Source organism: Brevibacterium sanguinis, assembly GCF_039528855.1.
In the GTDB taxonomy this organism is placed as follows: Bacteria; Actinomycetota; Actinomycetes; order Actinomycetales; family Brevibacteriaceae; genus Brevibacterium; species Brevibacterium sanguinis.
The window spans coordinates 241-57,135 of the sequence record NZ_BAAAMB010000015.1 but is presented as its reverse complement, the minus strand read 5'-3'; the positions used below and the strand labels follow the sequence as shown (position 1 = coordinate 57,135).

Below are 56,895 nucleotides of genomic sequence, written 5' to 3'. Positions count from 1 at the left end.
AGCCATTCGTACGATTCGCCGCCGGTGTCGATGTCGCCGACCGGGTTCGTCGTCGAGAGATCGATCGCGGGGACGTGGACGCCCGCCTCGGTGAGGCCGTCCATGCCGCCGTGGACCATGCGGGTTTCGGGGTGAAGGGGTGATTCGGGGTGGAGAGAGGTCATGGCGGAATTCAATCGGGTTTCTCTCAACGACTGCAAGGAATCATCAAGAATCTTCTGCATTCGACCCTGTTCCGGCAGGATCCTTGACGAAGTCGCCGGTGACGTGACGCGCACCGCAGATTCTGCCGCCGGTGCTCCGCGCCGTCGAGCACCGACGCGGTGCGGCTGAGAGGAGTCTCCATAAGGTCGTCGAGTCTTGACCGGGCCGGCTCTTGTCCCTAAGCTCATTGAACATAATCATTATGTTTAATATCACATGATGACCCAACTCAAGGAGGAGTTGCCCCATGGTTGATGTCGATGTCATTCAGGTCGGATTCGGTCCCGTCGGACAGGTGCACGCGGCGCTGTTGGGGGCCAAGGGCCACACGGTCGCTGCCTTCGACAAGTGGCCCGGCACCTACCCGCTGCCGCGCGCCGGACATCTCGATCATGAGATCATGCGGATCCTCCAGGGCATCGGCGCGACGGACGCGTTCCGCCTGCAGGCCATTCCGATTCCCGACTACGACTGGGTGAATGCGGCGGGGGAGCTGCTCCTGCGGATCGATTGGAATGCGCCGACGCCCTCGGGATGGAAGTCGGACTACCTCTTCTATCAGCCGGAGCTCGAGGAGGCCGTGCTCGACGCGGTCGGCAGGCATCCCAGTGTCACGGTCGAGCTCGGGTGGGAGGCGACCGAGGTGGCCAATCACCCCGACCATGTCGAGGTGCGCCTGCGCGAAGTCGAGAAGACCGAGGCGGGACTGACCCCCACCGGCAAGGAGAAGACGGTGACAGCGCGGTACCTCATCGGGGCCGACGGCGCGAACTCCCTCGTCCGCCGGCAGGTGGGCATCGAATGGGAGGACCTCGGCTTCGAGGAGGACTGGCTCGTCACCGACATCGAACCCCACGATCGCGACATGGTCATCGACATGCCCGACGCCGGTCAGATCTGCGACCCGGAGCGCCCGGTGTCCCTCTTCCGTTGGCTCGGTCGGCACACCGCGCGGTGGGAGTTCATGCTGCTCGACGGTGAGAGTGCCGAGGAGATGGCGACGGAGGAGAGGATCTGGTCCCTGTTGTCGCGGTGGGGGCTGAGTGCGGACAACGCGACGATCGTGCGGAAGAAGGTCTACGGCTTCCGCTCGCTCATCGCCTCGACGTTCCGCCGGGATCGCACGCTGCTCATCGGCGATTCCGCTCATCTCATGCCGCCGTTCATGGGGCAGGGGCTGTCCTCGGGCCTCCGCGACGCCGTCAATCTCGCGTGGAAGCTCGACCTCGTGCTCTCCGGGAGCGCGGCCGAGGGTCTCCTCGACGCGTACACCGTCGAACGGCGCCCTCATGCCCGGGCCTACATCGAGGCCTCGATGGCGCTCGGTCGGGTGGTCTGCATGAAGGATCCTGAGGAGGTCGCGGCCCGTGATGCCGCGTTCCTCGCCGGAGACGTCCCGCCGCCGGTCCTGCCGTGGCTCTACGAGGGCGTCCTCGACGGCGGTGAGAGCACCGAGGTGGTCGGACGCCTCGGTCTCCAGGCCAGGGTGGAGGCACGGGGCCGGGACGGTCTGGCCGACGACGTCATCGGCACGGGGTGGACGCTGCTGTCCTCCCGGGGTGACTATCTCGACGACCTGACCGCGGAGCAGAGGGCGATCATCGATGCCCTGGGCATGGTCCACGCGCATGTCAGCCGGGCCGAGCTCGATTCGGAGCACAGCGTCGTCGACGTCGACGCCGACTACTCGCGCTGGTTCCGCGACATCGGCGCACCGATCGTCGTCGTGCGCCCCGACTACTACGTCTTCGGTCATGCCGCCGACTCCGCGGAGCTCGGCGCGCTCCTCGACCGCCTCGCCGAGCGGGCCTCACTCACCGTGTCCCCGGCAGCGACCGCCGTCCCGGAGAAAGCCGCCGCACAGGGCTGAGCGGCAGCCGTCACCGGGCACAGTGTCCGCGAGGAGCATCGACGGGCTGGGAGCGGGCGCCCCTGAGTGCGTAGACTCTCCGAGACGGATCAGTTGAGGGGAGCGGGCACCGTGTCGCAGAAGATCGAACTCGATGACATCGACCGGCATCTGCTCTCGGCCCTGAGTGAGAATGCTCGTGCCTCGGGGGCAGCTCTGGCCGCCGAGGTCGGGATCTCGGAGTCGACGGTGTCGCTGCGGCTCAAGCGCCTGCGCTCGAGCGGGGTGATCCGCGGCTACAGCGTCGACATCGACACCTCGGCGCTCGGGATTCCGCTCCAGGCGCTCATCTCGATCCGGCTCGCCCAGCACGACCGGGCGCAGATCGATGCCTTCACCGCTGCTGCGCCGAAGTTCCCCGGCGTCGTGCGGATGTATCACATGGCCGGCGCTGACGACTATCTCCTCCACATCGTCGCCCCCGACACCGAGGCGGTCCAGGCCTTCGTCCTCGACTACCTCACCCGCTACCCGGCGGTCGCCCATACGCGGACGAACCTCATCTATCGGGTCGAGGACGGCACGGACTGGCTGCCGGAGAGCTGAGCACGCGACGTGGGCTGACAGGGGCGACCGTCTCGGCGATAATCGATCCATGGCCGAACAGAAGACGAAGCCGACCGACGCCGATGTCCACGCCTTCATCGCTGCCGCGACCCCGGCGAAGCGCCGTGTCGACGGTCAGCGGCTCGAGGAGATCTTCACCGAGGTGACCGGGGTGAAACCGGTGATGTGGGGGCCGTCGATGGTCGGCTACGGCGAGTATCACTACCGGTCACCGGTCAATCCACGCAATCACGGGGTGTGGCCGAAGACCGCGTTCTCCCCGCGGAAGGCACAGCTGTCGCTCTACGGACTCAAGGACCTACCGGGCGGTGCGGCTCTGCTGCCGAAGCTCGGGACGTACACGGAAGGGGCCGGGTGCGTGTATGTGAAGAAGCTCGAAGACATCGACGAGGCGGTCCTCCGGCAGCTCATCGCGATCGCCTTTGCCCGTGAGGACGACCCTGAACCGCAGCGGTGAGGGTTCTGCCCGGCACCCGGTGGCTCTCAGGTCCTTAGCGGTGGCCGTGATCCGATGCTCAGTCCCGGTTTGCGCTGGTGGACGGAGAAGTAGCTGAGGCCGTCGGGGCCGGCGATGAATCGGCGGGTCGAACGGCGGGGGAGCCAGACGATGAGACCGGGGGCGAGGTCGAGGGTGTCAGCGTCCGTCTCGAGGGTTCCCGAACCGGAGAGGACATGGATGAGGACGTCGAGGTCAGGGCCGTTGTGAGCGCGGATCTCGTCATCGGCCGGCAGAGTGATGATGTTCGCGTCGAGATCCCGCTCAGGTGGGGTCAGCCGCCATGCGGAACCGGACACTCGCGGTGGAACCTCGAGTTCGGAGATGTCGGCGACGATCTGGGGAGTGGGCATGGGAACCACTCTAGAACGAAAGAATCTCGGGGCATCGCGCGTGCGATGCCCCGAGATTTCACTTGGTCGGGATAGCGGGATTTGAACCCACGACCTCCTCGTCCCGAACGAGGCGCGCTACCAACCTGCGCCATATCCCGTGACCAGCAACTACTATAGCCAGGGGATCGCGCATTTGAGAAATCGAGCGCGGGGAATGTCGAAAAGTGAAAGGTACGTCTCATTGGCGCTGAGTGCTGAGAGCATCACGATGACCGCACTCGACGTGCTCTCACGCTACGGATTGGGCGATCTGTCGATGCGTCGCCTCGCCCGTGAGCTCGACGTTCAGCCCTCCGCGCTCTACTGGCATGTGAAGAACAAGCAGGACCTCCTCGTGCTCATCGCGAAGAAGATGGGCGCCGAGGTGAACAGCCGCGCCCCGGTCACCGCGGACCCGCTCGTCACCGTTCTTGCGTTGCGCGATGTGCTGCTGCGGTTCCGCGACGGCGCGGAAATCTTCATGCTCGGCTACTCGCTCGCCCCGGACGACGTCACCCCGGTGGGGCTCACCCCGGCACGGCTCGGGGCGACCACCTCGGCGGCGGTGCTGTCGTTCGCCCTCGGTGCGGTTGCGATCGAACAGAACCGCGCCCTCTTCGACGTCGCGGACGCGGGTGCTGGGGAGCGCTTCGCTGAGGTGGTCGCCGGGATCCTGCGGCAACAGGACTGACCCGGGTGGGGCCGACCCCGGCGTCAGCGGTTTCGGCAGCGGGTCGGGGATATGACATACTGAACACGCGCGTTTGGGGCCTATAGCTCAGTTGGCTAGAGCATCTCGTTTACACCGAGAGGGTCGGGGGTTCGAGTCCCTCTGGGCCCACGGCTGACCTGACCAGTTGGCGAGCCCCGCGGAGGTAGATCTCCCGGTGATCCAGGCTGAGGATGTCATCGCGGATCGAGGCTGTCAGTGGATATCGGGCAGGATCGGCAGACAGTGCACCCGAGAACCATGCGCGTCGTTCATTCTTGCTCGCAGGCAGCGGAGCCGAGAGGCTGGCTGCACCGGAAAGCACATATGCGCCGAATGTGGAGTAGTTCTCAGCTAGCGCTTGTCCACTCAACCCGGCTCTGTGGAAGCATTCGAGAATGAGTTCGATACTGTCGAGCTCTCCTGGGCCTTGCGTCGTCAGCGTTGTGGCCGTTGCCGCAATTGACGGGTACTCCTGAAACGTGTCGAGAGTGATCTCAGCGAACTCGACGAGTCGATCTTCCCACCGGTCCAGGTCGACCGTCACCTTCGAGCATGCGAGCTGAAACAGGCGATCAAGAAGCGCGCGCATGAGCACTTCCTTGTTCGGGAAATGCCGGTAAACGGCCGTCGGATCGACGCCGACCTCTTTTCCGAGCGCTCTGTTCGTCACGGTAGTGGTCTCGGGGCGGGCAGCCATGCGCAGTCCGGCGTCGATGAATGCTTCCTTGTCCAGAGTGGGTTTGGCACCAGACTTGGCCGGGGTTCTGCTCGTCATGGGATTCGACTCCGTTCATAGGTCGGCGGCATCAGAACCGCCCGTGAGATCCGAGATCATCGTACAATCATGCACCTCTGTCATCGGCGTTGACACCGACAATGACGCATCAGTATTGTGGCACTGACGCTGGTTTCCGACGAAGGACGGTCATGACCCCCACTGCTGATGTCGTCTTCCATAATGGCGCCGTCTTCACCGGGTCCGGTGCCCCACTTCGCGATCGGGCGGTGGTCGTCACGGACGGCGTAATCCGCGATATCATCCCCAACGCCCGCATGGCGGCGTACGTCGGTGAATCGACCATAGTGGTCGATCTGGAGGGCGGTCTCCTCTCGCCCGGCTTCCAGGACGCACACATCCACCCGGTGCAGGGCGGAGTCGAAATGCTGCAATGCGACCTCACGGACACTCGCAGTGCCGCTGAGGCCATTGACCGCATTGCCTCGTATGCCGACGCGCATCCGGATGAGCCATGGATCGTTGGTGGCGGATGGTCGATGGGTCATTTTCCGGGTGGAGCCCCATCCGCGCTGCTCATCGACGACGTGATCGCTGATCGTCCGGTTGCCCTCAACAGCCGGGATCATCATTCTCTCTGGGTCAATTCTGCGGCGCTGTCCCTGGCCGGGATCGGCCCGGACTCTCCCGACCCCGCTGACGGTGTCATCGAAAGGCTTCCGAATGGTGCACCGACCGGTACTCTCCACGAAGGCGCACTCCGACTCGTCGAGGCGCATCTTCCGGCCGTGTCCGCAGAAAAGCTCACCGCGGGCCTGCTCGCGGCACAGACTCGGCTCATCGCGCTTGGCATCACCGGCTGGCAAGACGCCCTCATCGGCGATTACGCGGGCTTTCCCGATACCCGGGTCGCTTATGAGCGTGCAATTGCCGATGGCACACTTCGAGTCCGGGTGCGTGGTGCCCAATGGTGGCAACGTGACCGAGGGCTCGAGCAGCTCGACAACCTCATCCGCGGTCGCGCCGATGCCGCTGCGCTTGGTCGCGCTGACCGTTACAGTCTCGGCACCGTGAAGATCATGGTCGATGGCATTGCGGAGAACTTCACGGCGGCGATGCGCGAACCGTACCGCGATGCCTGCGGCAGAGATACGCACAATCGCGGCAAGAGCTTCATCTCATCAGAGAGACTGGCGGAGTACGCTATCGCTCTCGACCGGGCCGGTTTCCAGATCCACTTCCATGCACTCGGGGATCGAGCTGTGCATGACGCACTCAACGCCCTCGCGGCTGCGCGGACGGTCAACGGGCCGACAGACCTGCGCCATCATCTTGCGCATCTTCAGGTCGTCGCCCCTGGTGACGTCTCACGCTTCGCTGGGCTCGGCGCTGTCGCAAACATCCAAGCTCTGTGGGCCTGCCATGGGGATCAGATCGACAAACTCACGCTTCCGTACATGCCTGAGAGCGCGCAGAAGAGGCAGTATCCCTTCGGGGATCTCGTCAGGAGCGAAACGCCGCTCGCCGCCGGCAGTGACTGGCCGGTCTCGTCAGCTGACCCGATCGCCGCGGCCCATGTCGCTGTGAACCGGGCGGTGCCCGGATCCGATCGTCCGCCCTTGGGTGGAGATGAGCAGCGGCTCGAACTCGCTGACTTCTTCGCTGCCTGCACCTCAGGTGCAGCGCGCGTCAATCACTGGGAGTCCCGGACGGGAACGATCAGGCGAGGATACGACGCCGACCTCATCACAATCAGTCCCAACCCCTTTGACGTCGCTGAGGCTTCCATCGACGAGAGCCGCGTAACCTCGACATGGATCCGCGGTGAACGAGTCTACTCGACCGCCTAGGTTGGCTCTCACGACTATCCGAGTGGTTGAGACGCTCAGCATCTGATCGCGGAGGCGACGGGCATCGCGGCGAAGTCGTTCTGCTCGTCGAATTGCCGGCACCGACCGAATCGGTGCCGGCAATACGATTCATCATGAGTTCAACTGTCGGTGGTGATCCGTCGGCTGGACCATAGCCGCGGAACGAACCGGAGGATGATGAGATAGACGACGCCAGCTGCAATCGCTGCGGGCACTGCCGCGGCGATCACGCCCAGGTCGACGGGCGGAACATAGGTGAATGGATCGAGGAGTGCCAGATACGTTCCCATTCCGACTATGAGTCCCACGATTCCTGCGGGATTGATCCCCGCGAAATACCAGTAGGATCCTGAGCCGTTCACTGAGTAGAGCGCGCGGATATCAAGCTCCTGCCGGCGCACGAGGAAGAAGTCGACGATCTGCATTCCGCAGATCGGGCCGAGCAGGATTCCCGCCAAGGTGATGAATGCGCCGTAGTTCGCCATATAGGCGTCGGCAAAGAACACAGCGATGACCAGCACGGGGAGCATGACAACGGCAACTGCGACCGACCACGGGACCCGGCGGTCGATTGTCGGTATCTGCTTGAGCCCGAGAGCCGCGGAGTAGGCTCCAACCATGATCGTTCCGACGTTGGCCAGGGCGAGGAACGAGAGCGCGACGACGCCGAAGACGGGGCCGCCGATCTCAATGAGATAGCCGGTCGGATCACCGCCAGACTCCGGCACCACCAGGGCTGCGATCAGGCCGATGATGAGGACGAGGGACATCATCACGCCCAGGCCGAGCACGCTGGGCACGATGGCTGCTCGTGTGGTGCGGGCGTTCCTCGTCAGGCCCCCGACATAGGGCCACCACGACAGTCCTCCGGCGATTCCCAGTTCGACGGTGAGCATGAAGTTGCTGCCGTTGTCCGGCAGCGGCGCGAGCGCGCCGGCACTGAGAATGCCGTCAATGCCGAAGCGGATGATGAGCATGATGCCGATCCAAACTGCGAGGATGAGCACGGTGACAGCAACGACCGGTCCCGCCCAGCGCAGTGTGGCTGTGCCTTTTCGAAGAAGCAAGAACACGACAAGAGCGCTGCCGACGGCGACGATCATGGCGGTCGGGCCGATCATCGTCTCCGTCAGCCATCCCATCTCAGCGAGCGCCAGAGCTGAGGCGTCAGCGAGTGCGATCGTCAGTACGGCATTCCACCCGATGAGGATGAGCAGGGTGAGTACGACAGTAAGAACGGAACCGCGCGATCCGAACAGAGGTCTGGTCGAACGCACGGCCTCGACCCCATACCGGCCTGCTGCGGGAAGCGCTGCAAGGAGCACCATGAATACCCCGATCAGCGTGCCTGCTGTGACGGCCAGGGCCCCTTGTGTGGCGCCGAGGTAAGCTGCGACGAAACCTCCGCTGATGAAGCACCACGTCGCCACTGCTGCGGAGGAGGTGTTACCGAAGATCGCCAGCGGTCCCCATGTCTTCTCCGCACGCGTGACGGGAAGGCTGCTTTCGAATTCGCCGGTGAGCGGTCGTGCCTGGACACTCACGATCCCGCTCCCCATCCGATCACGATGAGCACGATGGGGAGCGCCACAGTGAGCATGGCGAGCAGAAGCAGGTCCCCGGGTGAGAATCGTCTATCGAGTCCGTGTGACGATTCAAGTGATCTCAGTCTGTCTTCGAGCTCGGTGTCAGTGGCCATCATTGCCCTCCTGAAATAGTGTGTTCTGTTGTTGGACCCTGCAGGTCAGCGCTTCATCGCGCCGAGACGTCGCTGTGAAAAGAGTGAACGGCCGAGGCTGCGAACCGGGTGATGTGGTGGGCTGTGCGAATACCGGCGCATGGACTCAAGCCTCGTCCGCGCCTGCAAAGTCGAGTCCTGGCGGCGGGCGAGTGAAGCCTCGTGTGAGCACCGCCAAGAACCCGCCCCCGAGGCCCAACCACGCCAATCCGATGAGTATCGCCAACGACCCCAGATTCAACAGCAGGTAAACGTCGACGATGATGCCGAGGACTGGGAGCGCGACGAACCCGATCACAGATCTGCGTTTGAATCCCGGATCCGGGTGTCGCCACCAGAGGGCGATGACGCAGGCATTGGCGACCGCGAACGCCAGGAAAGCCCCGAAATTGATGAGCGACGTCGCGTCGCCCACGGTGAGCAGCTGCCCCGCGAGTCCGATGGCGGCAATGAGGACGAGATTGAATACGGGGGTGCGGAACCGATTGTGGAGTCTGCCGAAGACTCGCTTCGGAAAGACCCCGTCTCGCCCCATGACGAAGAGCAGTCGACTGCCACTAGCCTGGACGGCCAAGCACGAGGCGACTCCGCCCACGAGGAGAGTGGAGTTGATGATTCCGGCGAAGATCGGGCCACCGATGAGAGTGAGGACTTCGTATCCTGCCGTTTCCGGGTCGGCGAAGTCGAGACTCGGATGCGCCCATTGCATGACGAAGGAGGTCGCTACGAAGATCACCCCTCCGGTGAGGACGACGAGCACGATCCCGCGGGGGACTGTCGTCGTGGGGTTCTTCACCTCCTCGCTCAACGTGCTCACTGCGTCGAATCCGAGGAAGGAATAGGCGGCTACCGCCGCTCCAGCAGCGATCGCGGAGATGGTTGCGGATTCCGGCCAGGCAGCAGGTCCGACTGGATTGCCGTTTCCGGAGGCGAATGCGATGCCGAACCCGATAAGAGTGAGGACCCCGCCCATGACGATGAGAAGCAGAACGCGATTGAAGCGGTCTGCCAGTTTGAGGCCGATGATGTTGATGAGGGTGCAGGTTGCGATGATGAGCACACCCCAGATCCACGTCGGCAGGACGGGAAACTGAGCGCCGAAGTAGAGGGCCGTGATCAGCCACGCAACCATTGGAAGAAAGAGATAGTCGAGGAGGATCGTCCATCCGGAAAGGAAGCCGATATGACTGCCGAGAGTGCGGCGAGCATAGGTGTAGACCGATCCGGACGCCGGGTAGGCGCGCGCGAGTTTGCCATAGCTCAGCGCCGTGAGCACCATGGCGCCAGTGGCAAAGACGTACGCCATTGCGGTGGCGCCCTGTGACAGTGTGGCGATCACTCCGAATGTGGCGATGACCACTGAAGGGGCCATGTAGGAAATGCCGAAGACGACGATGCCGACCAGATTGAGCTGGGGGATCAAACTCTTGGCTGTCGTGGTGTGGGTCATTGCCGACCCGCCAAGCTCGTGGTCGCAGTCGACCCCTGGGCATCATCGCGGAACTCCGTTGCAGGCGTGTTTCGCGTGTTAGTCGAACTCAGAGACAGATCCGGCCACCAGTCGTCGGCAGTGGTCAGACCGAGTTCTGCCTCGACGGCTGCTCCGATTCGGAAGACCATGGGATCGTCGAACGTGCGCCCGACGATCTGGACGCCGGTGGGGACTCCGTTGGGGGCGCGACCCGAAGGAACGGCGAGGACGGGCACGCGTCCGACGATGTTGAAAGGCAGGGTCATCAGCTGAGAGAAGACGTCGGCCGAGTCAGTGCATGTCGCATCTGCGGCCATCCCTGTATTTGTGACGGTGGGGCAGACGAGCGCATCGAAAGTCTCGAATAGGTTGCCTAGTGGTCGATAGAAGGTCGATTCCTCCACAAGACCGACGGCGTAGCTCCCCGCTCGCGAAGCGGCGTTGATGAAGGCTCGTGTATAGGGCATGAGACTCTCTGCCGAACTGTCGCGCCCGATCGACTCGATGAAGGGGCCCATGATTCCGCCGAAGTGCTTCCACGCGATGTCGAGGACCCTGCCAGGGGTCCATGGCAGATCGACTTCTTCGACGCTGGCTCCAGCGTTCTCCAGCGCCAGTGCGAACTGCTCTGTGCGCGTGACCACAATGGGGTCCGGATCATAACCGCCGAGGTCGAAGCTCAGTGCGATCCTCACCCCGTTCAAAGTGCCGACATCGCCGGAGACACTGACTCGGGGACGCAGGGACGCGGGGTCGCCAGCCCACGGGCCTGCGATGATGTTCTGCAACAGGGCGACGTCGGCCACGCTGCGACCCATCGGGCCGTCGGCGCAATAGGTGTCGGCGTTGAATGGAGCAAGGCCTGGCACACGTGCGAAGGGCGGTTTGAAGCCGACCACACCGCAGTACGAGGCGGGGATCCGGATCGAACCGCCGATGTCCGAGCCGGTTGCCAATACCGTTGACCCCGAGGCCAGGGCCGCCCCAGAACCTCCCGACGAACCGCCGGGAGTCATTTCCGGATTATGGGGATTTCTCGTGATGCCCCAGAGGCGAGTGTGCGTCACTGGGGCGCAACAGAACTCGGGCGTTGTCGTCCGGCCATGGACAACGGCGCCGGCAGTGATGATGCGATCGACGATGGGGTGGGTCACCTCGGCGACATTGCCCTTCTCAAGTAGTGATCCTTCCTCACTGAGATAGCCCGTGATCGGCTGCTCTTCCTTGAGCATGAGCGGAACACCGTCGAGGGGTCGCGGCGTCTTGTCCTGATAGCGCTTCTCAGATTCCCGTGCGGCTCGGTACGCAGCCTCGAGCATCTGTTCGGTGACTGAGTTGACAAGAGGCTCGGTCTCGCGAGTGCGTGCCACGACGGCATCGAGCAGCTCGACAGGCGAGAGCCGTTGCGTTCGGAACAGCCGGATTGCCTCTGTGGCGGTGATATGGGGGAGGTTCATGGTCGTTCTCCTGCTCGGTGGGTGGGTGAGGATGTCTGCGAGCCCATCTCAGGGATGATCACTCAGGACCGCCTGCGCCGCCGCGATGCCCGAATCCCGCGACGTGTGAACAGTCGACACGTGACGATTCCGGCCCAGTAGAGCCGGGAATCAATCGGTGCGTGCAGGCCGTCGCGTCGGGAGAACGGTCCCGGATACGCGCCACGCGCGAATCGATCTTTTGACCAGTCCTTCGTCACCGAGGCGACCGGTTGCAGATCGGGCACTCCGGTGGAGACGCGAATGCTCTCGAGAGCGAGTGCCATCCGTTCGACTTCGGGCAGGTCGAGCAGCTCCTGCGCCTTTCCGCCGGTCATCCATGACACAACGATCTCCCCGGGGAAGTCAGGCGTGCCAGCGGACGCATTCCACAGACTGGGCGGGTTGACCGAGAACGTCGCCAGCACATCCCAGTCGGGTGCCTGAGAATGCGAAGGGGGGAGAACTGGTCGCTCGAACTCGAAGATTCCTTTGAAGACCGAAAGGTAGCTGATCTCGTCAATAGCGACTCGACGATCCCCCGGCAGCGGCGGATCGAAGACGATGTCGTCGGTTTGGAGCACGCCACCTGGGACGGCGAGAACGACGGCGCGGGCCTTGAATTCTCTACTCCCGGCAACGACGGTGACTCGGCTGCTTCGGTAGTTCACCTGAGCTACCGGGTGATCGAGCAGAAGGGAAATGTCGCGAGAAAGCGGCTCAAGTATCTGGTTGTAGCCGCCGATGACCCGGTAGTCGCCGGATTCGTCCGGTGGGATTGGTCCATTGCGATCCTGGAGGTCGAGTGCTTCGAGCACTGTGTAGTACACCGGGTCGGCGGGGGCGATATCGAACTGCTCGCTGTCGACTTCGAGTGCGGCGACAGTGATCGGATAATTGTCCGCTGAGATGCCGACCCTTTTCAGCCACATCAGCGCCGTTTCACCTGAGCGGGGTGCGGGCAGTCCTTGCGGATATGTGGGTGCACCGAGCGGGAAACGAAACGTGTCGAATGTGTTCGACCGGATCCACGGCGTGTCTGGAGAGAGTCTGCCGGCAATGGCCGCCTGGCGATGCGTCGTCAGCCCAGCGGAGTGGATGAGATCCCAGGTCGAGACGTCTGGGCCGTGAACGAGCTCGGCGCCGCGCTCGACCGGTACGGACATCGATGACGCATCGGTGAAGAGTCGACCGCCGATCCTTGAACGGGCTTCGAGGATGAGCACGAGTTTGCCTGCGTCCGCGAGGTCCCGCGCAGCTCCGAGCCCGGCGGGACCAGCGCCGACAACGATGACGTCCCACATTCGGTTCTCAGATATGTCCGGTTCAGCTGCTGCTGATTCGGGGCGGGAGAGAACTGCAGCGGTCCCGGCGGCACCGAGACCGAGCAGGCCACGGCGGGAGACACGCCTGGTGGACGTGGTTGCTGCAGTCATCGGGTGCACCCTTCACATCGTTGTTGTGTGCGTCACACACACTATGGCGAGTCAGCGTTGCTGTCAACACTGGTGACACAATCGATTACTGCTTCGCTGACGGCGCTTTCGAAGCGCGCGGACGCCTGACAAAGAGAGGAGTGCCTCTGGTCTCCGCATACAATCAAGGCGTGAACGCCCCCTCCTCAGACGGCCGACCCAGCCGACGCCCCAGCAGGCAGCAGCTCATGAGCTCCCCAGGGTTGCGCGCACTCAGTCTCATCGTCGGACCCCTGGCCGTCCTCGCGCTCTACTTCACGGTTCCCCTGGCCAGCTCCGAAATGGGTGCGATCGAACGCCTGCTCGCGACCGCGGCGGCGCTGTCGGTCCTCGCCTTCGCCCTGCTGCGCCTGCGCCGCACGGACACCAATCTGCCGCTCCTCGTCCTCTCCTTCGTCCTCGTCGCGGCGACCTTCTCCGCGGTCTTCTTCGTCGTCGCGACGAACAATCCCGCCGAGTTCGACGGCATCGACACCCGCGTCGACGCCCTCTACTTCACGCTGACGACGATGACGACGACCGGCTACGGTGACATCGTCGCCACCGGTCAGCTCTCGCGCATCCTCGTCTCCGCGGTCTTCGTCTTCGACCTCGTTTTCCTCGGACTCTTCGCCAGTGAACTCTCGCGCATCGTCAGCCGACGGCAGGCCGGTCCGGCGGACCACCCGTGAAGGCGCGCTTCGCCGGCGTCACCCCACGCCTGACGCTGCTGGCCATCGTCTACGGCGGCATCGCAGGACTCGTCGCGGCGCTGACCTTCAGCGGCATGACCGCCCTCCAGAACCTCGTCTGGGGAGCCGGCGGTGAACTCTTCAGTGATGCGACGACCCAGATCCTCGTGACCATCCTCGCCGGTGGTGCCCTGCTCATCCTCATCGACCGAGCCGCCCCGACCGAGGATCTCCAGACTCTGCTCAATCAGTCCGGTGACCCCGACGGACTGCCTCGGCGCGCCGTGCTCACCACGGCCTTCGCCGCGATCGTCGCGGTCGCCTTCGGCGGTGCCATCGGACCCGAAGCCGGCATCGTCGCCGTCGTCGCGCAGCTCTCGACGATCGTCGCCCACCTCATCGGCGAAGACGTCGCCATGCGCCGCACGATCGGCCAGGCCGGCAGCGCCGGCGCCCTCGGTGGCTTCTACGGGTCCCCACCGGGCGCGGCCGCGATCGACGGCGACCAGCTCGGTCCGCAGAAGGTCCTCCAGTTCGGCGCGGCCTTCGCCGGGTTCTTCGTCTTTCTCGCCGTCATGAGGGCGATGCCCGAGGGCAGCGGTGCACGCATCTCCCTGCCACCGGTCGACGTCGCCTACTTCAGCCCGTGGCTGCTCGCCGTCGCCGGCATCGCGGCAGCCGCCGGCCTGGCCTTCCGCGCCCTCCACCATCTGCTCGAGGTCGCAGCGCAGCGCATCCGTCGCACGTGGGCGACGATCGCCATCGGCACGATCCTCTTCGCCGTCCTCGCTGTCCTCGTCCCCCTGGTCCGCTTCTCCGGCCATCATGAACTGCACGACCTCCAGGTGCTCACCGACTCCGGAGCCTGGCCGACGCTGCTCCTCGTCGCAGCAGCGAAGATCGTCGCGCTGTCGCTCTGCCTCGTCAGCGGATGGCGGGGAGGGGAGTTCTTCCCGCTGATCTTCATCGGTTCGGCCATCGGCGCCGCCGCTGCCGTCCTCATCCCGGGTCTCGCCGTCGGAGCGGCCATGGCGACGGGAATGGCGGCAACAACCGCCGTCGGATGGCGTCGCCCTCTGGCCGTCCTCCTCATCCTCGTCCTCCTCGTCGACACCCCGGTCGCATTGCCGCTCGTCGTCGGGGCGGGCATCGCCTACCTCGTCGCCCTCCTCATCCCCGGCAGCGGTGATGCCGCAGACGACAGCGAATCACCGCCTCCCGAGGCCGCGCGCTAGCCACTGTCGCCGGCGATGAGAACGCCCGGCGACGACACGAATCCGGCACATCCACCGGCGCCGCCCTTGACGGGTGACCGCGCACCTTCTAGGTTGAGCGAAACTCCATCGGTCACAGGCGTGCCTGTGACCACGAGAAGGCCGGGTGGGCGATGGGAACGGAAATGACAGGGTCCTCGTGGCCGCAGCTGCGCATCGATGACTGGACGGGCACGCGGGAGAACCTGCACCAGTGGCTGCAGATCGTCGGGAAGATCGAACTGGTCTCCACGACGCTCATCAACCACTGGTGGAACGTCACCTATGACGTCAGCGCTCGCGGACTGCGCACACAGATCCTCATGCGCCAACAGGGGCGGACCTTCGACGCGGAATTCGACTTCATCGCCGACGAACTCGTGCTGCGAGCGAGCACCGGCGACATCGAGACCGTGCCGCTGAAGCCCCAGTCGGTCGCCGACTTCTACGCCGCCGTGATGGCGGCCCTGACCAGGCTCGGCGCCCCGTGCACAGTGTGGGCATGGCCGAACGAACTGCCCCAGGCCACCCCGTTCGCCGAAGACACACGGCCACGGGAATACGATGCCGACGCCGTGCGGTTGTGGTGGCGACAGCTCCAGCACATCGATGACGTCTTCGCCTACTGGCGCGCCGGATTCGCAGGCAAAGCAAGCCCCGTCCAACTGTTCTGGGGGTCGATGGACCTCTCCGCGACACGCTATTCGGGACGAGTCGCCCCACCGAGCACGGCCTCACCCCCGAACTGCCCGCCCTGGGTGATGGCCGAAGCCGAGGACCGGGAGAACGTCGCCGTCGGGTTCTGGGCCGGCGGCAGCGCCGAAGGCTCTTTCTACGCCTACGCGTATCCGGCGCCGAAAGGCTACTACGACGGGAAGCTCACCGCCGGCGGATACGACGCGAGCCTGGGGGAGTACCTCCTGCCCTACGCCGATGTCCGCACCGCCGACGATCCCGAAGGCACGCTGCTGACGTTCCTCGACGAGGTCTACGACCGCGCCGCGGACCTCGCGAACTGGGATCGCAGGATCCTCGACGTCGATCAGGATCGGCTCATCAGATACCTGCCGCCGGCCGACCTCAGCTCCCACGAGCACTGAGCGAGGTTTGTCTTCGCCCAGGCGCGATCAGTCCTCGCCGAGGTCGGCGAGGATCCGGCCGATGAGGCGTTCGCGCGCTGACGCGCTCATCGGCGCGGTGAGAATGCTCTCATACCCCCAGGAGCCGTCCGCGGCCATGCGGGCGACCAGGCACCGCAGCGAGACGTCATCGAGCTCATCGACGGGGACGCCCTCATCGGGGAACCAGCGCCGATAGACCTCCTCCCAGGGTGCGATCCACTCCGGTTCGTTCGCTGCTTCCATGATGAGACGCAGCTCCACGGTGCTCGGCGTCTTCAGCGCCGCCCGCACGTAGCCGCGGGTGCGTTCGACGAGGCTCGCCTCCTCGGGTGCCTTTCCGGTCGCGGCGAGGAGGTCCTCCTCGATGCGGGCTGCCAGATGCTCATGGATGCCCGCGAGCAGGGCGTGCTTGCTCGCGAAGTGGTAGAGCAGGCCGCGTTTGGTCACCCCCGCCTCCTCGGCGACGGAGTCAAGCGTGAGGGCGGTGATCCCTCGCTCCTCCACCACGGTCAGTGCCGCCTCGATGAGTTTGCGTCGTGCGCTCGGTCGTGCCATGGGTTCTCCTCTCGATGTCATAAGTATACCTTTCGGTGTAGTACACTCATTGGTGAAGTAACTCGAAAGGAGAAGGAACCTCATGGACACCACACCCCCTCGGGCCACAGCCCGCACCTGGGTCGGTCTGGCCGTGCTCGTGCTGCCGATGCTGCTCATCGCCATCGACAGCATGGTGCTGATCTTCGCCCTCGGCGAGATCACCGCGGAACTCGAACCCTCCGGTGCGCAGCAGCTGTGGATCCTCGACATCTACTCGCTCATGCTCGCCGGCCTGCTCGTCACCATGGCCTCACTCGGTGATCGCTTCGGCAGACGGAAGGTGCTCCTCATCGGCGCGGTCGGCTTCGCGATCGCCTCGGTGATCGGAGCGCTGTCGACCGAGGCCTGGATGCTCATCGCCGCCAGGGCCCTCCTCGGCATGTCCGGTGCCGCGATCATGCCCGGCACTCTCTCACTCATCCGCAACATGTTCCTCGACCGCAACGAGCGCCGCACCGCGATGGCCGTGTGGGCGGCGGCCGGAGCACTCGGCGCCGCTGCCGGACCCATCGTCGGCGGCGCCCTCATCGAGGCGTTCAGCTGGCATGCCGCGTTCCTCATGAACATCCCGGTGATGATCCTCCTGCTCGTCCTCGCGCCCTTCCTCGTCCCGGAGAGCAGGAACCCCAACCCCGGTCGCGTCGACCTCCTCAGCATCGTCCTCTCCCTGGCCGGCATGATCGCCGTCATCTACGGAGTGAAGACCTTCGCCGAGGGCGATGAGCCCGGCATCGCCGTCGTCACCTTCGTCGCCGGTCTCGTGCTCCTCGTCCTCTTCGTCATCCGGCAGCTGCGGATGCCTCTGCCGATGATCAACGTCCGCCTCTTCAAGGGACGAGCCTTCACCGGTGCCGTGGTGACGAACTTCCTGTCGGTGTTCGCCCTGGTCGGAGCCATGTTCGCGCTCACGCAGTTCCTCCAGCTCGTCGCGGGACTCTCGATCATCGAATCCGCCCTGTGGATGCTGCCGCAGGCGCTCGTCTCGGCAGGTGCGGGCTTCGTCGCCGCGGCGCTGGTCAAGCGCATTCCGACGTCGATCATCGTCACCGCGGGCATGCTCGTCACCGCGGGCGGATTCGCGATCCTGCTCACGCTCACCCCGGATACTCACCCGTGGGTCATCGCCGTGGCCCTCTCCCTCGTCGGTCTCGGCGCGGGTGTGGGTCTGACGCTGACCAACGACATCATCATGAGCTCGGTCCGCCCCGAGGAGTCCGGTCAGGCTGCGGCGATCAGCAACACCGGCTACGAGGTCGGCACCTCGTTCGGCATCGCGGTCCTCGGATCCGTGCTGCTCGGCTTCTACCGCACGAACCTCGAGGACTCGGTGCCGGCGGGACTGCCCGGCGAGGTGCTCGAGGCCGCCAAGGAGACCCTTGCGGCGGCGCTGCTCTACGCAGAGCAGATCTCCGGTGACATCGGCGCCGCCCTGGCATCGGCAGCCATGGAGTCCTTCACGACGGCACTGTCGCTGACCGGCGGCATCGCCACGGCGATCCTCGTGGCCGTGGCGATCTTCGCGGGCATCATGCTCCGCGGCGTCTCCGCTGAGGCCGATCTCGCCGAGAGCAACCGCGAGAACGTCGATCAGGACGCCTGATCCACACCCGTCCGGCAGTGCGCCCCGACCGGCGCACTGCCGGATGAGCAGGCCCCACGGCTGCCGGGCTCCGGACAGTTGCGGTGATCGCCGAGGCTGGGAAGTGTGCTTGCCCCATTGCCAGGGTGGCGAAATGTTGCCATGATCGTGGGGACATCCGCACGATTCCGAGCACCACCGCTTCAGGAAGAGGACCCATCATGGCCACCGCAGATCTCGCCCAGCAGTTCCACACCGCTCTCGTCGGCGGCGACGCCGACACCCTCAGCTCGCTCGTCACCCCCGATGTCACGTTCACCGGGCCCGTCGCTCAGGCCTCCGGCGCCGAGGAGGTCGTCCGGGGTCTCGCGGAGATGGGCTCGATGACGACCTCCGACGACGTCAAGGTCCAGCTCTCCGACGACGACAACGCCCTCATCTGGTCCGAACTCGCGACCTCCGGCTCCCCGGCGATCCCGGCCGCAACATGGCTGCGCTTCGAGGGCGGGAAGATCGCGGAGATCCAGACGGTCTTCAACGCCGCCCGCTGACTAGGGCCGGACCGCCGAGGCCTCGATGAGGCCCGTTCGCGCACCTTCCGGCGTCATTCCGGTCCAGGTCTTGAACGCGCGATAGAACGAGTTCGTGTCGGTGTAGCCGAGGAGGAAGGCGATCTCGGCGGTGCGCAGATCATTGCGCACGAGATAGTGGCGTGCGAGGTTCTCGCGCGTCTCGGCGAGCACCGCCTGGAACGACGTCCCCTCGGCTTTGAGCTGCCGTTGCAGGGTGCGCGGACTTGTCGCCAACCGCCGTGTGACGGCGCCGATCGACGGATCGCCTGCCGGCAGCGTCTCGACCAAGGCTGACTGCACGCGGTCGCTCGTGCTTGCTCCCGCGTCGAGATCGGCGAGCCGGCGGCGCAGCTCGGGCGCGAAGACCTGCCACATCCCCTCATTCTCGGTGAGGAACGGCCGTGTGGAATCAGCCTGCGCGAAGGTGACCGACCAGGCGTCTCCTGTCCGCACCCGCGCTCCGAGAAATTCTTCGAGCACGCCGGGATCCTGAGGAAGCTGCGGCATCGACACTCGCACCGGGCGGATCGGCTCCCGCGTTGCCAAGCGGGCGAGGGCCACCCAGAAGAGGATTTCGGCCATGGCGAGGAGGACCGGCGGCTCCTGCGTGCTCGGCCACCGATAGGCGATGGTGAGGTCGGCTGCGCTGTCGACGACGAGGGCAACCGGACCGATGAGCGGTTTGTAGACGGCCAGGCGCTCGGCTGCCGTGCGCAGATCCTGACTCGAGAGCGCAGCGAACAGCGGTGGGGAGAAGTGCTCGACGGAGATCGCCTCGCCGATCGCGACGGCCGCCTCCGCCGCGGTGCCGAGACGCTCCGCCTCGTCGGCGATCGCCGCCCAGAAGCGGTAGTAGTCCGCGGTGTCGAGCTCGGTCGCTCCACGCGAAAGCAGATCCCCGGGCAGGCTCGCGCGACGGAGGACGAGGGCGGGGGAGATGTCGAGATCGCGCAGGAGCACGGCGATGCTCGGATCGAGATCGAATCGGGTTCCGGCCATGGTCGAAGCGTAGCCGAGAACGCAGCGCGGACCACCGGTACTGCACGCCAGTCCACCCGCAAAGGACGCCAGGCGATCGTGGCGCGATCGGCAAGCACCTCGGCGTGCTCTGCTGGTCACACGGCATGCTGTGACATCTAATGTCGATGGTGTCATCACGAATCCGGTGAGGACCACTCACCGGATTCGCCCCCGAGCACCACCCTGTTGAAAGGTCACCAACATGAAGGCAGCAGTCATTCCCGAACTCAACGGCACCTGGGAGCTGCGGGAGGTTCCCACCCCGACCGCCGCACCCGGTCAGGTCCTCATCAAGGTCCACGCCACCGGCATCTGCTTCACCGACATCTGGACGACGCGCGGTGCCGCCGGCGATCTGTTCCCCAACACCCCGGGACACGAAGTCGTCGGCGAGATCGTCGAGGTCGGCGAGGGCGTCACCGGCCGCAAGGTCGGCGACCGGGTCGGCACCACGTGGGTGCAGTCGACGTGCGGACGGTGCGACTACTGCCGCGAGAACCTGCCGCTGTCCGGCCAGGCCGCGGTCAACTGCCCGAATGCCCGGCTCACCGGGTTCACCACCCAGGGCGGACACGCCGAGTACATCGCGGCCACCGCGACCGGCACCGTGCTCATCCCCGACGGACTGTCCTATGAGGAGGCCGCACCGATCTTCTGCGCCGGGTACACCGTGTGGAGCGGACTGCGCGCGGCTGATCCTCAGCCGGGCGAGACGATCGCCGTCGTCGGGATCGGCGGTCTCGGTCACCTTGCGGTCCAGTATGCGAAGGCAGCCGGCTTCAGGACGATCGCGGTGACCCACTCGCCGGACAAGCATGACCTGGCCCGCGACCTCGGCGCTGATCTCGTCGTCGCCGACGGCGCGGAGCTCCAGGCGGCAGGCGGCGCCGATGTCCTGCTTCTGAGCTCGAATTCCTACGAGTCCGGCAGGGACGCGTTCAAGGGCCTGCGGCACGACGGTCGTGCAGTTCTCGTCGGTCTCGACCCGTTCGACGACTTCACGATCCCGACCGAGCCGCAGCCGTTCTTCGCGCAGCGTCAGAAGGTCATCGGCGCCACGCACAACGGGCTCAACTACCTCACCGAAGCACTCGAGATCGCGGCATCGGGCAAGGTGAAGCCGATGATCGAGGTCTTCGACAAGGAGGACATCACCGAGGCGGTCGCCAAGGTCACCGCCGGTGACGTCCGCTTCCGCGCCGTCGTCACCTACTGAGTGCTCTTCGGCTCCGACTGGTCTGCCATCGCGCCGGCCCCCGCCTCGACGGGGACCGGCGCGGTGCCGCGCCACCGGGCGATGAGCGTCATCAGCTGGTAGATGACGATCGCCGAGGCGGTGCCCAGGGCGATCCCGGCGAACTCGAGTCCGGCCGGGGTCCACGTGAAGTTCGCGATCGCGACGATGAGGGACACCGCTGCGGTGTTGAGGTTGATCGGATTGGCGAAGTCGACCCGGTTCTCCACCCAGATGCGCACCCCGAGGAGGCCGATCATCCCGTAGAGCACGGTCGCTGCCCCGCCGAGCACACCGGGTGGGATCGTCGCGATGATCTCCCCGAACTTCGGCAGCAGACTGAGGATGAGGGCGATGATCGCGGCACAGAAGTACGCGGCCGTCGAGTAGATCTTCGTCGCGGCCATGACGCCGATGTTCTCCGCGTACGTCGTCGTGCCCGATCCGCCGCCGGCCCCGGCGAGCGTCGTGGCGAGTCCGTCGGCGAAGAGGGCCCGGCCGGTGAGTCCGTCGAGATCGCGGCCGGTCATCGCGGCCACGGACTTCACATGCCCGATGTTCTCGGCGACGAGGACGAGGACGACGGGCAGGAAGAGTCCGAGGTACCCGAGATCGAAGGCCGGGGCGTGGAAGGTCGGCAGGCCGATCCAGGCGGCGGAGGACACGGTGGAGAAGTTCACTTCCCCCTGGACGAGTGCCGCACCGTAGCCGACGAGCACGCCGATGAGGATCGACAGCCGCCCGAGCATGCCCTTGAAGAGCACGGAGGAGACGACGATGACGGCGATCGTGATGACTGCGGTGAGCGGCGCCTGCTGCACCCACCCCCAGGCGGCGGGGGCGAGGTTGAGGCCGATGAGGGCGACGATCGCACCGGTGACGACCGGCGGCATCGTCACCTCGATCCACCGCACCCCGGCGAAGTGGACGACGATGCCGACAAGCGCCAGGGTCACCCCGACGGAGATGATCCCGCCCTGGGCGAGCGCCATCGCCTGCGAGTCGAGCCGCTCCCCGGAGGTCGCCGCGAAGCCGGTGACCGCCCCGACGGGGGCGAGCAGGCCGAACGACGAGCCGAGGTAGGACGGCATCATCCCCTTCGTGATGAGGAGGAAGAGAAGCGTGCCGATCGCGGTGAAGAAGAGCGTCGTCGACGGCGGGAAGCCTGTGAGCAGAGGGACGAGGAACGTCGCCCCGAACATCGCGACGACGTGCTGGGCGCCGATCCCGATCGTCCGTGGCCAGCTCAGCCGCTCCTCGGGAAGCACGATCTCCCCGGGACGGATCGTCCTGCCGTCACCGTGGAGGCTCCACTGCCATCTGGCGGTCGTGTCCACCTCGTGTTCCCTTCCGTCGACTCCGGACCCTCACCGGGTCCCAGTGCAGTGTATGCGCGCCGAGGCGGCTGTGCACGAGAGGGGTCATGTCTCCCGCAGCGATCGCTTGAGGATCTTGCCGGCGGAGTTCTTCGGCAGCTCGGCGACGAACGTCACCCGCTTGGGCACCTTGAAGCCGGCGAGACGGTCCCGGACATGGGCGATGACATCCGCCTCGGCGATCTCACCGGCATCGTCGCGGAGAACGACGAAGGCACTGATCGCCTCGATCCACTTCTCGTCGGCGATGCCGACGACGGCGACCTCGGCGACTCCGGGCATCGCGAAGATCGCATCTTCGACCTGCCGGCTGGCCACGAGCACCCCGCCGGTGTTGATGACGTCCTTGACGCGGTCGACGACCTCGACGTAGCCGTCGGCATCCATCCGCACGAGGTCACCGGAGTGGAACCACTGGCCGTCGAAGGCGGCGTCGGTCGCCTCGGGCCTGTCCCAGTAGCCCTCGCACAGCTGCGGCGACCGGTAGAGGATCTCTCCGAGCTCACCGGGGCCGACCTCCTCACCGGCGGCGTCGACGACCCGCGTCTCGACGAAGAGGACGGCGCGTCCGGCCGAGCCGGGGTGGGCGTCGTGCTCCTCGGGGCGGAGCACCGTGCACAGCGGACCCATCTCGGACTGGCCGAAGCAGTTGTAGAACCCGAGCCCGGGCAGCCGGGTGCGCAGCTTCTCGAGCACCGGGCCGGGCATGATCGACGCCCCGTAATAGGCCTTCTCGAGGCTGTCGAGGTTCCTCGTCTCAAGGCCGGGACTGTTCGCGAGCGCCACCCACACGGTGGGGGCGGCGAAGAAGGAGTTGATCCGCCGCGACTCGAAGAGAGCGAGCAGGTCGTCCGGGACGGGGGCGGTGACGATGATGTTGTGGGCGCCGACGGCGAGCAGCGGGAGGAGGAAGACGTGCATCTGCGCCGAATGGTAGAGCGGCAGCGCATGGACGACCCGGTCGGTGCCGGCGAAGTCGAGGCTCGTCAGGCACGAGAGGTATTCGTGGACGAGCGCGCGGTGCGTCATGACCGCGCCCTTCGGCGCCGAGGTGGTCCCCGAGGTGTAGAGCAGCTGCGCGACATCCGTGTCAGCGACGTCGAACTCGCCCTCTCCGGCCGGGGCGATGTCCGGCGCCGAGGCGGGACCGAGGAAGTCGTCGAACCCGACGAGACGGGCGCTGCCGCCATGGGCGGTGGCGGAGACCGCCTCGGCGAGGTCGGAGTCGGCGACGACGATCCCGGCCCCGGAGTTGGCGAGGATGTAGTCGAGCTCGTCCCCGGTGAGCTGGAAGTTCACGGGCACGTGGATGAATCCGGCACGGGCGCACGCGAGATAGACGAGGGCGTAGAGGTCCGAGTTCCGGCCGTAGGCGGCGATCCGGTCGCCTGGACCGGCCCCGAGGCGGCGGAGTTCACGGGCGATCGCGGTGACCGCGGAATCGAACTCGGCATAGGACCATGTGCGGTCGCCGAACTCGACGGCGGTCCGGGAGCCGAAGCGGTCGGCGCTGCGCCGGATGAGATCGGCGACGGTGGAGGAGACGGGCTGCAGGGACGACGTCGTCGTCGACGCGGTAGAGGTCATGGGGCCAATCTAGCGGCGACGCCTCGGCAAGTGAACAGATCGGGCTCTCCGGTGCCAGGGCCGGGCCGACTCCGGCCGATGGCAGGCGGACCGGCCCGACCGGGGGCGGTGCGTGCGCTCCACCGCCCGGGATGAGTGCCGGTGACGATGCATTAGTGTGGGCGTATGAGATATCCGACGGTCAGCGAATGTGTGGACGTCTTCGACTCCCTGTGGCCGCCGTCCCTGGCCGAGGACTGGGACACCGTCGGTCTCGCGGTCGGGGATCCCGATGCCGAGGTGCGCTCGATCCTCCTCGCCCTCGATCCCACCGATGCCGTCATCGCCGAGGCGGTCGTCCTCGGCGCGGACCTGCTCTTCACCCATCATCCGCTCATGCTGCGCCCGGTCTCCTCGGTGAGCGCGGGCACCCTCAAGGGCGGGGCCGTCCACACGCTCATCACGAACGCCATCGCCCAGTTCAACGCGCACACCAATGCCGACTCCGCCGTCGGGGGAGTCTCGGACGTCCTCATCGACCTCATCGGCGTCCCCGACTCCTCACCGCTCGTCCCCGACCCCGCGGATCCGGCACGCGGCATCGGTCGGGTGGGCGACCTCGGCGAGCCGACGACGGTCCGCGACATCGCCCGGACCCTGGCCGGTCGACTGCCGCGGACGACGACCGGTGTGCGCATCGCCGGTGACCCCGCCGCCGAGGTGACCCGGGTCGCCGTGTGCGGGGGAGCGGGGGACTCCCTCTTCGACGCCGTGCGCACCAGCGGTGCCGACGTCTACGTCACCGCCGATCTCCGCCATCATCCGGCGACCGAGGCCCTCGACACCGGCAATCGCGGCGACGCCCGCCCCCAGCTCATCGACGTCTCGCATTGGGCCTCGGAGGCGGTGTGGCTGGCGGTCGCCGCCGAGGCGCTCGACGCCGAGTTCGCCGCCCGCGGACTCTCCGTCGCCCTCCAGGCCTCCGCCGTCAACACCGACCCCTGGGTCGAACGCTACTGACCCCTGCCCTCGATGCTCTAGGACATGACCATGCAGCTCACCGCCGATCAGCGCACCCGTCTCGAGGAGCTCATCGAGCTCACGGCGAAGTCACGGGCCCTGCGCCACGAACACGAGAACCCCGCCGAGGGGCCGAAGCTGCAGGAGCTCATCGAGCGGCACAAGGCGCTGAGTGCGGAGAAGGCGGCCGCCGCCGAGGTGACCGCCGGGCTCGAGAGCGAGACCGCCGAGCTCACCGCCGCGATCGACAAGCAGACGGCGCAGATTGCGAAGAAGACGACCGAGCTCAACGACGGCACGGGGCTGACGAGCCGCGACCTCGTCCACCTGCAGGAGGAGATCGCCGCCCACGAGGCGAAGGTCGCCGAATTCGAGGACACGGAGCTCGCGACGATGGAGCGACTCGAAACCGCGCAGGCCGAGCTGGCGGACATCGAATCCCGCATCGCCGAGGTCACGGAGCAGGGACGGACGACCCAGACGGCGATCAAGGAGCGCAAGGCGGCGCTGGCCGAGGACATGGACGAGCTCGGCAGTCAGGAGTCCCAGCTCAAGGCCGACCTGCCGCCGGACCTCGTGCGCCGGTTCGAGGGCAACGTCGCCCAGGGCGGGCCGGGCGCGGCGATCATCGCCGGCCCCAACTGCCAGGCCTGCGGTCAGGAGATCAGCGGCGCCACGTGGCACCAGTGGCTGAGCGAGGACCCGAACGAGGTCCACACCTGCGAGGAGTGCGAAGCGGTCCTGCTCCGCCGCGCGTGAAGCCGAGGGCTCAGTCGCGCAGGACGATCGTCAGTCCCGCCGGTCGGGTGGCGGTCGCCTCGGCGAATTCCACCTCATAGTGCTCTGCGGCGCGGGTGACGAGTGCGTCGATGCTCTCCGGCAGCGGGCGTTCGTCACGGAGCAGGCGGCCGACGAACTCGCCCCGGTAGAACTTCGCCCAGTGGGAGACGACGCTGCGCTTGTCCCCGGTCGCCTTGATGGCCCCGAGCGTGACGACCTGCCCGTGGGGACCCGGCCACGCCGACCGGTAGTCGCTCGAGCGGCAGTCGAGGATGACCTCGGCGTCAGCGACGGTGAAGGACTTCGCGAGGATCGGCTTCCACCACGAGGACAGCCGGCCGAGCTGGCCGAGGTCGGTCTTCATCGCCAAGCGATACGCGGGGATCGGGTCGAGGCCGCCGACCTGACCGAACACCGCGGAGAACACGTGGACGTCGCGGAGGCGGTCAGCGAACGCCGCATCGGACTCGGCGAGGGCGACGAGATCGGCCGCGCCCATCGCCTCGAAGAGGACGCCGGTGTAGGTGAGCAGGGCGGGAGCGCACGGCTGCTCGTCGATGGTGACGTTGCGGGCGACCTCCTCGGCGAGTGACTTGCCGACGCCGAGGGCGGTGAGCGCGTCCTTGCGCTTCGAGGCCTTCTTCAGCGCTCCGAGCACCTGCCGTCGCTTGGCGGTGAGATCCGGGGACGACAGGGCGGCCAGGTCGAGCGGTGCCCCGGTCGCCGGTGGGGTCTTGCCTTCGGAGGGAGGGAGGAGGATCTTCACCCCACCATCGTAGGCGGCAGGGCTGACACGCCCCGACCCGGTCCGTGTTGCCTTGGTCACCACCGGGTGGGAGGTCGCCGTCGCCTGCTGCCGATCCGAGTAGACTGGTCGGTGAGGACAGGTCACCAGACGGCCGCGGCCTTCGGGCTGAGGAACGTCCGGGCTCCGCAGAGCAGGGATGGTGGGTAACACCCACCCGGGGCAACCCGCGGGCAAGTGCAACAGAGAGCAGACCGCCACGCGAGACGATGCACATCGTGTCGCGGGGTAAGGGTGAAACGGTGGTGTAAGAGACCACCAGAGTGCCGGGTGACCGGCGCTGCTGGGTAAACCCCATCCGGAGCAAGATCAGACAGACGGCGTTCGAGGCTGCTCGCCGAGCCGTCGGGTGGATTGCTTGAGGCCGTTGGCAACAGCGGTCCCAGATAGATGGCCGTCAGTCGAGAAGGGCAACCGACTCGATGACAGAACCCGGCGTATCGGTGGCCTGTCCTCCTCAGTCACCTCGTCACCCCGTCGAGTTGGGACCGCTCAGCTCTCGCCCTTCTTCACTCGCGCTTTGCCGTCGTTGACGGCGAGGATTGCGGCCCCGACGATGCCGGCGTTGTTGAACATCTTCGCCGGGCACATGAGCGCGCGGGTCTTGATGAGCGGCAGGAACTCATCGTGCTGCTTCGAGATGCCGCCGCCGACGATGATGAGGTCCGGGGCGACGAGCAGCTCGACCTGGGAGTAGTACTGCTGGAGGCGACCAGCCCACTCGTCGTATTCGAGTCCCTCGCGGACCTTGACCGATTCGGCCGCCTGCGTCTCGGCGTCGCGGCCATTCATCTCGATGTGGCCGAGCTCGGTATAGGGGACCAGCCGGCCCTGAGTGAACAGCGCGGTGCCGATGCCGGTGCCGAGCGTCGTCAGCAGCACGGTCTTCTTCCGGTACTTCCGGCCGGCGCCGAAGACCATCTCCGCGAGCCCCGCGGCATCGGCGTCGTTCATGATGAAGAACTTCCGGCCGACGTGCTCGCGGAGGATCGACTGGATGTTCGAGCCGATCCAGCTCTGATCGAGGTTCGCGGCGTAGTGGACCTCGTCGTCACGGACGACACCGGGGAACCCGCAGCCGAGGGGGAGCGCGTCGAGGGACGACCGGTCGTCGACGACCTCGAGTTCGAGGGCACGCTCGACGAGGAGCTCGACCACCTCGGCGATGGCATCGGCGACCGCCACCGGCGTGCTCGGCTTCGGGGTGAGGACCCGGACCCGCTTGAACGCGAGCTGACCGGTCGCCGTGTCGACGAGCGCGGCTTTGATGCCCGTGCCGCCGATGTCGATGCCGATCGCGAAACGGGCGGGGGAGTCGTCAGTCATGCGTGTCCTTGGGGCTCGGGCCTCCGGCGATCGCCGTGTCCGGATCGGGGAGGGTGAGGATGTCGGCACCGGTGTCGGTGACGACGATGGTGTGCTCGAACTGGGCGGAGCGCTTCCGGTCCTTCGTCACGACCGTCCACGAGTCGTCCCAGACGTCCCAGGCCTCGGTGCCGAGGTTGAGCATCGGCTCGATCGTGAAGATCATGCCCGGCTCCATCACCTCGGCGTGGGCCGGGGCGGCGTCGTAATGGGGGACGATGAGCCCGGAATGGAACTCCCGTCCGACCCCGTGCCCGCTGTAGTCGCGGACGACGCCGTAGCCGAAGCGCTGCGCGTACTTCTCGATGACGCGGCCGATGATGTTGATCTCCCGACCGGGCCGCACCGCCTTGATGCCGCGCATCGTCGCCTCCCACGTCCGCTCGATGAGCAGACGGGACTCCTCGTCGATGTCACCGACGGCGAAGGTGAAGTTCGTGTCTCCGTGCATGCCGCCGATGAACGCGGTGATGTCGACGTTGACGATGTCGCCGTCGACGAGCTCGGTGGAATCGGGGATCCCGTGGCAGATGACCTCGTTGACCGAGGTGCACACCGACTTCGGGAACCCGCGGTAGCCGAGCGTCGACGGGTAGGCGCCGTGGTCGGCCATGTACTCGTGGGCCACCCGGTCGATCTCATCCGTCGTCACTCCGGGGGCGATGATCTCGCCGACCGCGGCCAGCGCGTTCGCGGCGATCGTCCCGGCGGTGCGGACGCGCTCGATCTCCTCCGGCGTGTAGTGGTTGCCGCCGCGGCCCTCATCGGCATCGGCGCGACCGACGTATTCGGGGCGGGTGATCGAAGCGGGGACCCGACGTTCGGGAGAGAGCGTTCCGGGCGTGATGAGGCGAGGCTGGACAGTCATGATGGTCACGATTCTAGAGCCCCGGCGTGTCGATATTCCACCGCGCACCCGCACCCGTGACCCCGGGTGGAGGCGCAGAAGCATAGACTCGAGGGTGAGCAATGACGACGGAATCGACGCAGGAGGTGTGATGAGCGAGCGTTCGGATGTGTCCGGTGGGGAGTTCTCCGGGCTGAGCGAGGTGGTGAGCCTGACGAGCGCCCCTCAGCAGATCGCCGACCACATCCTCTCCGGCATCGCCGTGGGAGCCCTGCCGGAGGGCACCCTGCTGCCCGGCGAACGGGCCCTGGCCGCTGACCTGCAGGTGTCGCGCTCGAGTGTCCGGGCGGCTCTCGAGCGGCTCGAGCGCCTCGGAGTCGTCGAACGGCGCCGAGGCCGCGGCGGCGGCACCTTCGTCGCCAACGTCGAACCGGCCACTCTGGCCCCCATGGCCGGACGCATCGAGGAGTTCTACGCCGAGCGCAAGAACCTCCTCGACGCCCGCGCCGTGTTCCAGAACGGTCTGGCCGCCACGGCGGCGACGCGGCGGACGGAGGACGAGCTCGCCGAACTCCGGGAGCTCGCCGCGGTGTACTCCGAACGCGCCGAGGCGGCCGCCGCTCGGACGGCCGATGCGCGGTTCCATTTCGCCATCGCCCGGGCCGGGCACAATCCCGAACTCGTCCGCATGGCCATCGACATCGACACCCGGATCAACGCCGGCTTCCGTCACGACCCGTTCTCGCATGAGCTCTTCGACCGTGCGGTCATCGACCATGCCGCGATCGTCGAGGCGATCGCCAACGGGGACGCCGAGGCGGCCGGGCGGCTGTGCGAAGAGCACTTCCGCTCGACGACGATGCCCGACCAGGGCTGACCGCGCCGACTGAGGTCCGCCGACATCCTCTGGGTGCCGCCGGACCTCCGCGGGGCGCCGCGGAGTGCGCCGCCGGACCTCCGTGGGGCACTGCCGACAACCTCGGGGCGCTGCCGGGACTACGCGGAGCGCCGCGGACAACCTCGGGGTGCAAGAACACCCCGGCGCTCGACGCACACCCCTGCGCTCGACACACACCTCTGAGCACAGCGAAAGGAACCCGCAGCTCCATACCCACCGCGTGCACGGGGAGGGTGTGGAGCCGAGGGTGCCTTTCGCGACAACCGCCGCCGGACCGCGCGCCGCTGTCAGGCCCGCGCGAGGCCCGACGCTGTCGCGAGCGGCCTTCGCCGAACCGTCATCGGCGCGCAGCCTGCGGCGAACGCTCAGCTAGCGACCGCTCAGTCGGCGACCGCTCAGTCGGCGACCGCTCAGTCGGCGACCGCTCAGTCGGCGAACGCTCAGTTGGCGAGTGCGTGCTCGACGGAGACGGCCTCGAGGCCGAACGCCTCGGCGACGTTGTCATTGGTGACGTGACCGTTGTGGACGTTGAGTCCGCGGGCGAGGCCGGCGTCGTTCGACAGCGCCTTGTGCCAGCCCTGGTCTGCGAGCTTGACGGCGAAGGGCAGGGTCGCGTTCGTCAGGGCCGCGGTCGCGGTGTTCGGCACGGCGCCGGGCATGTTCGCCACGCAGTAGAAGATCGACTGGTGGACGACGTAGGTCGGGTCGTCGTGCGTCGTCGGGTGCGAGCCTTCGAAGCAGCCGCCCTGGTCGATGGCGATGTCGACGAGCACCGAGCCGGGCTTCATGCCGGCGACCATCTCGTCGGTGACGAGCTTGGGAGCCTTCTTGCCGGGGATGAGGACCGAGCCGATGACGAGGTCGGCGGTCGAGAGCGACTTCGTGATCTCGTACTTGTTCGACACCTTCGTCGCGATCGCTCCGCCGAAGGTCTCGTCGATCTGGCGCAGACGCGGGATGTTGATGTCGATGACCTCGACGTTGGCGCCGAGTCCGAGGGCCATGCGCGCGGCGTTCGTGCCGGCCACACCGGCGCCGATGACGACGACATTGGTCTTGTCGGTGCCGGGGACGCCGGAGAGGAGCACGCCGCGGCCGCCTTCGGCCTTGAGCAGGCTGTGGGCGCCGACCTGCGTCGAGAGACGTCCGGCGATCTCGCTCATCGGCGCGAGCAGCGGCAGGCCGCCGCCGTCGGGCTGGACGGTCTCGTAGGCGATCGCCGTGGTGCCGGCCTCCATGAGCGCCTTCGTCAGCGCTTCGTCGGCGGCGAGGTGGAGGTAGGTGAAGAGGATGAGGTCCTGGCGGAGGAAGCCGTACTCGGAGGCGATGGGCTCCTTGACCTTGAGGACCATGTCACCGGCGGCCCAGGTGGCGGCGGCGTCGGGGGCGATCTTCGCGCCGGCTGCGATGTACTCATCGTCGGTGATGAATGATCCTTCGCCGGCTCCGGCCTGGACGGTGACCTGGTGACCGCGGGAGACGAGCTCGTGGACGCCGGCGGCGGTGATGGCGACGCGGAACTCGTTGTTCTTGACCTCTGTGGGCACTGAGATGCGCATTGGGATTCCTTCTTTCATGGCGCCCCATGGGACGGGACAGATTCGGCTCTGCGGGGCAGCGACCGAGGGTACATCTCACTCTAAGCTCGTGAAGGTTCGCGAGGCAAACCTTTACGTGCCCATTTCGTCATCAATCTTGCGGAATCGGTTGTCCACCATGCGAAAGAATGGGGAAATCCGCGGAACTGGTACCACCTCGAGGCATCCTCGGTGGACCCCTCGCAGCCGCCGGGGCACTCCGGGGAACCGGCAACGGTCACCGGCCGACACCTCGGCGAACTCCCTGTCAGGAGGCCCGCGAACCGGTAAGCTGGCCGGTGTCAGGGCATCATCTCACCGACGACGAAAGGCCTGTCATGGGACTGTTCAAGGATATCGACGAAGCGAACTCGAAGTGGTACTTCAACACCGCGACCGGTGAGGTCGAGCAGGGGCTCGTCAGCGATTGGACCCACCGCATGGGCCCCTACGACACCGAGGCAGAGGCCCGCGACGCCCTCGAGCAGGCGAAGAAGCGCAACGAGGAGTGGAACGAAGCTGACGAGAAGTGGAACGGCTGATCGATGTCGAAGCAGGAAGAGTTCGTCCTCCGCACCGTCGAGGACCGTGACGTCCGGTTCATCCGGCTGTGGTTCACCGACGTCCTCGGCGGGCTGAAGTCCGTGGCCGTCGTCCCCGCCGAACTCGAAGGCGCGTTCTCCGAGGGCATCGGCTTCGACGGGTCGGCGGTCGAGGGGCTCTCCCGGGTCTATGAGGCCGATATGGTCCTCAAGCCCGATCCGTCGACGTTCTCCCTGCTGCCGTGGCGCGGGGAGACGGAGCCGACGGGCCGGATGTTCTGCGACATCCACGTGCCCGGCGGGGAACCGGCGAAGGCCGACCCTCGCTACGTCCTCAAGCGCACGCTGGAGAGCGCCGCGAAGAAGGGCTTCACCTTCTACGTCCACCCCGAGATGGAGTTCTACCTCTTCCGATCCGGCAACCTCGACCTCGGCAACGGCACGCTCGGCGCCCCGGTGCCCGTCGACACCGCCGGATACTTCGACCACGTCAACGGCGGGACCGCGAACGACTTCCGGCGCTCGGCGGTGACGATGCTCGAGGCGATGGGCCTCTCGGTCGAGTTCTCCCACCACGAGGCGGGTCCGGGACAGAACGAGATCGATCTGCGCTACGCCGATGCGCTGACGATGGCCGACAACATCATGACCTTCCGCTCGGTCATCAAGGAGGTCGCGATCGCCCAGGGCGTCTACGCCTCGTTCATGCCCAAGCCGCTCGCCGACCACCCGGGCAACGGCATGCACACCCACGTGTCCCTCTTCGAGGGGGAGAACAACGCGTTCTTCGAACCGGGTGCGACCTATCAGCTCTCGAAGATCGGACGCCAGTTCATCGCCGGTCTGCTCCACCACGCGGCGGAGATCACGGCCGTGACGAACCAGTTCGTCAACTCCTACAAGCGCCTGTGGACCGGTCACGAAGCCCCCTCCTACATCTGCTGGGGACACCGGAACCGGTCCGCGCTCGTGCGGGTCCCGCAGTACAACTCCGGCAAATCGTCCTCGGCCCGTGTCGAGTACCGCGGCCTCGACTCCTCGGCGAACCCGTACCTGTCCTACGCGCTGCTCCTCGCCGCCGGGCTCAAGGGGATCGAAGAGGACTACAAGCTGCCGGAGGAGGCCGAGGACAATGTCTGGCTGCTCTCGGACACCGAACGCCGGGCGATGGGCATCCGCGCCCTCCCCGCGAGCCTCGCCGAGGCGCTCGAGATCATGGAGGGCTCCGACCTCGTCGCCGAGACCCTCGGCGAAGAGGTCTTCGACTTCTTCCTCCGCAACAAGCGACAGGAATGGGACGGCTACCGCGCTCAGGTGACCCCGTACGAGCTCAGCAAGCACTTCTCGTCGATGTGATCCCATGGCGCGCCTGACCTCCCGCACCCCGGCGACGACCGCCTCGGCGAATCGCTTCCTCGGCGACATCGACGGCCTTCTCGGCCAGCCCCTGGCCACGGATTCCCGCTTCGTCGATCTCCTCGAGGCCACACCGGATCCGCACGCCGGCGCGCTCGGTCTCCTCCGGGTCCTCGAGGAGGCCGAGAAGGACGCTGAGAAGAATGCGGCGACCGACACCGACGTCCCGGGGCCGGAGACGACGACCGCCGAGGCGGGGGCGGGTTCATCCGCCGGCGCCGTGGCGAGGGAGGGTTCATCCGCCGGCGCCGAGGCGGCGGCGAGCGGGATCGAGCGTTTCGTGGACGCGGCCCGGGTCGACGGCACGGGCACGGTCGCCGAGGACGAGCTCGACCGGCCGATGCTCGCCCGCCTGCTCGGGGTCTTCGGCACCTCGGAGGCGATGGTCGACCACCTCGTGCGGCATCCGGATTCGCTGCCGCTGCTCCTCGAGCGCTCCCCGTACCTGATGATCTCGACCCCGCAGGCCTCGGCGAGTGCGCTGCGGGCGACCCTGCTCGAATCCGTCGGCGCCGATCCTGACTCCGACGCTCCGGTGGCCGCCCGGACGGGCAACGAGGGGATCGCGCGGATGCGGCGGGCCTACCGCGACGTGCTGCTGCGGCTCGTCGCCGATGACCTCTACTCCGATCAGCCCGAGCAGATCGTCGACCTCGTCACCGCGGTGCTCTCCGATCTCGCCGCCGCGGCGATCGAGACCGCCCAGGCGATCGCCCGGGCCGAACTCGACCCGGAGTCGACCGTGCGCATGGCGGTCATCGCGCTCGGCAAGACCGGGGCGCGGGAGCTCAACTACGTCTCCGACGTCGACGTCGTCTTCGTCCAGGACTCCGAGGCGACCGAGGAGCAGCGGACACTGGCCACCGAGGTGGCCCAGCGGATGCGCTCGATCCTCTCCGACCCCGGTGCCGAACCGGCCCTCTGGGAGCTCGACACCGCCCTGCGGCCCGAAGGCAAGGCCGGGGCGCTCGTGCGCACGCTCTCGGAGTTCGAGCACTACTACACCGACATCGCGAAGAACTGGGAGTTCCAGGCCCTCCTCAAGGCCCGGGCGGTCGCCGGCGACCCCGCGGTCGGCGCCGCGTTCACCGAGACCCTCTCACCGCTGGTCTGGGAGGCCGCCGGGCGGGAGGGCTTCATCGACGGCATCCGGGCGATGCGCCGTCGTGTCGTCGACCTCATCCCCGCCGCGGAGGCGCCGAGGCAGATCAAGCTCGGCCGCGGGGGACTGCGCGACGTCGAGTTCTCCGCGCAGCTCCTCCAGCTCGTCCACGGGCAGAGCGATGACGAGATCCGCTCGCCGAACACCCTGCGTGCCCTCGACGAGCTCGGGGAGCACGGGTACATCGGCCTCGACGACGCCCTCGTGTTCTCCTCGGCCTACCGGTTCATGCGCGTCGTCGAACACCGGGTGCAGATCCCGCGGATGCTGCGCAACGCCCTCATCCCCGACGACGAGGCGAAGCTGCGGACCCTCGCCCGCTCCGTCTTCCCCTCCGGCTCGCGCACCGGCACCCGGCTCGAGGAGAACCGGCGCGACTTCGCCAAACAGGTCACCCGGCTCCACGAGCAGATCTTCTACCGACCGATCCTCGACGCCGCCGTCGGCATCCACGGCGAGGTCGTCGACGCCCACCACCGCGGAACGAGCCTCAAGGCGGCCGCCGACCGCCTCCGCGCGTTCGGCTACCGCGACCCGCAGGGAGCGCTCGGCCACATCAAGTCCCTGACCACGGGGATGTCGCGCACCGCACTCGTCATCAAACAGGTGCTGCCGGCGCTCCTCGACTGGTTCTCCGACGGCGTCGACCCCGATGCGGCCCTGCTCTCCTTCCGCCGGCTCACCGATTCGCTCTCGTCCTCGGGCTGGTTCCTCAAGATGCTCCGCGACTCCGGGCTCGCCGCGAAGTCCGTCGCCGAGGTGCTCACGCTCTCCGGCTACGCCACCGAACTCCTCCTCCGCCAGCCGGCAGCGGTCGCGTGGCTCGACGACTACGCCAGTCTCGCCGCGCGCGATCAGCAGGTACTCGCCGCCGAGGTCGACGGCCTGCTCCACCGCCACGGCGCCGAGGCGATCACCCGGATCCGTGAGACCTACAGTCGCGAACTGCTGCGGATCGCACTGCGCGACGTCCTCGACGTCGGCGACCGCGCCGCGGTGCCCGGCGACCTCTCCGACCTCATGGACCTCACCGTCGACGGCGCCCTGCGCGCCGTGCGCCTCGACCTCGACGACGCCTCGGTGCCGGAGTACGAGTTCGCCGTCGTCGCGATGGGACGGTGGGGCGGCCGGGAGATCGGGTACTTCTCCGATGCGGACGCGATGTTCGTCTACCGCGCGGTGTCCGACGACCTCGACGCCGAGGCCCGCGCGAAGCTCGCCAAGCACGTCACCAAGGTCGCCCTGCAGCTGAGCTCCCGGCTCAAGGCCAGCGAAGGCGCCCGCGGCATCGAGCTCGACGCGGATCTGCGACCCGAGGGGAAGAACGGTCCGCTCGTGCGCACGTTTGCCTCCTATGAGTCCTACTATGCGAAGTGGTCGCAGCCGTGGGAGGCCCAGGCCCTGCTGCGGGCGCGGCCGATGGCCGGCGACGCGGGGCTCAGGGACGACTTCACCGCGCTCATCGACCCGCTGCGCTACCCGGCGGAGATGCCGTCGAAGGCGCTCACCCAGGTCCGCACCCTCAAGGCGCGGATGGAGGACGAGCGGCTGCCGAAGGGAGCGGACAAACGCCGACACCTCAAGCTCGGCCGAGGCAGTCTCTCCGACGTCGAGTGGACGGTCCAGCTCCTCCAGCTCCAGCACGCCCACACGGTTCCCGGCCTCCGGACGACCTCGACGCTGGGTGCCCTCGACGTCGCTGCGCAGGAGGGCCTCATCCCCGTCGAGGACGCCGCTGAACTCGTCGCGGCCTGGCAGCTGGCGACGAATGTCCGCTCGGCCGTCATGCTCTTCCGCGGCCGCACCGCCGCAGCGCTGCCCGACGAGCACTCGGAGCTCGAGGCGACGGCGCGGCTGCTCGGCTATCCCGCCGGCGGGGGTCGCGAGCTCGAAGACGACTACCTGCGGGCGACCCGTCACGCCCGCGCGGTCATGGAGCAGCGCTTCTACGGGTTCTGATCCGCCGCGGGCGCAGATCGAGTCGGGACCCGTGGTGCTGGGGTCAGCGAGGCGTGAACTCGAGTCCGAGCAGGGCGTTCTCGATGACCTCGGGCAGCGCCGGGTGGATCCAGTACTGGCCCCGAGCCACCTCGTCGGCGGGCTGATCGAAGGCCATCGCCTGGATGAGCGGCTGGATGATCATCGACGCCTCGGCCCCGACGATCTGCGCACCGAGGATGAGCCGGGAATCCCGGTCGGCGATGACCTTGACGATCCCGGGATCGTCGGCCATCGCCCACCCGTAGGCGACATCGGAGTACTGCTGGACCTTGACGGTGACGTCGTGTCCGGCCAGCCGGGCTTCGTCCTCGGTCATGCCCACGGTCGCGACCTGCGGGGAGGTGAAGACCGCAGCCGGCACGGCCTTGTGGCTGGTGCGCTCGAGCGCATCCTCCGCCGCGGCCCCGGGGGCTCCGGCGGCGACGTCGACGACGAGGTTGTCGCCGACGACCCGGGCCTCGTGGTTGGCCACGTGCTTGAGCTGGTGCTCGGAACTGATGTCGCCGAGGGCGAAGACCCCGGGGACGGGTTCTCCGCCGGCATAGACGCGTTGGAACGCGTCGACGACGAGCCTGCCGTCGGGGGTGAGATCGTAGCCGACCTCGGCGGCGTCGAGGCCAGCGGTGTTCGGGTGGCGACCGATGGCGATGAGGACGATGTCGGCGTCGACCGCGGCGGGAATGTCGACGTCGTCGACCCGACCGCTGGGCTCGAGGTCGATCGTCACCGGTGCGCCCTCCCCGTCGCCGAGGCGGAAGGCGGCAGGCTGGGCCCCGAGGATGACGTTGTGGTCGGCGGTGAAGATCGTCGTGAACTCCGCCGAGGCGGTGCCGTCGAGGTCCTGGAGCAGCCGGGGTCCGCGGGCGATGACGGTGACCTCGGTGCCGAAGCTTGCGAAGATGTGGGCGAACTCCATGGCGATGACGCCGGAGCCGACGATCGCCAGCCGCTTCGGCTGCTCCGGCAGACGCATGATCGAATTCGAGGTGACGATCGGGTAGCCCGGAGTGTCGACCCGCGCCGGATCGAGCCCGGGGGTGTCCGGGAGAGTGGGCGCGGCCCCGGCGGCGATGACGATCCGGTCCGCGGTGATCTCCTCACCCGAGGCGGTGACCACGGTCTTCTCATCGACGAAGCGGACGTGCTCGGGGATGACGGTGTTGTTCGGCTGACGATCGCCCGACCTGTACTCCCGACCGCCGGCCTCGATCGCGTCGACGCGGGAGAAGATGCGCTCCTGCAGAGCCGACCAGTCGACGCCCTCGAACGCGGCCTCGACGTCGTAGCGACGGGCGTGTGCGGCCTCCTCCGCGATGGTGGCCGGATAGACGAACATCTTCGTCGGGATGCACCCGACATTGAGGCACGTGCCCCCGAAATGCCATTCCTCGGCGATCGCGGTCTTCAGTCCCGCGAACCTCTTGTCGAGGAACATGTTCCCCGAGCCCGTGCCGATGAGCAGCAGATCGTAATGCGTCATAGTCCGTCCTCGCAGATGGTGATGTCGATGCCGTGCGCCCGCGCGAGAGGGTTCCGGCAGGAACGCAGCGGGGGCGCCACCGGAGAAACCGGTGACGCCCCCACTGTATTCCCTGCGAGCCGATTCCCTGGGGAATGGTCCGCCGGTCGGGTCAGATCGAGTAGTAGAGCTCGAACTCGGTCGGAGTCGGACGCAGACGCGCGACGTCGATCTCGTTCTCGCGCTTGATCCTGATCCACGTCTCGATGAGGTCAGGGGTGAAGACGTCACCGGCGGTGAGGAAGTCGTGATCCTTCTCGAGCTCGTCGAGCGCCTCGTCGAGGGAGGCCGGGACGAGCTTGATGTCCTTGGCCTCCTCCGGGGGCAGCTCGTAGAGGTCCTTGTCGATCGGCTCCGGCGGTTCGATCCGGTTGCGGATGCCGTCGAGTCCGGCCATGAGCTGCGCGGAGAACGCGAGATAGGGGTTGCTCGACGGGTCGGGCACACGGAACTCGAGGCGCTTGGCCTTCGGCGAGGAGCCGGTCACCGGGATGCGGATGGCGGCCGAGCGGTTGCGCGCCGAGTAGACGAGGTTGACGGGCGCCTCGTAGCCGGGCACGAGCCGGCGGTAGGAGTTGATCGTCGGGTTCGTGAACGCGAGGACGGCGCCGGCGTGCTCGATGAGGCCGCCGATGTACCAGCGGGCGAGGTCGGAGAGACCCGCGTAGCCGTTCTCGTCGTAGAACAGCGGTTCACCGTTCTTCCACAGCGACTGGTGGCAGTGCATGCCCGACCCGTTGTCGCCGAAGAGGGGCTTGGGCATGAAGGTGACGGTCTTGCCGTACTCGTCGGCGGTGTTCTTCACGACGTACTTGAAGTCGAGGAGCTGGTCAGCGGCGTGCTGGAGGGTGTTGAACTTGTAGTTGATCTCCTGCTGCCCGGCCGTGCCGACCTCGTGGTGGGCGCGCTCCATCTCGAAGCCGATCTCCTCGAGCGTCATCGACATCTCGTCGCGGATGTCGGCGAACTTGTCCTGCGGGGAGACGGGGAAGTAGCCGCCCTTGTAGGGCGTCTTGTAGCCGAGGTTGCCCTCGGGCTCCTGCGCGCCGGTGTTCCACGCCGCTTCGATCGAGTTGACCTCGTAGAAGCTGTGGCCGGGGGTGTTCTGGTAGCGGATCGAGTCGAACATGTAGAACTCGGCCTCGGCGCCGTAGTAGACGGTGTCGGCGATGCCGGTGCTCTGCAGGTACTTCTCCGCCTTCGCCGCAACCTGGCGGGGGTCACGGGAGTAGGGCTCGTCGGTGAAGGGGTCGACGATCGAGTGCGTGACGACGAGCGTCTTCGCCTCCCGGTAGGGGTCGATGAACGCCGAGGCGACATCGGCGAGGAGCTTCATGTCAGATTCGTGGATGCCCTGGAAGCCTGTGATCGAGGACCCGTCGAAGAGGAGACCTTCGGTGATCTCATCCACACCGTACGAGGCGGCGGGAAGGTTGAAGTGCTGGACGACACCGGGCAGGTCGCAGAAGCGGACATCGACGAAACGCACGTCGTTCTCCGCGATGTAGTTGACGAGTTCTTCAGCAGACGAGAACACTTAGGTCTCCTAGTTAGACGTATGGTCGGTTCTTCGTGACCGAGATCCATCCTAGTTCGTGCTCGGTGAAGCCGTGATGACAGTCATGTTTCGGGGATGTTTCCTGATGATTCACTCAGGGACGACTTCGGTACCCTGGGGGAGTGATCAATCGCGACGACCTCGGGTCCTGGCTGCAGGGACCACAGACCAGCCGAGACGAGGGTGACTGGCCCGGACGCCGACTCGGCCTCCCGGAGACCGGCCGCCATGCGGTGGCACCGGCGTGGAAGCGCCTGCTCGCCCTCATGGTCGACTGGTTCATGTGCCTGGCGATCGCCGGTCTCTTCGACTCGACCAACCCGTTCCTCGCCCCGGGCATCTTCCTCCTGGCGAACATCCTCCTCGTCTCGACCCTCGGCTACACCGTCGGCCATCGGATCTTCGGGATCGAGGTGCGCCGCCTCGACGGCCGCGTCCCGGGATTCGTGCCCGCCCTCATCCGGTCTGTCCTCGTCGTCCTCGTCATTCCCGCGCTCATCTTCGACCGCGACCACCGCGGTCTCCACGACCTCGCGGCGAAGACGGTGATCCTCCGCCGCTGAGCAGACGGCAGGCGAGAACGACAGCGGCCCCGTCACCAGGATTCCGGTGACGGGGCCGCTGTCGTTCTCGGGAGCGCCGATCAGCGTCCGCGCATCGCCTTGTGGTTGGGGCGCGCCTTGTTCGGGTCGATGCCCTTGGGGATCGGCGGACGCGTGCCCTGGGTGCCCAGGGCGGAGAGGCGGTTGCGCACGGCGAGCACCTCGGCGCGATTGAGCTTGCGGGGCAGCTTGTGGACGGTCGAGACGACCTGCTTCATCTGCAGCTGGCCGTCCTCATTGCCGCCCTGGAGGGTGTGGACGGGGACGTTGGGGAGGATGCGCTCGTGGCGCTTCTTCTCCTTGGCGAGCAGCTTCGCGCTGCGGGCCTTCGGTCCCTCACTGAGCAGCACGACACCGGACCGACCCGTCGAGCGGAACACGAGGTCGCGGCTCTTCGGGTCGATGGCGATCGGCTTCTCGTCCATGAGGTAGCCGCGACGCGCGGTGTTGAGGACCGCGCCGAAGGCACCGGGCTGGCCCTCCATCTGCGCGAACGCCGCGGTCTCAGCGAAGCGGCCGAGCATGAACATGCCGAGCAGCAGACCGACCATGAGACCGAGGATCGTCGTGAACACGGCCCCGCCGAAGACGAGTCCGGCGAGCAGGCCGAGGAGCGTGAAGCCCACGACAGCGGCTGCCAGGAGCCACGGGGTCGCCTTGTTGTGCTTCGCGGCGAGCTCGTAGACCTGACGCATCTGCGCCAGACGGCCCGGCTTCTTGTTCGGATCCTTCGGCTTGCGACGGAACAGTCCCTTGCGCGGTTCTTCGCTCATTCTCTCACTTGCTCTTGACGGGCCGACGGGTCCCGAGGACAGGCCCGCGGAACCACTCATTGCTCAGCAGACAAGTCTACCTCTTCGCCTGCGCCGAACATATCCACAACGGCCTGCGCCTCCTGCTTGGCCGGGGTGTGCTTGTCGAGATGCGCGAGGTGGGCGGGGATCTCCTCGCCGCGGTGGCGCATCGCCGTGGCCCAGAGGCGACCGGCGCGGTACGACGAGCGCACGAGCGGACCGGACATGACTCCGAGGAACCCGATCTCCTCGGCGGCGTCGCGGAGCATGACGAAGTCGGCGGGCTTGACCCAGCGGGTGACGGGATGGTGGCGCGGGGACGGGCGCAGGTACTGGGTGATCGTGATGAGGTCGCACCCGGCGTCGTGGAGGTCCTGGAGTGCGGAGATGATCTCGTCGTTCGTCTCGCCCATGCCGAGGATGAGGTTCGACTTCGTGATGAGTCCGGCCTCGCGGGCCTGGGTGATCACCGACAGGGAGCGCTCGTAGCGGAAGGCCGGGCGGATCCGCTTGAAGATGCGCGGCACCGTCTCGACATTGTGGGCGAGCACCTCCGGCCGGGAGGAGAACACCTCGGCGAGCTGGTCGGGCTTCGCGTTGAAGTCGGGGATGAGGAGTTCGACCCCGGTGCCGCGGCCGTCGACGTAGTCGAGGTCGTGGATCTGGCGGACCGTCTCGGCGTAGAGCCACGCACCGCCGTCGGGCAGGTCGTCGCGGGCCACGCCGGTGATCGTCGAGTAGCGCAGGCCCATCTCGCCCACCGAGGCGGCGACGCGGCGCGGCTCGTCGGCGTCGAAGTCGGCGGGGCGGCCGGTGTCGATCTGACAGAAGTCGCAGCGGCGGGTGCACTGCTCACCGCCGATGAGGAAGGTCGCCTCGCGGTCCTCCCAGCATTCGAAGATGTTCGGGCAGCCGGCCTCCTCGCAGACGGTGTGGAGGTCCTGTTTGCGCACGAGGGACTTCAGGGAGGTGTACTCCGGTCCGATGTGGGCCTTCGCCTTGATCCAGGCCGGCTTCTCCTCGATCGGCGTCTCCGAGTTCCGTGCCTCGACACGGAGCATGCGGCGGCCTTCGGGTGCGATCGTCACGTCGGTTCTCCTAAGCGGTGATGGTCTCGTGCAGGATCTCGTCGAGCCGGGGGGCGACCTCTTCGGGCGTCACGGTCCGGCCGAGTTCGGCACTGATGGTGGTCGTGTCGGCATCGGTGATGCCGCAGGCGATGATCGATTCGTAGGCGCCGAGGTCGTTGCTGCAGTTGAGGGCGAGACCGTGCATCGTCACGCCGTCGTGGATGCGGATGCCGATCGCCCCGATCTTGCGGTCACGGCGGGCGCCGTCGCCGAGGATCCACACGCCCGCGCGGCCCTCGATCGTCGTGGCCTCGATGCCGTACTCGCTGAGCAGGCGGATCATCGAATCCTCGAGCTGAGCGACGAAGAGGCGGACCTCTTTGGGATCGTTGAGCCGGTAGATGAAGTAGGCGACGAGCTGACCCGGGCCGTGCCAGGTGATCTTGCCGCCGCGGTCGACGTCGATGACCTCGGTGCCATCGGTCGGGCGTTCGTGGTCCTCCGTGCGCTTGCCGGCAGTGTAGACCGGGGGGTGTTCGAGGAGCAGGATCGTCGACTCCCTGTTCCCGGCGAGCACGTCTTCGTGATACTTCTTCTGCAGGTCCCACGTGGTGCGATAGTCCGAGAAGACCGGCGCGAAACCCAGAATCTCTGTGGCCAGTGGCATGTGTCCAGACTATGCCCGTTGACCGGGGTGTTCAATTCATCTCCCCATGACCCTCGACACGTTCTCCACAGGTCTGCCATTGACTTATCAGAGTGCATCATTCATCATCAAATGACATCGAAAAGCATTCACAGTCATTGACGGGGATGACGAACTATGACATGGCACTTCGAAGCGACGATCGCCGACGACATTCATCGCGTCGGCGACGACACGGGGGAGACCCGCTGGGGTGTCGTCGGCGGAGACCGGACCCGCAGTGCCGACGCGCACGCCGATGACCCGGCCGCCGATGCCGGAGTGCTCGGAACGGCCGAGGTCATCCTCCCGACCGGGGAGGCGAGGCTGCTCCTCGTCCCGGTCCTGCCCGGGGGCCTCGTCATCGACGTCGTCCGCGCCTTCCACGGTCTCACGGAGGCCGAAGCGCACACCCTGCTGCGCGGCGTCTTCGCCGAACTCGCCGAGGTCGACGCCGCGACCGAGCGGCTCAGCCTCGCGTGCTTCGGACTCGACGCCGCGGGACGTCCGCGGGTCATCCCCGGCGTGCGCCGCGCCTTGGAGACCCCGGTTCGGCGCGCGGTGGGGGAGCTGCTCTATCACGCCCTCCACGGGGTGCCGTGGACCGAGAGCCTCCTGCCCGTCGGCGTCGCCCTCGAGTCGTGCAGCGCCGAGCTGCAGGCCCTCGTCACCGATCTCCTCGACGAGTCGAGTCCCGCAGCGCACGATTCCCTGCCGGCCGTCATCGCCGAGGTGACTCCGCGGCTCGGTCGCCTCGGCACTCCTGCCGTGCTTCCGCTCGTCCCGGCTTCCCGTGATCTCGATCCGGCGCTGGCCCTGACGGCCCGCCTGCGCGCGACCACGCCCCGGACGGCCCCGGACCGCATCCCTCCCGAGTCGGATCCGGGGGAGGGAGCCGGCCCCGGGTCGTCGCGGCGAGGGCTGTCGACGGTGGCCGCTCTGCGCTCGCGCTCGAGTCGGCGCGGCGAGGGCGCCGAGGGCCGCGGCGACGCGGCCGCCCTGACCCGCCGTCACACCGGCAGTCGCCGTACCGGCGGTCGCGGCACTGACGGTCGCCGTACAGGCGATCGCAGCCCCGGCACCCGCGGACGCGGGCGGACACGGGGACGCGCCACCGCCTCGGCGGTCGCCCTGTTCAGCGCTGCCGTGACCTCGCCGTGGGCCAGGCGCGCCGCGCTGGGGGCCGCGATGGTCGTCGTGCTCCTCGGCGGAGTGCTCATGGTCCGCGCGTGGTCGGCCGGTGAGGACGAGGCGCCCTCGCCGGTCGCCGCCGACGACCCCGCCGCGGAGAGCGCGGACGGGGGTGGGAGAGCTCAGCCGCTCAGTGACACGGCCGTCGCCGAGCGCCTCGGCGAACTCTGCGCCGAACGCGCACGGGCGCTCGGAGCCGGTGACGGTGAGGGGCTGGCCGGGCTCACGGTGCCCGGATCGACGGCGGCGGCAGCCGATGAGCTCATCGACCTCGCCGCGTACTCCGGCGGGACGTACACGATCACTGTCACCGATGTCGTCGTCGAGTCGCAGTCGGACGCGGAGATCGTCGTCACCGCCACGATGACGACGACGGCGGAGAGCGGGGGCGAGGAGGAGACGTTCGACGCGAAGGACGTCGTCGTCACGCTCGGCCGGCATGCCGGGCAATGGCGGATCGCCGAGGTGGCCGAGGCGTGAATGCCGCAGGGGGCCGGTCGATGACCGGCCCCCTGCGGGCTGCTGAGATCGCGGTGCCTCAGAGTTCGAGGTCGGCCTCGAAGTTGCCGTCCTCGAGACGCGCCTTGATCGTCTGCAGGAAGCGTCCCGCATCCGCACCGTCGACCAGCTGGTGGTTGTAGGTGAGCGGAAGGTAGACCATGTCGCGGATCGCGATCGACTCCTCGCCGTCAGCGGTCTTGACGACGATCGGGCGACGCACGATCGCACCGGTGCCGATGATGCCCATCTGCGGCTGGTTGATGATCGGCGTGTCGAAGAGCGCACCCACGGAGCCGATGTTCGTCACCGTGAAGGTGCCGCCCGACAGCTCGTCCGGCATGATCTTGTTGTTGCGGGTGCGATCGGCGACATCGTCGATGGCCTTGGCGAGGCCCGCGATGCTGAGATCCCCGGCGTCCTTGACGACCGGCACGAGCAGACCACGCGGAGTGTCGACTGCGACCGCGAGGTTCTCGTGGTCGAAGTACGTGATCTCCTGGGACTCGAGATCGTACTGGGCGTTGACCTTCGGGTGCTGCTTGAGCGCCTCGACGATCGCCTTCGCGAAGAACGGCAGGTAGGTGAGCTTGACGCCGTGCTTGTCGAGGAACGCGTCCTTGTTCGCCTTGCGCAGCTTCGCCACCCGCGTCATGTCGACCTCGATGACCTGCGTGAGCTGTGCCGAGACCTCGAGCGATTCGCTCATCCGCTTCGCAATGGTCTGGCGGATGCGCGAGGCCTTCTCGGTGGTGCCGCGAAGCTTCGCAGCCTCCTCCGGGATCTCGAGCGTGAACGGCTTCTTCGCTTCGCCGGAGGCAGCCGGTGCGGGGGCCGACGATCCTGCGGCAGGACGGTTCGCCGCTGCGGCGATGACGTCCTGCTTGCGGATGCGGCCGCCGACTCCGGTGCCGGTGACGGTCGAGAGGTCGACGCCCTCGTCCTTGGCGAGACGACGCACGAGCGGCGTGACGTACGCGGAGTTCTCTCCGACGGTGTCAGCCGCTGCCGACTCGGACTTCGCCGGTGCCGATTCCGACTTCGCCGGAGCGGACTGCGCGGCGGCAGCCGACTGCGCTGCCGGGGCCGAGGCAGAGGTCGTCTCCTGCTTCGGAGCTTCCTCCTTGGGAGCTTCCTCCTGCTTCGGCTCTTCCTTCGGAGCTTCCTCTTCCTTCGGAGCTTCCTCTTCCTTCGGCTGCTCCTTGGGAGCCTCCTCCTTAGGAGCTTCCTCCTGCTTCGGTTCCTCGGCGGCGGGGGCCGACTCGGCCGGAGCTCCCGAACCGATGCGCGCCAGGGGAGCGCCGACCTCGACGGTCTCGTCCTCCTCGGCGAGGTGCGCCTGGACGACACCGGCGACGGGGGAGGGGACCTCAGTGTCGACCTTGTCGGTCGAGACCTCGAGGAGCGGCTCGTCGACCTCGACCTCTTCGCCGACTTCCTTGAGCCAGCGGGTCACAGTGCCCTCGGTGACGGATTCGCCGAGCGCCGGCATCGTCACCTCGGTGCCCTCACCGGACGACGACTGCGAGTCAGCGGCGGGCGCGGACTCTGCGGACGTCTCGGTCTTCTCGGACTCGGACGACGAGCTGGTGTCCTCGGCCGGAGCCTCATCCTCGGACTTCTCCTCGGCGGGAGCCGACTCCTCGGCCGCCTCGCTCGCCGGCTCCTCCTCGGGAGCCACCTCGGCGGATCCGGAATCGCTGCCGTCGCCGATGTACGCGAGATCGCCACCGACCTCGACGACATCGTCCTCGTCGGCGAGGATCTTCTCGAGCACACCGGCAAAGGGGCTCGGAATCTCCGTATCGACCTTGTCGGTCGAGACCTCGAGCAGGGGCTCGTCGACCTCGACGGTGTCGCCGACGGACTTCAGCCACCGGGTGACTGTACCTTCGGTCACCGACTCACCGAGAGCCGGCATCTGAACGGAATTCGACATGTCTTTCGTCTCCTCGGATCTTATGAGTGGAAGTGCAGGGGTTTGCCGGCGGCGGCCAGGTGAGCCTCGCCGATCGCCTCATTCTGCGTCGGGTGCGCATGGATGAGCTGTGCGACTTCCTCAGGGAAAGCCTCCCAGTTGACGATGAGCTGTGCTTCGCCCGCCTGCTCACTGAGACGCGCGCCGATGCCGTGGATGCCGACGACCGGGCCGTCCTTCTCCCGGATGACCTTGATGAAGCCGGTCGTGTTGAGGATGACCGACTTGCCGTTGCCGCCGAGGTTGTACTCGAGCGTCTCGACGTTGTCCGCGCCGTACTTCTCCTCCGCCTGCTTCGCCGAGAGCCCGACGGAGAAGATCTCCGGTTCGCAGTACGTGACACGCGGGATGCCGCTCTCGACGATCGGTGCCGGGTTGAGGCCGGCGATCTCCTCGGCGACGAAGATGCCCTGACCGAACCCGCGGTGGGCGAGCTGGAGGCCCGGGACGATGTCGCCGATCGCGTAGATGTTGCCGACCCCGGTGTGCAGGCGCTCGTTGGCGAGGACGAAGCCGCGATCCATCGGAATGCCCTGTTCCTCGAAGCCGAGGCCCTCGGTCACGGGACCGCGTCCGACGGCGACGAGGAGGTACTCGGCCTCAAGCGTGGTGCCGTCCTCAAGCGTCACCTTGACGCCGTCGGCGGTCTCCTCGACGCCCTTGAACATGACGCCGAGCTTGAAGTTGATCTTGCGCTTCTTGAATGCGCGCTCGAGCGCCTTCGAGATCGATTCGTCCTCGTTGGCCACGAGGTGGGGCAGGCCCTCGACGATCGTGACGTCGGCACCGTAGGAGTTCCACACGCTGGCGAACTCGACGCCGATGACGCCGCCGCCGAGGACGATGACCGACTTCGGCACGGTCGCCAGCTGCAGGGCCTCGGTGGAGGTGATGACCCGGTCGGTGACGTCGAGGCCGATGGTCTTCGACGTCGAACCGGTGGCGAGGATGATGTTCTTGCCCTTGAGGGTGTAGTGCTCGTCGTCGCCGGTGACCTCGACGGTGTCCTCACCGACGAGCTTGCCCTTGCCGATGTAGGTGTCGATGCCGCGGGCCTTGACGAGGCCCTGGAGACCCTTGTAGTTGCGGTTGATGACGTTGTTCTTGTAGTCGAGCACCTTGTCGATGTCGATGCCCTTGAACTCCGCCTGCACGCCGAACGTCTCCGAGTCCTTCGCGGCATCGGCGATCTCCGCGGTGTGGAGGAGCGCCTTGGTCGGCACACAGCCGCGGTGCAGGCACGTCCCGCCAACCTTGTCCTGTTCGATGAGGGCGACCTTCATATCGAGTTCTGCGGCGCGCAGAGCAGCGGCATAGCCGCCGGGTCCGCCGCCGAGGACGACAAGGTCATAGGTCAATGCGTCACTCACGGATTACTCCTCGTAGCTGTGGTCAAGCCTGCCAAGGGCAGCTTTCCCTCTTATCTTTCCACTTTTCTCGCCAGGGGCGAAAGCAAACGGTGTCTGTTGCGCCACAGGTGGGGAGCATCACTCCCGACCCACCCCGGACGCAGAGCTCTGCGACCGGGGTCAGGCGCGGGGATGCTGGTCAGTCGGCGTCGCGGGCGATCTCGACGAGCGTGCGCACAGCGGCACCGGTCGCCGCGGCCGGGGTGTAGCCGAAGGCCGAACCGGTGTTGAAGCTCGGTCCGGCGATGTCGATGTGCGCCCATTCGGCGTCATCGGCGACGAACTCCTGGAGGAAGGCGGCGGCGGCGAGCATGCCGCCGGGGCGCGGACCGGAGTTCTTGAGATCGGCGGCGGTCGAGTCGAAACCGGAGAGCAGCTCTTCGGGGATCGGCATCGGCCAGACGTCCTCACCGGCCACGGCGGCCCGTTCGGCGACCGTCGTGCGGGCCGCGGGAGTGCCCATGACCCCGGAGGTGCGGTTGCCGAGGGCGACGATCTGCGCACCGGTCAGGGTGGCGACGTCGATGAGGAGGTCGGGGTTCTCCGCCCCGGCGTCGGTGAGCGCGTCGGCGAGGACGAGGCGGCCCTCGGCGTCGGTGTTCGTCACCTCGACGGTCTTGCCGCTGCGCATGGTGAGCACGTCCGAGGGACGCTGCGCAGAGGAGCCGGGCATGTTCTCGGCGAGCGGCAGCCACGCGGTGGCGCGGACGGGCAGTCCGAGGTCGGCGATCGCGAAGACCGCCTCGACGACGGCGGCGGCCCCGGCCATATCGGACTTCATGTCCTCCATGCTCGCGGCCGGCTTGAGGGAGAGACCGCCGGAGTCGAAGGTGATGCCCTTGCCGACGAAGCTGATGTGACGGCGGGCCTTCTTCGGGCTGTACTCGACCTTGACGAGGCGCGGTCCGCGGGTCGACCCCTGACCGACGCCGATGAGTCCGCCGTAGCCGCCGGCGGCAAGTTCCTTCTCACCGAGCACGGTGACCTTGACCTTGCGCGACTTCGCCTGGTCCTTGACGAGCTGGGCGAACGACTCCGGGTAGAGGTCGAGCGGGGGCGTGTTGACGAGGTCGCGGGCGGCGTTCGTCGCCGCGGCGATGATCGTGCCGGCTTCGTGGGCCGCTGCGTACGTCTTGCCCTTCGGGCCGAGCACCGTGACGGGGCCGGGCACGCGGTCGTCGTCTCCGGAGCGGTACGTCGTGAAGCGGTAGGCACCGAGGGCGGCCCCGACGGTGACGGCTTCGACGGCGGCGGGGGAGTCGACGGGCAGAGCCACGGCGATCGAGGAGGCGCCCGAGAGTGCGCGCAGTGCGGCACCGGCGGCCCGGCGCAGGACTTCGTTCGCGGCCGCGGCATCGTCGCCGGCGCTCGCTGCGTCGATGTCGCCGAGACCAACGAGGAGGATGCTCTCGGCGGTCACGCCCTTCGGCGCGGGGATGCGCGCGGTGGATCCGGCCTTCCCGGTGAACTCGATGGCCCGGGCCGCGTCGTCGACAGCGGTGCGCACCGTCTTCGCGGAGTCGAGGCCGCGGACCGAGCCGTCGGCCACGCCGAGGACGAGGACGGCTGCACTCACCTTCGTGGGGGTCGTCGAAGCGTAGCTGCTGGGGGTGGTGGCACCGGGCATGGAATCCCTTTCTTCGTCGTTGAGCGTTGTCTCGATCCTAGTCGCAAAACCCGCCGAGGTCGTGTTCGGAGCACGGCGGGCGCCGGGCGCTGGCCTATTGTTGAGGCGTGTACCGACTCATCTTCTCTCTCGTCTTCCGCCCGATGGACGCCGAGCGCGCGCACCATCTCTCGTTCTCCGCCCTCCGGATCCTCGACCGGATCCCGCTGCTCGGCCGGCTGCTGCGCCTCGTCGTCGCCCGGGGCACCAGCGCCCCCGTCGAGGTCCTCGGCCTCCCCTTCCCCAACCGGGTGGGCCTGGCCGCCGGCTTCGACAAGAACGGCGTCGGCATCCGCGCGCTGTCGGCGCTGGGCTTCGGGCACATCGAAGTCGGCACGATCACCGCCCACGCCCAGCCGGGCAATGAGCGGCCGCGGCTCTTCCGGCTGCTGCGCAACCGCGCACTGCTCAACCGGATGGGGTTCAACAACGACGGGGCCCGGCAGGCGTCGTTCAACATCACCGCCCAGCGTCGCGCCCTGACCGCGCTGCCCGCCCGGCAGCGTCCGATCATCGGCGTCAACATCGGCAAGACGAAGGTCGTGCCGGCCGCCGAGGCGGTCGCCGACTACGTCGCCTCGACCCGGGAGCTCGCCCCGCTGGCCGACTACCTCGTCATCAACGTCAGCTCCCCGAACACCCCCGGTCTGCGCGACCTCCAGTCCGTGGCGAGCCTCGAACCGATCATCACCGCGGTCAAAGAGGCCGCCGCCGAGGTGGTGGCCACGCCCCGGTCGACCCTCGGTCACGTCCCGCTGCTCGTCAAGATCGCCCCGGACCTCTCCGACGAGGACGTCGTCGACATCTGCGACCTCGCGGTGCGCACCGGCGCCGACGGTCTCATCGTGACGAACACGACGATCGACCGCGATGTGCTCACCGGTCCGGAGGCCGAGTTCGCCCGCTCCCAGGCCGGCGGCATCTCCGGGCGCCCCCTGGCCCCGCGCTCCCTCGAGGTGCTCCTCCTCGTGGCCGCGACGGTGAGCGGGGAGCTGACGATCGTCTCCGTCGGCGGCATCGGCGACGGAAACGACGTCGACGCCCGCCTGGCAGCGGGCGCCGATCTCGTTCAGGTCTATTCGGAGATGATCTACTCGGGCCCGTTCTGGCCCGGCCGGATCATCCGCTCCGGCGGGCGGACCCGCCTGCTCACTCGGGGTACTGGCGGCGCTTGACCTGCGGCTTGGGCATGCGCAGCGGCCGCAGCTGGACGCTGCGCATGACCGCGTAGAACGGCAGGCCGCGCTCGACCGTGCCGAACTTCGCCCGCAGGCGTCCCTTGAGGATGTAGTTGAGGATGAAGCCGTCGAGGATGACGAGCGCGAGCAGACCCCACACCGCGTACGTGAAGTACTGCTGGATCGCCACGGGCTGGGTGAAGGCGACGACGAGGATGAGGATCGCGGCGGGGATGAAGAGCTCCCCGATCGAGAAGCGGGCGTCGACGAAATCGCGGACGTAGCGGCGCTGCGGGCCCCGGTCACGGCGGGTGAGGTACTTCTCCTCACCGTTCATCATGCCGATACGCGCCCGGTCGCGCTCCTTGCGCTGCTGCTCCTTGGCCCGCTGGTTCGCCACCTTGCGATCCTTCGAGACCAGCGGCTGGCGCCGCATCGATTCCTGCTGGCTGCGCTTGGGGGTGGGACGTCCCTTCTTCGCTTCCGCATCACGAGGGCTGGCCTCGCCTGCGGTGAGGTCGTCGTCTGGCGTCGTGGAGGAGTCGTTGTCCTCGTGAGTCTTTTTGCTTCCGAACACCCTTTCAATACTACCGTTGGACCATGACCGAATCGACTTCCGCGCTTGACGGCGCCTCCCTGCACACCCGCGTCGACGAGATCTTCGACGACATCCTCGACACGCTCACCGACCTCGTGGCGATCCCGTCCGTGGCCTGGCCGAGCTTCGATCCCGCTGCGGTCACGGCCAACGCCGAGGCGGTCGCCGCCCTCGCCCGCGACCTCGGCCTCGACGTCGAGATCCTCACCGCCGATACCGCGGACGGCACCCCCGGCTACCCCGCCGTCGTCGCCTCGGCGCCTGCGCCTGCGGGCGCACCCACGGTGCTCCTCTACGCCCATCACGACGTCCAGCCGCCCGGCCGCGACGAGGCGTGGGACACCGAGCCGTTCGTCGCGACGCGGAAGGGGGACCGTCTCTACGGTCGCGGCGCCGCCGACGACAAGGCCGGGATCATGGTCCACCTCACGGCGCTGCGGCTGCTCGCCGACCGCCTCGGCGTCGGGGTACGCCTCTTCATCGAAGGGGAGGAGGAGGCGGGCAGCCCGAGCTTCCGGAACTTCCTCGAACGCCACCGCGACAAGCTCGCCGCCGACGTCATCGTCGTCGCCGACTCGAGCAACTGGGCTGCCGGCACCCCGGCCCTGACGACGAGCCTGCGCGGGATGTGCGCCCTCGAATTCGAGGTCTCCACGCTCGACCACGCCGTGCATTCGGGCATGTACGGGGGAGTGGTGCCCGATGCGATGCTCGCGATGACGAAGGTGCTCGCGAGCCTCCACGACGACGACGGTGCGGTCGCGGTGGCCGGACTCGCCGCGGTGCCCGAATCCCCGATCGACTACGCCGAGGCCACGGTCCGGGAGGACTCCGGTGTCCTGCCCGGCACCGCGCTCATCGGCACCGGGAGCCTGGCCTCGCGGATGTGGACGCAGCCGTCGATCACCGTCATCGGCCTCGACATCCCCGACGTCGACGTCTCCTCGAACACCCTGCAGCCGAGTCTGCGGGCGAAGCTCTCCATCCGCCTCGCCCCCGGGGACACCCCGGAGAGCGCGGTCGCGGCGGTGACGAAGCACCTCGAGGACAATCTGCCCTTCGGCGCGACCCTGAGCATCGGGGCGACCGAGGGCGGCAGCCCCTGGCAGGCCGACCTCGACGATCCCGCCGTCCGGGTCGCCCGGGTCGCGCTCACCGAGGCGTGGGGGACCGAGGCGGTGACGATGGGCATCGGCGGCTCGATCCCGTTCATCGCCGACCTCCTCGAGGTCTTCCCGCAGGCCTCGATCCTCGTCACCGGCGTCGAGGACCCCGATGCCCGGGCCCACAGCGCCAACGAATCCCTCTACCTGCCCGACTTCAAGGCCGCGATCGTCGCCGAGGCGCTCCTCCTCGACGCTCTCGGACGTCAGGGTCTCGGCACCGGCGACAAGGCGCAGGACACGGCAGCGCAGGAGTGAGCGCCGAGGATTTCGGCACGCGGGGGAATAGGTCCCGGATGATCCGCGTTGAACGCGGTGTAGCCTGGGCCCAGGAACAATGAAGGAGTACCAATGACAGCGACGAACGAAGCCACTGCCACGCACGAGGTCGAACTCTCGACGACCGCAGCGGACAAGGTGCGCAGCCTCCTGCAGCAGGAGGGCCGTGACGATCTGCGCCTGCGCGTGGCCGTCCAGCCCGGCGGCTGCTCAGGTCTGATCTACCAGCTCTACTTCGACGAGCGTCACCTCGACGGGGATGCCGTGCGCGACTTCGACGGCGTCGAGGTCATCGTCGACCGGATGAGCGTGCCCTACCTCAACGGCTCGACCATCGACTTCTCCGACACCATCGAGAAGCAGGGCTTCACGATCGACAACCCGAATGCGGGCGGATCGTGCGCCTGCGGCGACTCGTTCCACTGAGCGGAACCGCCGACCCGGCAGCCGCACCGCAGCACTGACGAAATGGACCTGGAGGATCTGCGCGCCGTCACGACGACGGCCACAGATCGCCAGGTCCTTTCCGCATATCGTGCCGGACTCTTCCCGATGGGCATCGGCCGCGGCGGCAGCGGTCGCATGGGGTGGTGGGGCCCGCGCCGTCGCGGTGTCCTCCTGCCCGGCGACCTCAAGGTGAGCAAGAGTCTGCGCAAGTCGCTGCGCGGATTCGAGTTCACCGTCGACGAATCCTTCGGCGAGGTCATCCGCGCCTGCGCCGAACCGAGCCGTCCCGGCGGCTGGATCACCCGGGAGATCATCGGCCTCTACGAGGGCCTCTTCGACGACGGCTGGGCGCATTCGATCGAGGTGCGCCGGGACGGCCGCCTCGTCGGCGGACTCTACGGCGTCGCCATCGGATCCCTCTTCGCCGGGGAGTCGATGTTCCACCGTGATCGCGACGCCTCGAAGGCCGCACTCGTCCACCTCGTCGCCCTCCTCGACGGCGAGCAGGAACCAGATGCGGCGCGGGTCGCAGGCGGCTCCCGAACCGACGGCGCCACCTCGGACGATGGTCCCGATTGGCTCATCGACACACAGTGGCAGACACCACATCTGGCGACCCTCGGCGTGTCGGAGATCAGCGGTCTCGACTACGCCGCGCGCCTAGAATCCGCGCTCCGCGGCAATCGTGCTCAGCGAATTCTCAACAAATGAACATCTGCATGTGAATTTCTACCGTGTGTAGCGGTAGTCTGTTAGATGACAAAGTACGTACTCGTCTTTCGGCCTGCCGAACGGCGAAGATGGTTGTGAAAGGCTGCACGTGGATTCTCCGAATCAGCCAGGACCGCGCCGGTCCTGGGCGAAGCGGCTCGGCATTCTGGGCGCCGTGGTTCTGCCGGTGTTGCTCTCGGGATGTACGAAAGAGCAGATTGCCAACGGTTTCTTCCCCCTTGAGTCGAAGGGCGCGACCAACCACACCGAGGCCTACACCTCGCTGTGGAACGGGGCGTGGATCGCTTCGATGATCGTGGGGCTCATCGTCTGGGGTCTGATCCTGTGGGCCATCGTCGCCTACCGTCGCCGCAAGAACGATCGCGGCCTGCCGGTGCAGATGCGCTACAGCATGCCCATCGAGATCCTCTTCACGGTGACCCCCGTCATCCTCGTCCTCGGATTCTTCTTCCAGAACGTCCAGGTCATGGCGAAGACGACCGACGACCGGACCCCGGGCACCCAGGTCATCGAGGTGGCCGCCAAGCAGTGGGCGTGGGACTTCAACTACGTCAACCAGGACGTCTACTACGCCGGCACGCAGGTGCCGCTGGACGGCACCGCAGCACCGGGCGAGAACGCCCCCACTCTCTATCTCCCCGTCAACACCGATCTGGAGATCAAGCTCCACTCGCGTGACGTCATCCACTCCTTCTGGGTCCCCGCCTTCCTCGAGAAGCGCGACATGATCCCCGGCAACGACCAGAGCCTGTATCTGCGTGCCGAGAAGGAAGGCGACTTCGTCGGCAAGTGTGCCGAACTCTGCGGTGAATACCACTCCGAGATGCTCTTCAACGTCAAGGTCGTCTCGCAGGCGGAGTTCGACGAGTACACGCAGTCTCTGGCTGATCAGGGCAACACCGGTCAGCTCGGGCCTGAGTACGATCGCAACTGGTACCCGAAAGAAGGTGCTCAAGAATGACCGCGACAGCTGAGAAACCGGCTCTCGACGCTCCGGTCGTACCCCGGAGCAAGGGCAAGATCATCGTCGACTGGATCACGTCGACGGATCACAAGACCATCGGGTACATGTATCTGATCGGCTCGTTCTTCTTCTTCTGCATCGGCGGCGTGATGGCGCTCATCATCCGTCTCGAGCTCTTCGAGCCCGGAATGCAGATCGTGGAGACGAAGGAACAGTACAACCAGCTGTTCACCATGCACGGCACGCTCATGCTGCTGATGTTCGCCACCCCGCTCTTCGCCGGATTCGCGAACGTCATCATGCCGCTGCAGATCGGTGCGCCCGACGTGGCGTTCCCGCGACTCAACGCGTTCGCCTTCTGGCTCTACCTCTTCGGCAGCCTCGTCGCGCTGTCGGGCTTCCTCACCCCGCAGGGTGCGGCGGCATTCGGGTGGACAGCCTATGCGCCATTGAGCAATACGACATTCACACCAGGCGCCGGCGGCAATCTCTGGGTCCTCGGCCTCGCGCTGCAGGGCTTCGGCACGATCCTCGGCTCGGTCAACTTCATCACGACGATCATCACGATGCGCGCCCCGGGCATGACGATGTTCCGCATGCCGATCTTCAGCTGGAACGTCCTCATCACCGGCATCCTCGTGCTCATGGCCTTCCAGCCCCTGGCTGCGGCCCTGCTCGTCCTCGCCTCCGACCGCATCCTGGGCTCGCATGTGTTCAGTCCGGGCAACGGCGGACCGATACTCTGGCAGCACCTGTTCTGGTTCTTCGGGCATCCGGAGGTCTACGTCATCGCCCTGCCGTTCTTCGGCATCATCACGGAGATCATCCCTGTCTTCAGTCGAAAACCGGTGTTCGGCTACAAGGAGCTCGTCTTCGCGACGATCTCGATCGCGGCCCTGTCCGTGACCGTGTGGGCGCACCACATGTACGTCACCGGCGTGGTGGCGCTGCCGTTCTTCGCCTTCATGACGATGCTCATCGCGATTCCGACCGGTGTGAAGTTCTTCAACTGGATCGGCACGATGTGGCGAGGCTCGATCACGTTCGAGACACCCATGGTGTGGGCGATCGGCTTCCTCGTGACCTTCCTCTTCGGTGGTCTCACGGGCGTCATCCTCGCCAGCCCGGCGCTCGACCAGTCGGTGTCGGACTCGTACTTCGTCGTCGCGCACTTCCACTACGTCGTCTTCGGCACGGTCGTGTTCGCGATGTTCGCCGGCTTCTACTTCTGGTGGCCGAAGTGGACGGGCAAGATGCTCAACGAGAAGCTCGGACACATCCACTTCTGGATGCTGTTCATCGGCTTCCACGGCACCTTCCTCGTCCAGCACTGGCTCGGTGTCGACGGCATGCCCCGTCGTTACGCGGACTACCTGCCGCAGGACGGCTTCACCTGGATGAACCAGGTGTCGACGGTCGGCGCGATGCTGCTCGGTCTCTCGATGGTTCCGTTCTTCTGGAACGTGTGGATCACGGCGCGCAATGCGCCGAAGGTCACCGTCGACGACCCGTGGGGCTACGGCGGTTCGCTCGAATGGGCGACCTCGTGCCCGCCCCCGCGCCACAACTTCACGTCGCTGCCCCGCATCCGTTCGGAGCGTCCGGCATTCGACGTCAACCATCCTGAGCTTCTCGAATACGCCGGACACGGCCACGCTGAACCTCAGCTCACCGGAGGTGCTGCCAAGTGAAGGCTTCGATCAATCTCTTCGTCTACTGCGGCATCTTCTTCATGATCATGGCTGTCATCTACGGCTTCGTCACCCATTTCAACGAGATGGTGGGCTTCCCGGCCCTCCTCCTCGTGGGCGTCATGTCGATCATGATCGGCGTGTACCTGTGGCTGACCGACCGTCGCGTCGGCCGTCAGCCCCAGGACACCGAGACCGCCGAGATCTCGGATGCGGATGCCGACTACGGCTTCTTCAGCCCGTGGAGCTGGTGGCCGATCGTCTGTGCCGCTGCCGGTGCCGTCTCGTTCTACGGCATCGCCATGGGCTGGTGGATCTTCCCGTTCGGTGCCGTGCTCGGCATCATCGCGCTCGTCGGCATCTCGTACGAGCACGATCGCGGCGGATTCGCCCACTGATCGCCACTTGAGCGGCACGCATCGCTGATGCTCCGCTCAGACGTC

General features: G+C 67.1%; 50 protein-coding genes, 2 tRNA genes and 1 other RNA gene (1 of these 53 only partly in view). 28 read left to right on the top strand and 25 right to left on the bottom strand.

The window, feature by feature from the left end:
* A protein-coding gene (locus ABD154_RS15800) for a trans-sulfuration enzyme family protein (RefSeq protein ID WP_198498702.1) crosses the window boundary here: on the bottom strand, positions 1-164 show its 5' portion. 1,036 nt of this gene lie to the left of the window's left edge; only the first 164 of its 1,200 coding nucleotides appear in the window; it begins with the start codon at positions 162-164; its stop codon lies off the left edge, out of view.
* A 287-nt stretch (positions 165-451) separates the two neighbouring features.
* Between ABD154_RS15800 and mhpA the strand changes: the two genes are divergently transcribed.
* The 3 genes from mhpA to ABD154_RS15785 all read left to right on the top strand — a co-directional run bounded on the left by mhpA (position 452) and on the right by ABD154_RS15785 (position 3,137).
* Positions 452-2,074 (top strand): bifunctional 3-(3-hydroxy-phenyl)propionate/3-hydroxycinnamic acid hydroxylase MhpA, encoded by a 1,623-nt coding sequence (gene mhpA / locus ABD154_RS15795; protein ID WP_198498703.1) that lies wholly within the window; start codon positions 452-454, stop codon positions 2,072-2,074.
* Between the two features lie 111 nt (positions 2,075-2,185).
* Positions 2,186-2,659, top strand: coding sequence for an Lrp/AsnC family transcriptional regulator (locus tag ABD154_RS15790; RefSeq protein WP_198498704.1), 474 nt, complete (start codon positions 2,186-2,188; stop codon positions 2,657-2,659).
* Positions 2,660-2,708: 49 nt separating this feature from the next.
* Positions 2,709-3,137 (top strand): DUF1801 domain-containing protein, encoded by a 429-nt coding sequence (locus tag ABD154_RS15785; protein ID WP_198498705.1) that lies wholly within the window; start codon positions 2,709-2,711, stop codon positions 3,135-3,137.
* Positions 3,138-3,163: 26 nt separating this feature from the next.
* Here ABD154_RS15785 and ABD154_RS15780 read toward each other — a convergent pair whose 3' ends face one another.
* Together ABD154_RS15780 and ABD154_RS15775 are read right to left on the bottom strand one after the other, a co-directional pair.
* Positions 3,164-3,529: a cupin domain-containing protein gene (locus ABD154_RS15780; RefSeq protein WP_198498706.1), complete on the bottom strand. Its 366-nt coding sequence runs from the start codon at positions 3,527-3,529 to the stop codon at positions 3,164-3,166.
* Between the two features lie 63 nt (positions 3,530-3,592).
* Positions 3,593-3,669, bottom strand: a tRNA-Pro gene (locus ABD154_RS15775).
* A gap of 110 nt (positions 3,670-3,779) precedes the next feature.
* Here ABD154_RS15775 and ABD154_RS15770 point away from each other — a divergent pair.
* Together ABD154_RS15770 and ABD154_RS15765 are read left to right on the top strand one after the other, a co-directional pair.
* Positions 3,780-4,241, top strand: coding sequence for a TetR family transcriptional regulator (locus ABD154_RS15770; RefSeq protein ID WP_232623591.1), 462 nt, complete (start codon positions 3,780-3,782; stop codon positions 4,239-4,241).
* A 76-nt stretch (positions 4,242-4,317) separates the two neighbouring features.
* A tRNA-Val gene (locus tag ABD154_RS15765) sits at positions 4,318-4,391 on the top strand.
* Here ABD154_RS15765 and ABD154_RS18000 read toward each other — a convergent pair.
* On the bottom strand, positions 4,351-5,037 hold the full coding sequence (locus ABD154_RS18000; protein WP_376872352.1) for a TetR/AcrR family transcriptional regulator: 687 nt from the start codon (positions 5,035-5,037) through the stop codon (positions 4,351-4,353). The two genes, ABD154_RS15765 and ABD154_RS18000, sit on opposite strands and share 41 nt — an antisense overlap.
* Before the next feature lie 152 nt (positions 5,038-5,189).
* On the opposite strand from ABD154_RS18000, the gene ABD154_RS15760 reads away from it, so the two are divergent.
* Entirely contained in the window at positions 5,190-6,848 is a 1,659-nt protein-coding gene (locus tag ABD154_RS15760) for an amidohydrolase (RefSeq protein ID WP_198498708.1), read from the top strand.
* 140 nt (positions 6,849-6,988) lie between these two features.
* Here ABD154_RS15760 and ABD154_RS15755 read toward each other — a convergent pair whose 3' ends face one another.
* The 4 genes from ABD154_RS15755 to ABD154_RS15740 all read right to left on the bottom strand — a co-directional run bounded on the left by ABD154_RS15755 (position 6,989) and on the right by ABD154_RS15740 (position 12,989).
* Positions 6,989-8,413, bottom strand: a complete 1,425-nt coding sequence (locus ABD154_RS15755) for a cytosine permease (protein ID WP_198498709.1) — start codon at positions 8,411-8,413, stop codon at positions 6,989-6,991.
* A 300-nt stretch (positions 8,414-8,713) separates the two neighbouring features.
* Positions 8,714-10,057 (bottom strand): APC family permease, encoded by a 1,344-nt coding sequence (locus ABD154_RS15750; protein ID WP_198498710.1) that lies wholly within the window; start codon positions 10,055-10,057, stop codon positions 8,714-8,716.
* Complete coding sequence (locus tag ABD154_RS15745; RefSeq protein WP_198498711.1) at positions 10,054-11,535, bottom strand: amidase; 1,482 nt, start codon at positions 11,533-11,535, stop codon at positions 10,054-10,056. Before ABD154_RS15745 ends, ABD154_RS15750 begins: the two co-directional genes overlap by 4 nt.
* 62 nt (positions 11,536-11,597) lie before the next feature.
* Positions 11,598-12,989, bottom strand: coding sequence for a flavin monoamine oxidase family protein (locus tag ABD154_RS15740; RefSeq protein ID WP_198498712.1), 1,392 nt, complete (start codon positions 12,987-12,989; stop codon positions 11,598-11,600).
* Between the two features lie 242 nt (positions 12,990-13,231).
* Between ABD154_RS15740 and ABD154_RS15735 the strand changes: the two genes are divergently transcribed.
* The 3 genes from ABD154_RS15735 to ABD154_RS15725 all read left to right on the top strand — a co-directional run bounded on the left by ABD154_RS15735 (position 13,232) and on the right by ABD154_RS15725 (position 16,052).
* Positions 13,232-13,699 (top strand): ion channel, encoded by a 468-nt coding sequence (locus tag ABD154_RS15735; protein ID WP_198498713.1) that lies wholly within the window; start codon positions 13,232-13,234, stop codon positions 13,697-13,699.
* Positions 13,696-14,934: a chloride channel protein gene (locus ABD154_RS15730; protein WP_198498714.1), complete on the top strand. Its 1,239-nt coding sequence runs from the start codon at positions 13,696-13,698 to the stop codon at positions 14,932-14,934. Before ABD154_RS15735 ends, ABD154_RS15730 begins: the two co-directional genes overlap by 4 nt.
* 152 nt (positions 14,935-15,086) lie before the next feature.
* Positions 15,087-16,052 carry a DUF5996 family protein gene (locus ABD154_RS15725; RefSeq protein ID WP_232623592.1) on the top strand — a complete coding sequence of 322 codons (966 nt, stop codon included), beginning with the start codon at positions 15,087-15,089 and terminating at the stop codon, positions 16,050-16,052.
* Between the two features lie 27 nt (positions 16,053-16,079).
* Here the strand turns inward: ABD154_RS15725 and ABD154_RS15720 are convergent, their stop codons facing one another.
* On the bottom strand, positions 16,080-16,628 hold the full coding sequence (locus tag ABD154_RS15720) for a TetR/AcrR family transcriptional regulator (protein WP_198498715.1): 549 nt from the start codon (positions 16,626-16,628) through the stop codon (positions 16,080-16,082).
* Positions 16,629-16,710: 82 nt separating this feature from the next.
* Here ABD154_RS15720 and ABD154_RS15715 point away from each other — a divergent pair, with 82 nt between their 5' ends.
* Positions 16,711-18,270, top strand: coding sequence for an MFS transporter (locus ABD154_RS15715; protein ID WP_198498716.1), 1,560 nt, complete (start codon positions 16,711-16,713; stop codon positions 18,268-18,270).
* A 200-nt stretch (positions 18,271-18,470) separates the two neighbouring features.
* Complete coding sequence (locus ABD154_RS15710) at positions 18,471-18,800, top strand: nuclear transport factor 2 family protein (protein ID WP_198498717.1); 330 nt, start codon at positions 18,471-18,473, stop codon at positions 18,798-18,800.
* On the opposite strand, the gene ABD154_RS15705 is transcribed toward ABD154_RS15710, so the two are convergent.
* On the bottom strand, positions 18,801-19,820 hold the full coding sequence (locus ABD154_RS15705) for an AraC family transcriptional regulator (RefSeq protein ID WP_198498718.1): 1,020 nt from the start codon (positions 19,818-19,820) through the stop codon (positions 18,801-18,803).
* Positions 19,821-20,043: 223 nt separating this feature from the next.
* Between ABD154_RS15705 and ABD154_RS15700 the strand changes: the two genes are divergently transcribed.
* Positions 20,044-21,057, top strand: a complete 1,014-nt coding sequence (locus ABD154_RS15700) for an alcohol dehydrogenase catalytic domain-containing protein (RefSeq protein WP_198498719.1) — start codon at positions 20,044-20,046, stop codon at positions 21,055-21,057.
* On the opposite strand, the gene ABD154_RS15695 is transcribed toward ABD154_RS15700, so the two are convergent.
* Together ABD154_RS15695 and ABD154_RS15690 are read right to left on the bottom strand one after the other, a co-directional pair.
* A complete protein-coding gene (locus tag ABD154_RS15695; RefSeq protein ID WP_198498720.1) occupies positions 21,051-22,412 on the bottom strand; it encodes a uracil-xanthine permease family protein in 1,362 nt (453 codons plus the stop codon). The two genes, ABD154_RS15700 and ABD154_RS15695, sit on opposite strands and share 7 nt — an antisense overlap.
* 84 nt (positions 22,413-22,496) lie before the next feature.
* The gene (locus ABD154_RS15690) at positions 22,497-24,038 is read right to left on the bottom strand and encodes a fatty acyl-CoA synthetase (RefSeq protein ID WP_344251615.1); all 1,542 of its coding nucleotides are present in this window, start codon (positions 24,036-24,038) and stop codon (positions 22,497-22,499) included.
* Positions 24,039-24,203: 165 nt separating this feature from the next.
* Between ABD154_RS15690 and ABD154_RS15685 the strand changes: the two genes are divergently transcribed.
* Both ABD154_RS15685 and ABD154_RS15680 read left to right on the top strand, forming a co-directional pair.
* Entirely contained in the window at positions 24,204-25,037 is an 834-nt protein-coding gene (locus ABD154_RS15685) for a Nif3-like dinuclear metal center hexameric protein (RefSeq protein WP_198498722.1), read from the top strand.
* 24 nt (positions 25,038-25,061) lie between these two features.
* Positions 25,062-25,796 (top strand): zinc ribbon domain-containing protein, encoded by a 735-nt coding sequence (locus ABD154_RS15680; RefSeq protein WP_232623593.1) that lies wholly within the window; start codon positions 25,062-25,064, stop codon positions 25,794-25,796.
* A gap of 10 nt (positions 25,797-25,806) precedes the next feature.
* On the opposite strand, the gene ABD154_RS15675 is transcribed toward ABD154_RS15680, so the two are convergent.
* Positions 25,807-26,583: a YaaA family protein gene (locus tag ABD154_RS15675; RefSeq protein WP_198498723.1), complete on the bottom strand. Its 777-nt coding sequence runs from the start codon at positions 26,581-26,583 to the stop codon at positions 25,807-25,809.
* A 117-nt stretch (positions 26,584-26,700) separates the two neighbouring features.
* Here ABD154_RS15675 and rnpB point away from each other — a divergent pair.
* An RNA gene (rnpB, locus tag ABD154_RS15670) (RNase P RNA component class A) lies at positions 26,701-27,078 on the top strand.
* A gap of 36 nt (positions 27,079-27,114) precedes the next feature.
* Here the strand turns inward: rnpB and ppgK are convergent.
* Positions 27,115-27,948: a polyphosphate--glucose phosphotransferase gene (gene ppgK / locus ABD154_RS15665; RefSeq protein ID WP_198498724.1), complete on the bottom strand. Its 834-nt coding sequence runs from the start codon at positions 27,946-27,948 to the stop codon at positions 27,115-27,117.
* Positions 27,941-28,855 carry a type I methionyl aminopeptidase gene (gene map, locus ABD154_RS15660; RefSeq protein WP_198498725.1) on the bottom strand — a complete coding sequence of 305 codons (915 nt, stop codon included), beginning with the start codon at positions 28,853-28,855 and terminating at the stop codon, positions 27,941-27,943. The genes ppgK and map overlap by 8 nt, the downstream gene beginning before the upstream one ends.
* Before the next feature lie 130 nt (positions 28,856-28,985).
* Between map and ABD154_RS15655 the strand changes: the two genes are divergently transcribed.
* The gene (locus ABD154_RS15655; RefSeq protein WP_198498726.1) at positions 28,986-29,711 is read left to right on the top strand and encodes a FadR/GntR family transcriptional regulator; all 726 of its coding nucleotides are present in this window, start codon (positions 28,986-28,988) and stop codon (positions 29,709-29,711) included.
* Between the two features lie 461 nt (positions 29,712-30,172).
* Here the strand turns inward: ABD154_RS15655 and ald are convergent, their stop codons facing one another.
* Positions 30,173-31,291, bottom strand: a complete 1,119-nt coding sequence (gene ald / locus ABD154_RS15650; RefSeq protein ID WP_198498727.1) for an alanine dehydrogenase — start codon at positions 31,289-31,291, stop codon at positions 30,173-30,175.
* Positions 31,292-31,647: 356 nt separating this feature from the next.
* Between ald and ABD154_RS15645 the strand changes: the two genes are divergently transcribed.
* From ABD154_RS15645 to ABD154_RS15635, 3 genes are read left to right on the top strand one after another with little or no spacing between them, the layout of a single operon-like run.
* Positions 31,648-31,851: a hypothetical protein gene (locus ABD154_RS15645; protein ID WP_198498728.1), complete on the top strand. Its 204-nt coding sequence runs from the start codon at positions 31,648-31,650 to the stop codon at positions 31,849-31,851.
* 3 nt (positions 31,852-31,854) lie between these two features.
* Complete coding sequence (glnA, locus tag ABD154_RS15640; RefSeq protein WP_198498729.1) at positions 31,855-33,207, top strand: type I glutamate--ammonia ligase; 1,353 nt, start codon at positions 31,855-31,857, stop codon at positions 33,205-33,207.
* A gap of 4 nt (positions 33,208-33,211) precedes the next feature.
* Positions 33,212-36,388 (top strand): bifunctional [glutamine synthetase] adenylyltransferase/[glutamine synthetase]-adenylyl-L-tyrosine phosphorylase, encoded by a 3,177-nt coding sequence (locus ABD154_RS15635; RefSeq protein ID WP_232623594.1) that lies wholly within the window; start codon positions 33,212-33,214, stop codon positions 36,386-36,388.
* Positions 36,389-36,431: 43 nt separating this feature from the next.
* Here ABD154_RS15635 and ABD154_RS15630 read toward each other — a convergent pair whose 3' ends face one another.
* Positions 36,432-37,910: a mycothione reductase gene (locus tag ABD154_RS15630; protein WP_198498730.1), complete on the bottom strand. Its 1,479-nt coding sequence runs from the start codon at positions 37,908-37,910 to the stop codon at positions 36,432-36,434.
* A 151-nt stretch (positions 37,911-38,061) separates the two neighbouring features.
* The gene (gene glnA, locus ABD154_RS15625) at positions 38,062-39,486 is read right to left on the bottom strand and encodes a type I glutamate--ammonia ligase (RefSeq protein ID WP_198498731.1); all 1,425 of its coding nucleotides are present in this window, start codon (positions 39,484-39,486) and stop codon (positions 38,062-38,064) included.
* A 143-nt stretch (positions 39,487-39,629) separates the two neighbouring features.
* On the opposite strand from glnA (ABD154_RS15625), the gene ABD154_RS15620 reads away from it, so the two are divergent.
* On the top strand, positions 39,630-40,070 hold the full coding sequence (locus tag ABD154_RS15620) for an RDD family protein (RefSeq protein ID WP_198498732.1): 441 nt from the start codon (positions 39,630-39,632) through the stop codon (positions 40,068-40,070).
* A gap of 80 nt (positions 40,071-40,150) precedes the next feature.
* Here the strand turns inward: ABD154_RS15620 and ABD154_RS15615 are convergent, their stop codons facing one another.
* The 3 genes from ABD154_RS15615 to lipB are packed head-to-tail and all read right to left on the bottom strand — an operon-like array spanning position 40,151 to position 42,640.
* Positions 40,151-40,882, bottom strand: coding sequence for a DUF4191 domain-containing protein (locus tag ABD154_RS15615; protein WP_198498733.1), 732 nt, complete (start codon positions 40,880-40,882; stop codon positions 40,151-40,153).
* Between the two features lie 56 nt (positions 40,883-40,938).
* Entirely contained in the window at positions 40,939-41,991 is a 1,053-nt protein-coding gene (gene lipA, locus ABD154_RS15610; RefSeq protein ID WP_137826125.1) for a lipoyl synthase, read from the bottom strand.
* 10 nt (positions 41,992-42,001) lie between these two features.
* Positions 42,002-42,640, bottom strand: coding sequence for a lipoyl(octanoyl) transferase LipB (gene lipB / locus ABD154_RS15605; protein WP_198498734.1), 639 nt, complete (start codon positions 42,638-42,640; stop codon positions 42,002-42,004).
* A gap of 156 nt (positions 42,641-42,796) precedes the next feature.
* Here lipB and ABD154_RS15600 point away from each other — a divergent pair, with 156 nt between their 5' ends.
* Positions 42,797-44,329: a hypothetical protein gene (locus ABD154_RS15600; protein ID WP_198498735.1), complete on the top strand. Its 1,533-nt coding sequence runs from the start codon at positions 42,797-42,799 to the stop codon at positions 44,327-44,329.
* A 58-nt stretch (positions 44,330-44,387) separates the two neighbouring features.
* On the opposite strand, the gene sucB is transcribed toward ABD154_RS15600, so the two are convergent.
* From sucB to ABD154_RS15585, 3 genes are all read right to left on the bottom strand, one after another.
* Positions 44,388-46,286: a 2-oxoglutarate dehydrogenase, E2 component, dihydrolipoamide succinyltransferase gene (sucB, locus tag ABD154_RS15595; RefSeq protein WP_198498736.1), complete on the bottom strand. Its 1,899-nt coding sequence runs from the start codon at positions 46,284-46,286 to the stop codon at positions 44,388-44,390.
* Positions 46,287-46,306: 20 nt separating this feature from the next.
* A complete protein-coding gene (gene lpdA, locus ABD154_RS15590; RefSeq protein ID WP_137826129.1) occupies positions 46,307-47,695 on the bottom strand; it encodes a dihydrolipoyl dehydrogenase in 1,389 nt (462 codons plus the stop codon).
* A gap of 178 nt (positions 47,696-47,873) precedes the next feature.
* Entirely contained in the window at positions 47,874-49,361 is a 1,488-nt protein-coding gene (locus ABD154_RS15585; protein ID WP_198498737.1) for a leucyl aminopeptidase, read from the bottom strand.
* A gap of 107 nt (positions 49,362-49,468) precedes the next feature.
* Between ABD154_RS15585 and ABD154_RS15580 the strand changes: the two genes are divergently transcribed.
* Positions 49,469-50,575, top strand: coding sequence for a quinone-dependent dihydroorotate dehydrogenase (locus ABD154_RS15580; protein ID WP_198498738.1), 1,107 nt, complete (start codon positions 49,469-49,471; stop codon positions 50,573-50,575).
* Here the strand turns inward: ABD154_RS15580 and ABD154_RS15575 are convergent.
* Complete coding sequence (locus ABD154_RS15575) at positions 50,550-51,155, bottom strand: DUF3043 domain-containing protein (RefSeq protein ID WP_137826132.1); 606 nt, start codon at positions 51,153-51,155, stop codon at positions 50,550-50,552. The genes ABD154_RS15580 and ABD154_RS15575 overlap by 26 nt on opposite strands.
* A gap of 23 nt (positions 51,156-51,178) precedes the next feature.
* Between ABD154_RS15575 and ABD154_RS15570 the strand changes: the two genes are divergently transcribed.
* The 6 genes from ABD154_RS15570 (at position 51,179) to ABD154_RS15545 (ending at position 56,850) form a co-directional block, all read left to right on the top strand.
* Positions 51,179-52,597 (top strand): M20/M25/M40 family metallo-hydrolase, encoded by a 1,419-nt coding sequence (locus tag ABD154_RS15570; RefSeq protein ID WP_198498739.1) that lies wholly within the window; start codon positions 51,179-51,181, stop codon positions 52,595-52,597.
* Positions 52,598-52,690: 93 nt separating this feature from the next.
* Complete coding sequence (locus ABD154_RS15565; RefSeq protein WP_140955028.1) at positions 52,691-53,044, top strand: HesB/IscA family protein; 354 nt, start codon at positions 52,691-52,693, stop codon at positions 53,042-53,044.
* A 42-nt stretch (positions 53,045-53,086) separates the two neighbouring features.
* Positions 53,087-53,776 (top strand): leucyl/phenylalanyl-tRNA--protein transferase, encoded by a 690-nt coding sequence (locus ABD154_RS15560; RefSeq protein WP_198498740.1) that lies wholly within the window; start codon positions 53,087-53,089, stop codon positions 53,774-53,776.
* Between the two features lie 109 nt (positions 53,777-53,885).
* Positions 53,886-54,758, top strand: a complete 873-nt coding sequence (gene ctaC / locus ABD154_RS15555) for an aa3-type cytochrome oxidase subunit II (protein WP_198498741.1) — start codon at positions 53,886-53,888, stop codon at positions 54,756-54,758.
* On the top strand, positions 54,755-56,452 hold the full coding sequence (ctaD, locus tag ABD154_RS15550; RefSeq protein ID WP_198498742.1) for an aa3-type cytochrome oxidase subunit I: 1,698 nt from the start codon (positions 54,755-54,757) through the stop codon (positions 56,450-56,452). The genes ctaC and ctaD overlap by 4 nt, the downstream gene beginning before the upstream one ends.
* Positions 56,449-56,850: a cytochrome c oxidase subunit 4 gene (locus ABD154_RS15545; protein WP_198498743.1), complete on the top strand. Its 402-nt coding sequence runs from the start codon at positions 56,449-56,451 to the stop codon at positions 56,848-56,850. Before ctaD ends, ABD154_RS15545 begins: the two co-directional genes overlap by 4 nt.
* The last annotated feature ends 45 nt before the right edge of the window (positions 56,851-56,895 follow it).

Coding starts and splice junctions, on each gene's coding strand:
- ABD154_RS15680 (WP_232623593.1), top strand. CDS start 25,062: ATGACCATGCAGCTCACCGCCGATCAGCGCACCCGTCTCGAGGAGCTC.
- ABD154_RS15700 (WP_198498719.1), top strand. CDS start 20,044: ATGAAGGCAGCAGTCATTCCCGAACTCAACGGCACCTGGGAGCTGCGG.
- ppgK (WP_198498724.1), bottom strand. CDS start 27,948: ATGACTGACGACTCCCCCGCCCGTTTCGCGATCGGCATCGACATCGGC.
- sucB (WP_198498736.1), bottom strand. CDS start 46,286: ATGTCGAATTCCGTTCAGATGCCGGCTCTCGGTGAGTCGGTGACCGAA.
- ABD154_RS15740 (WP_198498712.1), bottom strand. CDS start 12,989: ATGACTGCAGCAACCACGTCCACCAGGCGTGTCTCCCGCCGTGGCCTG.
- ABD154_RS15630 (WP_198498730.1), bottom strand. CDS start 37,910: ATGACGCATTACGATCTGCTGCTCATCGGCACGGGCTCGGGGAACATG.
- glnA (WP_198498729.1), top strand. CDS start 31,855: ATGTCGAAGCAGGAAGAGTTCGTCCTCCGCACCGTCGAGGACCGTGAC.
- ABD154_RS15685 (WP_198498722.1), top strand. CDS start 24,204: ATGAGATATCCGACGGTCAGCGAATGTGTGGACGTCTTCGACTCCCTG.
- ABD154_RS15705 (WP_198498718.1), bottom strand. CDS start 19,820: ATGGCCGGAACCCGATTCGATCTCGATCCGAGCATCGCCGTGCTCCTG.
- ABD154_RS15570 (WP_198498739.1), top strand. CDS start 51,179: ATGACCGAATCGACTTCCGCGCTTGACGGCGCCTCCCTGCACACCCGC.
- ABD154_RS15785 (WP_198498705.1), top strand. CDS start 2,709: ATGGCCGAACAGAAGACGAAGCCGACCGACGCCGATGTCCACGCCTTC.
- ABD154_RS15635 (WP_232623594.1), top strand. CDS start 33,212: ATGGCGCGCCTGACCTCCCGCACCCCGGCGACGACCGCCTCGGCGAAT.
- ABD154_RS15770 (WP_232623591.1), top strand. CDS start 3,780: ATGACCGCACTCGACGTGCTCTCACGCTACGGATTGGGCGATCTGTCG.
- ABD154_RS15745 (WP_198498711.1), bottom strand. CDS start 11,535: ATGAACCTCCCCCATATCACCGCCACAGAGGCAATCCGGCTGTTCCGA.
- ABD154_RS18000 (WP_376872352.1), bottom strand. CDS start 5,037: ATGACGAGCAGAACCCCGGCCAAGTCTGGTGCCAAACCCACTCTGGAC.
- ABD154_RS15710 (WP_198498717.1), top strand. CDS start 18,471: ATGGCCACCGCAGATCTCGCCCAGCAGTTCCACACCGCTCTCGTCGGC.
- map (WP_198498725.1), bottom strand. CDS start 28,855: ATGACTGTCCAGCCTCGCCTCATCACGCCCGGAACGCTCTCTCCCGAA.
- ABD154_RS15725 (WP_232623592.1), top strand. CDS start 15,087: ATGGGAACGGAAATGACAGGGTCCTCGTGGCCGCAGCTGCGCATCGAT.
- ABD154_RS15715 (WP_198498716.1), top strand. CDS start 16,711: ATGGACACCACACCCCCTCGGGCCACAGCCCGCACCTGGGTCGGTCTG.
- ABD154_RS15585 (WP_198498737.1), bottom strand. CDS start 49,361: ATGCCCGGTGCCACCACCCCCAGCAGCTACGCTTCGACGACCCCCACG.
- ABD154_RS15690 (WP_344251615.1), bottom strand. CDS start 24,038: ATGACCTCTACCGCGTCGACGACGACGTCGTCCCTGCAGCCCGTCTCC.
- ABD154_RS15615 (WP_198498733.1), bottom strand. CDS start 40,882: ATGAGCGAAGAACCGCGCAAGGGACTGTTCCGTCGCAAGCCGAAGGAT.
- ABD154_RS15565 (WP_140955028.1), top strand. CDS start 52,691: ATGACAGCGACGAACGAAGCCACTGCCACGCACGAGGTCGAACTCTCG.
- ctaD (WP_198498742.1), top strand. CDS start 54,755: ATGACCGCGACAGCTGAGAAACCGGCTCTCGACGCTCCGGTCGTACCC.
- ABD154_RS15600 (WP_198498735.1), top strand. CDS start 42,797: ATGACATGGCACTTCGAAGCGACGATCGCCGACGACATTCATCGCGTC.
- ABD154_RS15780 (WP_198498706.1), bottom strand. CDS start 3,529: ATGCCCACTCCCCAGATCGTCGCCGACATCTCCGAACTCGAGGTTCCA.
- ABD154_RS15720 (WP_198498715.1), bottom strand. CDS start 16,628: ATGGCACGACCGAGCGCACGACGCAAACTCATCGAGGCGGCACTGACC.
- ABD154_RS15560 (WP_198498740.1), top strand. CDS start 53,087: ATGGACCTGGAGGATCTGCGCGCCGTCACGACGACGGCCACAGATCGC.
- ABD154_RS15645 (WP_198498728.1), top strand. CDS start 31,648: ATGGGACTGTTCAAGGATATCGACGAAGCGAACTCGAAGTGGTACTTC.
- mhpA (WP_198498703.1), top strand. CDS start 452: ATGGTTGATGTCGATGTCATTCAGGTCGGATTCGGTCCCGTCGGACAG.
- lipB (WP_198498734.1), bottom strand. CDS start 42,640: ATGCCACTGGCCACAGAGATTCTGGGTTTCGCGCCGGTCTTCTCGGAC.
- ABD154_RS15750 (WP_198498710.1), bottom strand. CDS start 10,057: ATGACCCACACCACGACAGCCAAGAGTTTGATCCCCCAGCTCAATCTG.
- ABD154_RS15655 (WP_198498726.1), top strand. CDS start 28,986: ATGAGCGAGCGTTCGGATGTGTCCGGTGGGGAGTTCTCCGGGCTGAGC.
- ald (WP_198498727.1), bottom strand. CDS start 31,291: ATGCGCATCTCAGTGCCCACAGAGGTCAAGAACAACGAGTTCCGCGTC.
- ABD154_RS15760 (WP_198498708.1), top strand. CDS start 5,190: ATGACCCCCACTGCTGATGTCGTCTTCCATAATGGCGCCGTCTTCACC.